Origin of the sequence: Streptomyces sp. NPDC058295 (genome assembly GCF_042880655.1) — a bacterium.
In the GTDB taxonomy this organism is placed as follows: Bacteria; Actinomycetota; Actinomycetes; order Streptomycetales; family Streptomycetaceae; genus Streptomyces; species Streptomyces coriariae.
The window spans coordinates 1-57,499 of record NZ_JBHVYO010000018.1 but is presented as its reverse complement, the minus strand read 5'-3'; the positions used below and the strand labels follow the sequence as shown (position 1 = coordinate 57,499).

Below are 57,499 nucleotides of genomic sequence, written 5' to 3'. Positions count from 1 at the left end.
TTTTGGGGTCGTTATTGTTGTCCTTTTAATTCCCAACCGCCCGCCCATCGCTTTTAAAAAAAAAACCCGGGGGGGGGGGGCGCCCCGGGGCCCCCCCCGCCCCCGTGCACCACTTTCGGAAGGACCGCCATGATCTCCACCCTCCAGTCCCGCATGCTCCGCGGGGCGGACGGTGACCCCGCTCCGCGTCTGGCGTACGGCGCCGACTACAACCCCGAGCAGTGGCCCCGGGACGTGTGGGAGGAGGACGTGCGGCTGATGCGGGAGGCCGGCGTCACCGTCGTCTCCGTGGGGATCTTCTCCTGGGCCCGGATCCAGCCGGGTCCGGACACCTGGGACTTCGGCTGGCTCGACGAGGTCATGGACCTGCTGCACGCGGGCGGGATCGGCGTCGACCTGGCCACCGCCACCGCCTCCCCGCCGCCCTGGCTCACCACCGCCCACCCGGAGATCCTGCCGGTCACGGCGAACGGCGAGACGCTCTGGCCGGGCGCCCGCCAGCACTGGCGGCCCACCTCCCCCGTCTTCCGTGAGTACGCCCTGCGCCTGGTCCGGAAGATCGCCGACCGGTACCAGGACCACCCGGCCCTGGTCGCCTGGCATGTCTCCAACGAGCTGGGCTGCCACAACGTCTACGACTTCTCCGACGACGCGGCCCGCGCCTTCCGGGTCTGGCTGCGCGCCCGCTACGGCACGCTCGACGCGCTCAACCACGCCTGGGGCACCGCTTTCTGGTCGCAGCGCTACAGCGACTGGGAGCAGATCCTGCCGCCCCGGCTGGCCGCCTCGCACCCCAACCCGACGCAGCAGCTGGACTTCAAGCGGTTCTCCTCGGACGCCCTGAAGGACCACCTGATCGCCGAGCGGGAGATCCTGAAGGAGATCACGCCGGAGATCCCGGTCACCACGAACTTCATGGTGATGGGCAACACCAAGGGCATGAACTACCCGGACTGGGCGAGCGAGATCGACTTCGTCTCCAACGACCACTACGTCCACCCCGGCCCGCAGGACCGCGACGAGCTGTCCTTCTCGGCGAACCTCACCAGCGGCATCGCGGCCGGCCGGCCCTGGTTCCTCATGGAGCACTCCACCAGCGCCGTCAACTGGCAGCCGGTCAACGTGGCCAAGCGGCCCGGCGACCTGGCCCGTGACGCGCTGCTGCACGTGGCGCACGGCGCGGACGCGGTGTGCTACTTCCAGTGGCGGCAGTCGGCGGCCGGCGCCGAGAAGTACCACTCGGCGATGGTCCCGCACGCCGGCGAGGACAGCGAGCTGTTCCGCGCGGTGGCCGCCCTCGGCGCCACGCTGAAGGCCCTTGCCCCGGTGGCGGGTTCGGACCGGGAGTCGGCGGCCGTCGGCATCCTCTACGACTGGGAGTCGTGGTGGGCCAGTGAGCAGGACTCGCACCCCACCGCCCTGCTGGACTACCGGCAGGAGGCGCTCGACTGGTACTCGGCGCTGCTCGCCCTCGGTATCCGCGCCGACCTCGTCACCACCCGCTCCGACCTCACCCGGCACCAGGTGCTGATCGCGCCCGTGCTGCACATGGTGCCGGCCGAACTGGCCAAGGACCTCACACGCTACGCCGAGCAGGGCGGCCACCTCGTCACCACGTACTTCTCCGGGGTCGTCGACGAGAACGACCACGTCTGGCTCGGCGGATACCCGGGCGCCCTGCGCGACCTGCTCGGCATCCGCATCGAGGAGTTCGGCCCGCTGCTCGCCGGGGAGTCCGTGGAACTGGACGACGCCACCTCGGGCAGCCTGTGGACCGACCGGATCACCCTCACCGACGGCGACACCGAGGTGCTGGCGCACTACCGCACCGGTGTGCACGCCGGACGCCCCGCCGTCACCCGGCGCCCGACCGGCGACGGTTCGGCCTCGTACGTCTCCACCCGGCTCGGTGTCGACGGGCTCACCTCGCTCCTGCCCCGGCTGCTGGAGCCGGCCGGGGTCGGCAGTGAACTCCCCGCGGACGTCCGGGGGTCGGTCGAGCTGACCGTCCGGCGCGGCGCCGAGGAACGGTTCCTGTTCCTGGTCAACCGGACCGACGACACGGTGCCGGTGACCGGGATGGACGGAGAGGTCCTGGTCGGCACCGGCGGCCAGGAGGGCGCCCTCGTCCTCGGGCCGCGGGAGGTCGCCGTACTGCGCCGGCCCCGCGACTGACGCCACCCACCCGCGCACCCGCACCCTCCACGACTCCTCGGGACGGCACACAGCCGCGCCGAGGGCCATCCCCTCCTGTCCGCGCGGCAGGAGGGGCCCACCACAGCGACCGCACCGCAGTTGGGAGCACAGATGGCACGCCGTACCCGCAGCAGACGGAACCTCGGGGCCGCCGCACTCACCGCGCTGGCCACCGGAGCCGCCCTCCTCAGCGTCCCCGTGCAGGCACACGCCGAGGCCGCCGTCACCGTGACGCCGGATCCGTCGTACCAGCAGCAGAAGTTCGAGGGCTGGGGCACCAGCCTGGTCTGGTTCGCCAACGCCACCGGGGACTACCCCCCGGCGATCCGCGAGAAGCTGGCCAAGTTGCTCTTCGGCGACGACGGCCTCGCGCTGAACATCGCCCGGTACAACATCGGCGGCGGCAATGCCCCGGACGTCACGGACTATCTGCGGGCCGGCGGTGCCGTCGAGGGCTGGTGGAAGGCGCCCGAGGGCACCACCCGCGAGGACACCGACTGGTGGAGCGCGGACGACCCGGCCGACTGGAACAAGGATGCCGACGCCACCCAGCGCTGGTGGGTGGACCGCATCAAGCAGGACATCACCCACTGGGAGACGTTCAGCAACTCCCCTCCGTGGTTCATGACCGAGAGCGGGTACGTGTCCGGCGGCTTCAACGCCAACACCGACCAGCTCAAGGCCGACTCCGTCGACGACTTCGCCGCCTACGTGGCGGGCGCGACCAAGCGGCTGGAGAAGTCCGAGGGCATCAAGGTCGACACCGTCGATCCGTTCAACGAGCCCAACACCGGCTACTGGGGCACCAGGCTCGACGCGAACGGCCAGCCGGTCGGCGGCCGCCAGGAGGGCGCCCACATAGGCCCCGAGCTCCAGCAGAAGGTGCTCGCCGCGCTGGCGCCCGCACTGAAGAAGGCCAAGGTCAAGGCCGGGATATCGGCGATGGACGAGACCAACCCGTCCCTCTTCGCGACGAACTGGAACTCCTACTCGCAGGCCTCCAAGGACCTCGTGGACCAGATGAACGTCCACACCTACGGCACCGGGCAGCGCACCACCGTGCGCGACCTCGCCAAGGCCGCCGACAAGCCGCTGTGGATGAGCGAGGTCGAGGGCGACTGGGGTGACGGTCAGAGCTTCACGGACATGCGTCCGGGTCTCGGGCTCGCCCAGCAGATGGTGAACGACCTGCGTGAACTGGAGCCCACCGCCTGGGTGTTCTGGCAGCCGGTCGAGGACTACGACAACATGAAGCCGGGCGGCGAGTCCGCTAAGGGCGGCAACTGGGGCTCCATCCAGCTCCCGTTCAGCTGCACCAGCACCGACACCCTCCAGTCCTGCCCGATCTACACCAACACCAAGTTCGACACGGCCAGGAACTTCACGCACTTCATCAAGCCCGGCGACAAGCTGATCAAGGTGGACGACACCTCCAGCGCCGCCGCCGTGACCAAGGACGGCAAGGGCGCCTCGGTCGTCCACGTCAACAGCACCACCGAAGCCCGCACGGTCACCATCGACCTGTCCAAGTTCCGCACCGTCAAGGGCAGCGCGACCGTCACCCCCACGGTGACCAGCGCCGACGGCAAGCTCAAGCAGCAGGCCCCGGTCAAGGTCGTCGACGGCAAGGCCACCTACACCGTCCCCGCCCAGTCCGTGACCTCCTTCGCCGTCAAGGGTGTCTCCGGTGTCGCGAAGAACGCGGGTCTGTTCAGCAAGGGCCACTCCTACACGCTGACCGGCGTGCAGAGCGGCAAGGCGGTGACCGTCGGGACCAACGGCACGAACCTGGTCATCGGCTCGGCCAACGGCAGCACCGCGCAGCAGTGGCAGCTGGACGCCCGGTACGGCAGGACGGGCGCCCGCCAGCACTACGTCTTCGCCAACCCGGCCGAGGGCGAGCGCCTCGCCGTCCGCGACAACGTGCCGGTGGTCGAACCCGACACCGGCGAGCGTGACCCGGCCACCGAGTGGATCATGTCGACCACCGGCGACGGGACATGGACGCTGGTCAACGTGGCCACCGGCCGTCTCCTCGAGGTCGGCGGCCAGGCGACCAACGAGGGCGCGGCCGTCACGACCTGGCAGGCCAACTCCGGTTCCAACCAGCGCTGGAGGGTCACGGACGTGACCCCGTAACCCCTGTCAGTCCACGTCCCACGGGTCTGTCGTCCCCGCCCGTGTCTCCGCCCGCCTCACGATCGTCGTGATGCGGGCGGAGTGCTGTGCGGGGGCGGGTGCCGTGATCGGTGCCGGGATCCGTTCCAGGACCCCACCCGCGAAGACGTCGTACAGCGGCAGCGTCTCGAGATGGACATAGCCGATGTGGCAGTCGCAGACGGCGAGCGGACAGGGGCGGGGGCGCAGGGCGGCGCGGTACGAACCGTCGTAGAGGTTGCCGAGTTCGGCGCGGACGAAGTGGCAGCGCCGGACGGTGCCCTCGCCGTCGACCGAGATCACCGAGTCTCCGGTGCGGCAGGGCAGGCCGGCGCTGGTGTGCGGACGGCGGCTGTACGGGAAGAGCGGGTCGAGGGCGGTCCACCGGTCGGCCTCGGCGTCCTCGTAGGTGTGGCCCTCGGCGGCGTTGATCCACAGATAGACGTGCGCGGGCAGGTCGGCGCGCAGCCGGCGGGCCGCGTCGAGGTGCTCGGGCAGTCCGACGACGCCGACGCTGAAGCGGATGCCCCGCTCCGACAGGTCGCGGCACTTGTCGAGGAAGCGGTCGTACGGCGTCTGGCCCGGGTGGTAGGTGCACCACAGGGCCAGGGTGTCGGGGTCGGCCTCGGCGAGCCAGTCGGTGCGGCAGCTGAGGTTGGTCTGGATGGCGACCCGGCGGATGTGCGGGAGGTGGGAGAGGTCGGCGAGGGTGCGCCGGTACCAGGAGCGGACCAGTCCCTCGCCCCACGGGGTGAAGAGGAGCGAGAGCCGGTCGTCGGTGCGGGCCGCGGCCCACCGCGCGAACCGTTCGAGGGCGGCCCGGTCGGCGCGCAGTTGCTCCGTGCTGTCGCGTCGCTTGGCGAACGGGCAGTAGGGGCAGTCGTAGTCGCAGGAGGCGAGCGGGCCGCGATAGAGCAGGGTCAGGTCCATGGCGGCCGGGTCACTTCCGCTCGTAGGCGGTCATGGCGGCCCGCACCGCCGGGGAGAACAGCTCGGGACCGATGGCGTCGGAGTGGGCGAGGCCTTCGGGGGTGAGCCTGAGGGTCGTCGGGTCGGTGTCGGTCAGCCAGCCGCGGTCGGCGAAGCGTTCGAGTTCGGGGCCGAAGTCGTCGGCGGGCGCGCCGCCGAAGCGGGCCCGGTAGTCGTCGAGGCGCAGGCCCTCGGCCTGGAGGAGCGACTGGAGGAGGTGGCGGCGGCGCGCCTCCTGGGGGTTCATGGGGTGGCCGACCTCGGCGTGGGCGAAGTCGGACGCTTCGGTGGCGACGTAGTCGTCGATGATGCCCCGGATCTGGTGCATGCCGACGGCGTAGTCGAAGGAGTAGTGCAGGCCGGCCGTGTAGGAGCGGGCGCCGCAGCCGAGGCCGATCATGCCGTCGGTCTGGCAGGCGTAGTCGTCCGTGCCCTGCGGCGGGGCGTCGGTGCGGCGGAACATGCGCATGGACTGCTGGGTGTAGCCGTGCGCGAGGAGGTGGTCGCGGCCCGCGCGGTACAGCCGCAGCCGCTGCTCGTCCCAGGCCGGATCCGGGGCCGTGGCCTGGCCGGGTCCGCGGCGGTCGAGGCCGGTCAGGGGGCGGACGTAGAGCGGGTAGAGGTAGAGCTCCTCGGGCCGCCAGGCCAGGGCCGCGTCCAGGGAGTGCCGCCAGGCCTGCTCGTTCTGGCCGTCGATGCCGTAGATGAGGTCGATGTTGAGGACCGGGATGCGGGTGTCGCGGACGCGGGCGAGGGCCGCCTCGACCTCGGCGCGCCGCTGCGGGCGTACGGCGGCCCTGGCCTCGGCGTCGACGAAGCTCTGCACGCCCAGGCTCAGTCGGGTGGTGCCCCGGTCGGCGAGCACGGCGAGACGGTCGGCGGTGGCCGTGGCGGGTGAGGCCTCGACCGACAGCGGGACCGCGCGGAGGTCGGCGCCCATGCGGTGCTCGGCGATGTCGCAGAGCCGGTCCAGCTCGGCGGCGGTGAGGAAGGTGGGGGTGCCGCCGCCGAAGGCGGCCGTGGCGAAGCGGACGTCGTCCGTCTCCCCCAGTGCCTCCCGTACGGCTCTCGCCTGCCGTTCCAGGGCGTCCAGGTAGGCGCCGGTCAGTCCGTCGGGGGCGCCGATGCGGGTGAAGAGGTTACAGAAGCCGCAGCGGACCTCGCAGAACGGTATGTGCAGGTAGAGGGAGAGCGTGTCCTTGGGCTCGGCCGCCCAGAGGGCTTTCAGGGACGGGCGGTCGGGGAGCGCGCGGTAGGCCGTCTTGTGCGGGTAGGCGTAGACGTAGTGCTGGTACGGGCTGGTGCGGGTGACCGGTTCGGCGGTGGTCATCGGCCGGCCTCCGTCGGTCGGGGTGCGGGGTCGAGGAAGAAGTGGGCGTACGGCACGGTCCACACGGACTCGTGGCCGAGGCGGTGCCCGGTGTAGCCGTCGTCGCCGTAGGCGGTGCCGTGGTCGGAGCAGACGATCGCGAAGCAGCGGCGCCTGCTGCTCGCGGCGGCGAACAGGCGCCCGATGTGCCGGTCCACGTACTCCAGCGCGGCGGCGTGCGTCTCTCGGCTGTCGCCGGTCTCGCGGGTCGCGCCGGGCAGATGGAACCAGTTCGGCTGGTGCAGGGCGGACACGTTCACGAAGAGGAACAGCCGCTTTTCGTACGGGAGTTCACGTACGACGCGCTCGGCGTGGGCGACCTGGTTCTCGAAGGACTCGGGTGAGGTGACGCCGAACTCCGGTGCCCAGTGGGACTCGTGGAACAGTCCGGGCAGCACCGAGCCCAGCGGACCCTGCTTGTTGAAGAAGCCCACTCCCCCGATGCACACGGTGTGGTAGCCGTCCTCGGCGAGGCCGGAGACGAGGTCGGGGGTGTCGTAGACGTAGGTTCCGCCCGCGGTGGTCTCGCTGCCCGCGAAGCTCGCCGCGAACAGGCGCGGATGCGGTCCGGGGGCGGCCGGGGTCGGCAGGAAGCCCGCGAAGATCGCCTGGTGGGAGGCGTAGGTGAAGCTGCCCGGCGCGTGCCGCTCCTCCCAGCGGCCGCCGGGGAGGTGGCGGGCGAGGTGCGGAATGCGGCCCGCGGCCGCCAGCTCGGCGGCGACGTCGTGGCGGAGGGTGTCGAGGGTGACGAGCAGGAGGTCGTGGCTGCCCACCACCTCGTTCATGTCGGGCACGTCGTCGGTGCCGGGCACGTCGTCGATGTCGGGCTCAGGCATACGGTGTTCCTGTTCTGTACCGGGCGAGGTCACCCAGGACGGCGGCCACTTGGGCGGCATGGGTGTCGAGGCCCTCCGCGCCGCTGCCGGGCAGTCCGGTGAGCCGGGGCAGCAGGTCGCCGAAGGCGTTGACCTCGCCGACCGCGGCCCTGCGCCAGCCCACGGCCGGCAGCAGGTCGACACCGACGCACAGGGTGCGCGGGAAGCAGGCCGCGGCCTGCTCGCACACGCCCAGCAGGTCGGTCCAGCGGGCGCCCGCCGCCTCGACGTTCTCCCGGACTGCGTCCAGGTCGCCTCGACGGCCGCCGAGATGGAGGTTGGTCATCGGTGAACGGCTGGTGCGCACCACCGCGTGGGTGGCGCGACCGGCCACGACAACGACCCTGAGGTCGGTGGCCCGGCCGTCCTGGGAGGCCTTCGGCAGCCAGCGCTCCAGGTGCAGTCCGTCCGGGGCGAGCGCGTCGACGATGGCCGCGATGTCCTGCTCGCGTTCGTAACGGCGCACCCTGAGGGAGTTGTACAGGCCGCCGTCGGCGGCGAGTTCCACGGAGGTGGTGGCCCTGATCCGGCCGCCGCCGCCCGACTCGACGGCGAGGACGCCCGAGGCGGACGACCCGTGCGCGGGTTTCACGAAGAGCCGGGCCATCCGGTGCTCACGCATCGACGCGCGTACGTCGTCCCAGCCGCGCACCGGCGCGCCCTGCGGGCCCGAGGTGGGCGAGGCGGGCACCGGAACGCCCGCCGCGTCCAGGACGGCGTGGCAGAGCCGCTTGTCGAACAGCACCGCCAGCTCGTCCGGGTCGTCGAGGCGGACCCCGCCGCGCAGGCTGCGTACCGCGGCGGTGAAGCGGGCGTACCAGCGGCCCGAGCCCTCCACCCGCGTCGGATCGACGGCACCGCGCAGCAGCCGGTCGACCTCAGGGTTCTCGCCGGGTGAGTCCAGGCGGACGATCTCCTCGGCGGCGAAGTCGGCGCCGCCGTCGTTCAAGACGTCCGCCCACGGCACGACACGCGGGGCCGGCAGACCGGCCGCGCGAACCGCGTCCTCGAAGAGGGCGACCCGACGGTTCTCCGGGTTGCCGACGACCGCCAGGCGCGGCGGCGCGGAGGCGCGCGCCGGGCGGAACCCGTCGAGGGAGGAGGGACCGTGACCCATGGGTGGTGTGCTCACTCCCCGACGGCGACGTAGCGCCACGGCGTGCCGTCGTCGTCCGAGTCCTCCTCGGCGTCGTCGCGGTCGAGGTCCACCTCGACGCCCGCGGTCTCCACGGTCCGCCGCAGGCGCTCCTGGAGGGACTCGCTCAGGTAGTGGTAGTGCAGGTCGAGCTTCTTGAGGTGGGTGAGCGGCTGGCCGCCGAGCAGGGCGGCCGCGCCCTCGTCGGTCAGCACGCCCATGGAGAGGTCCAGCACCTCCAGACGGGCCACCACGGGCGCGGACGCGACGGCCGCGGCCACGGCGTCCTGGATCTCGCTGTTACGCAGGGCGAGGTGACGCAGGCTCGGCAGCCGGGCGCCGGACAGGATCGGCTCCAGGTCGGCGACCTCGCTGTCGCCGCCGTACTCGGGGGTGCCGAGCCACAGGTCGAGGTGGACCAGCGCGGGCAGGTCACTGCCGCCGATCCCGCGCACGACCTCCGCGGGCAGCCCGCCCGTCTCGATCACGAGCCTGCGCAGCGCGCGGTGGCTCACGGCGGGGAAACGCAGCCCGGACCCGCCGCGCACGCCGAACTCCTCCAGCGCGGGATACGCGGCCAGGACCGGGGTGACATCGGTCTGGTTGATCCAGGAGATCTCGCACTCCTCCCCCACCATGTCGCCGAGGAACACCGCCCGCAGCGCGGGGAACCGGTCCCGGGCGGCCACCAGCGCCTCGATGACGTCGGAGGGGTCCGTGTCGTAGGCCTCCTGCCAGGCGCCGACGATCAGGGCTCTCACGCGGGTGGTGTCGACGGCGGAGCAGAACCGCGCGAACGCCTTCGTCCAGTCCTCGTCGGCGTCGTAGACGTCGCTGGTGACACGCCAGGCGAAGGCCTCCGGGTCGGGCAGGTCGTCCGTCCTGCCGCCGGGGCCCGGGAAGGTGTGGGCGGGCAGCCGGTACAGCGCGTTCAGGTGGTCCGTGACGGTCATGCGGCTGCTCCCGGGAGAAAAAAGTTGCGCGGTCCGTGATGTTTCCGCAGTTCTACCAACAGGCACTGACAACCCCCCGCGCCGGGGCCTCGGTTCGGAACGCGGCTCGGGCCTCGGGTCGGGGGCGTTGTCAGTGGTGGTCCGTACCGTCGTCGTCATGAGGCCGGTGCGCGAAGCGTCCGGCGGGGAGGGGAGAGCCATGTACCGGCAGGGAGACGTGCTGATCGTGCCCGTCGCGGAGGAGGCGTTGCCACCGCACGTGGCGGTCGCGCCCAAGGAACGGCGGGACGGGCGGGGCCGGCTCGTGCTGGCCCTGGGCGAGGTCACCAGGCACGCCCACGCGGTGGTGGGTCCGGGCGATCTGCTGCGGGAGCCCGGGCCGTTCGGTCCGCTGCTGCTCCACCTTCCCCAGGGCGGCCGGGTGGTCCACGAGGAGCACGCGGCGATCGCGCTGCCGAAGGGCTGGTACCGGGTGATCCGGCAGCGGGAGTACGTGCCCGGATCCGTGCGGATCGTCGCGGACTGAAGAGCGGGTGACCGAGATGACGGAGGGGCGGATGAGGACGACGGAGAGGGCCGGGGCAGTGCCCGCGGCGGGAGCGGACCCGATGGTGGAGGGTACGTCCTTCGACGATGTCCGTCGCTGGCGCGCCTGTGCCGCGGCGGCCGTGCCCGCCGACCGCGCGGCAGCCGAGGCCGGCGTGCGCCGGGCCTACCGGCAGGCCGGGCTGCCGGAGCCGGAGCGCGTGGTGTGGGCCGCTTCACCGCGGGCGGCGGTCACACTGGTCCGGGAGTCCGCGGACAAGGGCCCCAGCGTGCGTGAGGCGGTCCGCAGCGCCCCGTGGGCAGGTGAACGGCAGCGGCTGCACGGGCGGTTGGGTGCGGCGGACTGGGCGGCGCACTGGGCCGCGACCGGCGGGCTCCTGTGGGACACCACGCAGGCGCTCGTGGACCGGATCCGCGCCGGGGTGCTGGAGGAACTGGCCGGCGGGGACACGGGGAAGGAGGCCGCGGAGGTGCGGCTGGTGCTGCTGGACGCCGTCCTCGGTCAGCACGACGCGCCGTGGCTCGCGGCGTTCCCGACGGACCGGGGCCCGCTCGACGGGCTGGCCGCGGTGAGTCGCCACGCCGGCTGGTGGTGGCCGTTCGCGCGGGTGGCGGTGGTGTGCGAGCGTCCCGTCGCCCTGCACCGCGACGAGGCGGGCCGGCTCGACCACGGGGACGGCCCGGCACTGGCGTACCCCGACGGCTTCGCCCTGTACGCCTGGCGCGGTATGCCGGTCCCGGCCGGGTTCCTCGCCGAACTGCCGGCGCTCACCCCGGACCGGATCAGGTCCGAGGAGAACGCCGAACTGCGCCGGGTCATGCTGGAGTACTACGGCTACGACCGCTATCTGGCGGACTCGGGGGCGCGTCACGTCCACCGTGACGAGACGGGCACCCTGTGGCGGATCGACCTCCCGGACGACGAGCCCGTCGTCATGGTGGAGGTCCTCAACTCCACTCCGGAGCCGGACGGGACGCGACGCACCTACTGGCTGCGGGTACCACCGGCGACCCGCACGGCGCGGGAGGGAGTCGCCTGGACCTTCCAGCTGACGGCGGAGACGTACGCGCCCGAGCGGGAGACGTGACCCGGAGGGGCGCGTGGCCGGGCCTCAGCCTTCGGCGACGCGGGTGAGTACGTCGGTGATCTGGGCGTGCACCGCGTCCCGGGCGACGGCGGGAAGGGCGCCCAGGTCGGTGCCCGCCAGGGCGTGCAGGACCTGTTCGGGGTCCGGGTCGTACGGCGTGCTCTCGCTGAACACCTCGTAGCCGTCGCGTACGGCCACCCGCAGGTCACGGGGGCTGTCCCCGTCGGCGTGCACCGCGGCGGCCACGACGAACGGCGGCGGGCCGCCCGCCTCGCCCTCCAGCTTGCGGTAGCCGCTGACCAGGGGTGCGCGCCAGCGCAGGGCGAGCAGTACGTGACGCTTCGCCAGCAGCTCGGTCAGATCGGTGTCGTAGACGCTGTCGGGTTCCAGGACGGTGGCCCGGGCGTCGAGGACGAGGGCCGCCGGGAGCAGACAGCGCAGGGTGCTGCCGACGATGTTGCCGCCGACCGTGGCGGCCCGGCGCACCGCGCCGGTGCCCACGCCGGAGGCGGCCCGGTGCAGCGCCTCGGGCACGGTCGCGTCGACGCGGTTCAGCAGCACGGCCCCGCCGAGTTCCTCGGGGCCGACCGTGCCGGCCTCCGGCACGTCGCGCAGCGACACGGCTTGCTCGGGAAAGCCGTCCCGCTGCCAGCCGGCCCACACGAGCGTGGCACCTCCCACCGGTACGGCTCCCTCGGCCAGACACCGCTGGGCTTCGGATATGGAGGAGGGAAGACGCAACTGCACGACAACCGACCTGCCTTCCCTGGAAGTTCGTGGCGCGTGACACGGTGCCATCGTGTGTCCCCGTGTTCACCCACCCGCATGATCAATGGCAGAACGGATTCTGCCCAGGCGCACGGGGGCGCATACAGGGCTCATGGCTGCACCTTGCGCAACGTGAAATTGCGTTGCGGCCGGCTCCCCTCCCCCGGACCCTGGCGGCATGCCCTACGTCCTGCGTCCCGCCGCCCTCGCCGACGCGCCCGCCGTCACCGCTCTCCTCAACGAGATCGACCGCATCGAGATCGGCCGGCCCGAGACGGACCTGCACACCGTCGAGGCCGATCTGAAGCATCCCGAGACGGATCTGGAGCAGGACTCCTGGCTCGCCTTCGACGGGGACCGGCTGGTCGGCTACGGGCTGCTGTGGGACGAGTCGGGCGGCGAACGCGTCGACATCGACCACTACGTCCTGCCCGACCGGCAGGAGGCGGGCCGGCTCGTCCTGGCGGCGATGGAGAGCCGGGCGCTGGAGAAGGCGCAGGCGAACGGTGCCGGGCGGGCCGTGGTGCATCTGCATCTCAACGCAGCGCCCACCCTCGACACCGAGCTGCTCCGCGCCCGCGGCTGGTCGGTCGTACGGCGATATCACGTGCTGCGCCGCCCTCTGGAGCAGGCCGGGGACCGGCCGCCGACGCTGCCCGCCGGGGTCAGGCTGCGGTCCTGCTCCTCCGAGGCGGACCGGGTCCGTGTCCACGCGCTCTACCAGACCGCTTTCGCGGAGCACTTCGACTTCCAGCCGCGCGGCTACGAGCAGTGGCTGCACGACGTGGACGCGGCGGGGCTCGACTGGTCGCTCGTGTGGATCGCCGGCACGGACGGGTCCGGGGACGCCGGGTTCCTGATGGCCCGCGACGACCGCGAGGCGATGGGCTGGATCCGCAGCATCGGCGTGCTGCGCGAGGCCCGGGGAGGCGGGCTGGCCGGGCTGCTGCTGCGGCACGCCTTCGCGGCCTTCGCCGCCCGGGGCCGGGACACGGTCGGGCTCGGTGTGGACACCTCCAACGCGACCGGCGCGCCCGGGCTGTACGCGCGCCACGGCATGGTCCTGCACTACGCCGTGGACACCTGGGAGGCCGTTCTGCGGTGACCGTGCGCCCGGCGGGGCCCGCACCCGGCGGACCCCTCCGGGCAGGACCGCCTACGGTGTCGCGGCGGGAAGCCTCGTCGGCACCACCGGAAGCGCTCCATCACTTCTGAGCCGGCCGTGCCGCCCGCCCTCGTGACGTGCCGTCAGCCGTTCAGCGCCAGCCAGGGCTGGGGATCGGCGTAGTAGCCGTCGTAGATCACCTCGAAGTGCAGATGGGGGCCGGTGGACAGGCCGGTGGAGCCGACCCGCCCGAGCGGGGTCCCGGTCTGCACGGTCTGACCCACGGTGACGCCGATGGCGGACAGGTGGCTGTACGTGGTCTGGAGCCGTTTGCCCTCGATCGTGCCGTGGTCGACGACGACCCGGTTGCCGTAGGCCGTGGTCATGGCCGCGAAGACGACCGTGCCCGCGCGGGCGGCGGAGACCTGGGCTCCCTGGGGTGCGCCGAAGTCCACGCCGGTGTGGAGTTTGGTGACGCCGGTGAGGGGGTGCTGGCGGGAGCCGTAGGGAGAGGTGATGGTGAGGGTGGTGACGGGCGGTGCCAGGATCGCGTCGGCCAGGACGCTCCCGCCGCTCGTGTCCTCCCGGTCGAAGGCCTCGTACTTCGCGAACAGGGCCTTGACCTCGCCGAGGTAGGTCTGCGCCGAGGCGGGGACGCCGCCCGCCTTCTTCACGGCGTCCGTGCCGACCGCGTAGGCGGCGAGGGTGAGGTCGACGAGGTCCCCGTTGACGGTGCCGTCGGTCCTGAGACCGGTGACCTGCTGGGCCAGGGAGCAGTCCTGGCGGCCGAGCGCCATGATGGCGTCGGCCGGATCGCTCGGTGAGGAGCGGCCGTTGCCGTCGTCGTCCTTGCCCCAGGTCTTCCAGTCGGCGGCGGTGAAGGCGGCGATGCCCTGCGGGCCGGAGGTGGTGGCGCCGGCGTTGCTCCAGCCGGTGAGCTGGTCGATCTGCGCGGCGAGGGCGGACGGGGTGACGACCGTGCAGGCGTCGGCGGACTTGCGCAGCCAGGGTCCGTAGCTCGCGTCGACACCGCCGGGGGCGGCGTCCTGCGCGGTGCTCTCGCCGGGGCTCCAGTCGTCGGGGAGCCCACCGGTCAGGGCGAGGAACCCGGCGACCGTGGTGAGGGTGACCAGGCCCGGCAGGACCAGGAGGGTGAAGGGGCCCGGGCCGCGCCGCCGGGGGCGGGGAGCGGATGCTTCCGGGGTCGGCGTCACCGGGGCGGGGTTCTCCTGAGCGGGGGCTTCCTGAGCGGGGGCCTCCGGGGCTGCGACGGCCTCGTACCCAGGGGTCTCGACGGCGGGCTCGTGGCTCACGCGGCGGACTCCGGACGACGGGTCAACGGCCGCTGCGGGACAGTGCAGTTGTTCACGGACGGACGTTAGCGGGTGACCCGGCGCGCGTCACCGGACGCGAGGGCAGACCTACTGCCCCCAGGGGCAGCGCTCCTCGCGGAACTGTCGGTGGGAGTTGGTAGAAAGTACGCCGTACGGGCCGGGGCGCGCAGTTCCGGCCGCCGTCCGCTCACGGAGGTACCCGCCCATGACGCTGGCGCACATCTCGGAACTGCACGGCCTGCCGGTGTATGTCTTCCCCCTGCCCGGGGAGACCTCTCGGGACCTCCCCGAGGCGGAGTCCGTGGCCTGGAAGCTCGTCCGGCAGGAGAACGACCCGGAGGACTTCGACGACTGCTGGAACCGGTTCCTGGAGACCGTGGACCCCTCGCGGGTGCGCGCCCTGGTCCTCGGGGCCGGCGCCTACGGCAGCGAGCTGGACGCCGGTGACTCCTGCGAAGAGGTGGTGGAGCGCCTGGCCGGGGCGGCGGACCGGCTGACCGGCCTGCGGGCCCTCTATCTCGCGGACCTCGAATTCGAGGAGTGCGAGCTCTCCTGGATCGTCCAGGGCGACGTCAGTCCGTTCCTCGCCGCCTACCCGGGGCTGGAGGAGCTCGCCGTACGCGGTTCGGGCGGGGGCTTCGGCGGCGGTTCGGGGCTGGAGTTCACGCCGTTGCGCCATGACAGTCTGCGCGTCCTGCGTTTCGAGAACGGCGGACTGCCGGCCGGGGTGGTGCACGGGGTCGCCGCCTCGGAGCTGCCGGCGCTGGAGCACCTGGACCTGTGGCTGGGCGCGGAGTCGTACGGCCGTAGCACCACCGTGGCCGACCTCGAGCCGATCCTGGACGGCTCCCGGCTGCCCGCCCTGCGCCGGCTGGGTCTGCAGAACGGCGACAACCAGGACGAGGTGGCCGCAGCCGTCGCCGCGGCGCCCGTGGTGGCCCGGCTGACGGCCCTGCACCTGGGCCGCGGCACCCTGTCCGACACGGGCGCCGCGGCTCTGCTGAGCGGTCAGCCGCTGGTGCACCTCCAGGAGCTGGACCTTCACCACCACTACCTGTCCGACGCGATGGCCGAGCGGATACGGCAGGCTCTGGAGCCCTACGGCGTGAAGGTGGACCTGTCGGGCCGGGAGGACGCGGACGACCCGGACGACCGGTACGTGGCCGCGGGCGAGTGACCGTCCGCGGCCCGTGACCTCATCCCACCTCGACCAGCAGGTCGCCGCCTTCCACCTGCTGGATCCGGTTGATGGCCAGCCGCGACACCGTGCCGGCCTTCGAGGCCGTGATCGTGGCCTCCATCTTCATCGCCTCGATGGTGGCGACGGTCGCGCCGGCCTCCACCTCGTCGCCCTCGGTGACGGCGAGGGTGACCACGCCCGCGAACGGCGCGGCGACATGCCCGGGGTTGGCGCGGTCGGCCTTCTCGGTCACCGGTACGTCGGAGGCCGCCGCCTTGTCCCGCACCTGGATGGGCCGCAGCTGGCCGTTCAGGGAGGACATGACCGTGCGCAGACCGCGCTCGTCGGCCTCTCCGACGGCCTGGAGCTCGATCAGGAGCCGGACGCCCGGCTCGAGGTCGACGGCGTACTCCTTGCTCGGACGCAGACCGTAGAAGAAGTCCTTGCTGTCGAGCACGCTGGTGTCGCCGTAGGCCTGACGGTGGGCCTCGAAGTCCCGGGTCGGGCCGGGGAAGAGCAGCCGGTTGAGGGTGGCGCGGCGGGTCTTCTCCAGGCCCTCGCGGTCCTCGGTGGTCAGTTCCTGGACGGGCTTGGCCTCGGTACGCCCCTGCAACGCCTTGGTGCGGAACGGCTCGGGCCAGCCGCCGGGCGGGGTGCCGAGCTCGCCGCGCAGGAAGCCGATGACGGAGTCGGGGATGTCGTAGCGGTCGGGCGACGCCTCGAAGTCCTCCGGGGACACTCCGGCACCGACCAGGTGCAGGGCGAGGTCGCCGACCACCTTGGAGGACGGGGTGACCTTCACCAGGTGGCCGAGGATGCGGTCGGCGGCGGCGTACATCGCCTCGATGTCCTCGAAGCGGTCGCCGAGGCCGAGCGCGACGGCCTGGGTGCGCAGGTTGGAGAGCTGCCCGCCGGGGATCTCGTGGTGGTAGACGCGTCCGGTCGGGGAGGCCAGGCCGGCCTCGAAGGGGGCGTAGATCTTGCGGACGCCCTCCCAGTACGGCTCCAGGTCGCCGACGGCCTGGAGGTCGAGGCCGGTGGGCCGCTCGGAGTGGTCGGTCGCGGCGACGATCGCGGACAGCGAGGGCTGCGAGGTCGTGCCCGCCATGGAGGCAACGGCGCCGTCGACGGCGTCCGCGCCGGCCTGGATCGCGGCCAGGTAGGTGGCGAGCTGGCCGCCGGCGGTGTCGTGGGTGTGCAGGTGCACCGGCAGGTCGAACTCACGGCGCAGCGCGGAGACGAGCTTCGCGGCGGCCGGGGCGCGCAGCAGGCCCGCCATGTCCTTGACGGCCAGCACATGGGCGCCCGCGTCGACGATCTGCTCGGCCAGGCGGAGGTAGTAGTCGAGGGTGTAGAGCCGCTCGTTCGGGTCGGAGAGGTCGGAGGTGTAGCAGAGGGCGACCTCGGCGACGGCCGTGCCCGTCTCCCGTACGGCGTCGATGGCGGGCCGCATCTGGCCGACGTCGTTGAGCGCGTCGAAGATGCGGAAGATGTCGATGCCGGTGGCGGCGGCCTCCTGCACGAAGGCGTCGGTCACCTCGGTCGGGTAGGGCGTGTAGCCGACGGTGTTGCGGCCGCGCAGCAGCATCTGGAGACAGATGTTGGGGACGGCCTCGCGCAGGGCCGCCAGCCGCTCCCACGGGTCCTCGGCGAGGAAGCGCAGGGCGACGTCGTAGGTGGCGCCGCCCCAGCACTCCAGCGACAGCAGCTGGGGCAGGGTCCGGGCGACCAGCGGGGCGGAGGCGAGGAGGTCCTTGGTGCGGACGCGGGTGGCCAGCAGGGACTGGTGGGCGTCGCGGAAGGTGGTGTCGGTGACGCCGATGGTGGGTGACTCGCGCAACTGGCGGGCGAAGCCCTCGGGCCCGAGGTGGACCAGGCGCTGGCGGGAACCCGCGGGCGGCTCGGTGTCGGGCAGCGACGGCAGCTTGGTGACCGGGTCGATCAGCTCGGGCCGCTCACCGTGCGGCTTGTTCACCGTGACGTCGGCGAGGTAGGTCAGCAGCTTGGTGCCGCGGTCGGCCGAGGAGCGTGCGGTGAGCAGGTGCGGGCGCTGTTCGATGAACGACGTCGTGACGCGTCCGCCCTGGAAGTCCGGGTCGTCCAGGACGGCCTGGAGGAACGGGATGTTGGTGGACACACCCCGGATCCGGAACTCGGCCACGGCACGCCGGGCCCGCTTGATCGCGGTCTCGAAGTCCCGGCCCCGGCAGGTCAGTTTGACCAGCATCGAGTCGAAGTGCGCGCTGATCTCCGTACCCGCGTGGGTGGTGCCGCCGTCGAGGCGGATGCCGGAGCCGCCGGGCGAGCGGTAGGCGCTGATGCGGCCGGTGTCGGGACGGAAGCCGTTGGCGGGGTCCTCGGTGGTGATCCGGCACTGGAGGGCGGCGCCGTGCAGGGTGACGGTCTCCTGGGACAGGCCGAGGTCGGCCAGGCTCTCGCCGGCGGCGATGCGCAGCTGGGCCTGGACGAGGTCGACGTCGGTGACCTCCTCGGTCACCGTGTGCTCGACCTGGATGCGCGGGTTCATCTCGATGAAGACGTGGTTGCCCGCGGGGTCGAGGAGGAACTCGACGGTACCGGCGTTGCGGTAGCCGATCTGCCGGGCGAAGCGCACCGCGTCGGCGCAGATGCGGTCGCGCAGCTCCGGGGCGAGGTTGGGCGCGGGGGCCAGCTCGATCACCTTCTGGTGACGGCGCTGGACCGAGCAGTCGCGCTCGAAGAGGTGGATGACGTTGCCCTCGCCGTCGGCGAGGATCTGCACCTCGATGTGGCGCGGGTCGACGACGGCCTTCTCCAGGAAGACGGTCGGGTCACCGAAGGCGGACGCGGCCTCACGGGAGGCCGCCTCGATGGACTCGCGCAGCACGGCGGGGTCCTCGACGCGGCGCATGCCTCGTCCACCGCCTCCGGCAACCGCCTTGACGAACAGGGGGAAGCCGACCTCCTCGGCCGCCCTGACCAGTTCGTCGACGTCGTTGGAGGGCTCGGACGAGCCGAGCACGGGCACGCCCGCGGCGCGGGCCGCCGCGACGGCGCTCGCCTTGTTCCCGGTCAGTTCGAGGGTGCGCGCGTCGGGACCGACGAACGTGATGCCCGCCTCCTCGCAGGCACGCGCGAGTTCGGGGTTCTCGGAGAGGAACCCGTAGCCCGGGTAGACGGCGTCGGCGCCCGCCCGGCGCGCGGCGCCGACGATCTCCTCGACGGAGAGATAGGCGCGCACCGGGTGCCCTTGTTCGCCGATCTCGTAGGCCTCGTCGGCCTTCTGCCGGTGGAGTGAGTTGCGGTCCTCGTGCGGGAAGACCGCGACCGTGCGCGCGCCCAGCTCATAGCCGGCGCGAAACGCACGGATCGCGATCTCACCACGGTTGGCGACCAGCACCTTGCGGAACATCCGGGACCCCTTCAGCCTGGCGGTGACGAGGACCATCGTGTCGGTGCGTGACCGGGTTGGCCATGTGAGTCGGGCCACTCGGCGCATGTCTCGCTCGATCGGACCGTGCCCGACTACATTTGACGGCGTTCGACGGCGTTCGACGCCCGGTCAGGCCGCCGTCGCCGCCGCGGCGGCCCGTCCCGCCTGGCGTCCGGAGAACAGGCAGCCGCCGAGGAACGTGCCCTCGAGGGAGCGGTAGCCGTGGATTCCGCCGCCGCCGAAGCCGGCGACCTCTCCGGCCGCGTACAGACCGGGCACGGGGTTCCCGGTCGCGTTCAGGACCCGGCCGAAGAGGTCGGTCTGGAGGCCGCCGAGGGTCTTGCGGGTGAGGACGTTGAGGCGTACGGCGATCAGCGGGCCCGCGCTCGAGTCGAGGATCCGGTGGATGGCGGCCGTCCGGCTGAGTGAGTCGCCGGTGTAGTTCAGGGCGTTGCGGATGCCCATGACCTGGACGTCCTTGGTGTACGCGTTGTCGATCTCCCGGTCCCGGGCCTCGATCTGCCGCTTGAGGTCGGCGAGGTCGATGAGGGAGGTGCCGGTCAGCTTGTTCATGCCGGCGACGAGGTCGGTGAGCGTCGAGGCGACGACGAAGTCCTCGCCCTTGTTCTTGAACTTCTCGATCGGCTCGGGGGTCTGCCAGATCCGGGACAGCAGCTGCCAGACGTTCTTGTCGGTGAGGTCGGGGTTCTGCTCGGAGCCGGAGAGCGCGAACTCCTTGGCGATGATCTTCTGGGTGGTGACGAACCAGGAGTAGTCGTATCCCGAGTCGGTGATGGTCTTGAGGGTGTGCAGGGTGTCGTAGCCGGGGATGTCGGGCGTGTCGAACCGCTTGCCCGTCGCGTCGAACCACATCGAGGACGGGCCGGGGAGGATACGGATGCCGTGGCCGGGCCAGATCGGGTCGTAGTTGCGCAGGCCCTCGGTGTAGTGCCACATGCGGTCGGGGTTGACGATGCGCCCGCCGGCCTTCTCGGTGATGCCCAGCATGCGGCCGTCGACGTGCGCGGGAACGCCCGTGACCATGAACTTCGGCGGGGTGCCCATCCGGGCGGGCCAGTTCTGCCGGACCAGGTCGTGGTTGGCGCCGATGCCGCCGGAGGTGACGACGACGACCGGGGCGCGCAGTTCGAAGTCGCCGACGACCGTGCGGGAGCTGGGCTTGCCGCGGGCCACGCCGCTGGGCTCCAGGACGGCTCCGCGGACGCCGGTGACGACTCCCCCGGTGGTGACGATCTCGTCCACCCGGTGCCGGAACCTGAAGGTCACCTTGTTGTCGGCGACCGCGGCCCTGACCTTCTTCTCGAACGGCTCGACGACCGCCGGTCCGGTGCCCCAGGTGACGTGGAAGCGGGGTACGGAGTTGCCGTGTCCGGTGGCGAGACCGCCGCCGCGCTCCGCCCAGCCGACGATCGGGAACCACTGGACGCCGAGCCCGGAGAGCCAGGACCGCTTCTCGCCGGACGCGAACTCGACGTACGCCTTGGCCCACTGGTAGGCCCAGTGGTCCTGGCCCTTCGGGTCGTCGACGCCCCGGTCGAAGCCGGCCGTGCCCTGCCAGTCCTGCCAGGCCAGGTCGTAGGTGTCCTTGACGCCCATCAGGCGCTGTTCGTCGGAGTTGACGAAGAACAGGCCGCCGAAGGACCAGAACGCCTGGCCGCCGATGCTCGCCTCGGGCTCCTGGTCGAGGAGGAGCACCTTGCGTCCGGCCGCGGCGAGTTCGGCGGTGGCGACGAGCCCGGCGAGTCCGTGGCCGACGACGATCGCGTCGGCGTCCTGCGTGGCGCCGGACGCGGGGAGGGCCTGCGCGGCGAGGGTCGCGCCCGCGAGGACTCCGCCCGCCACGGTCAGGGCGTGGCGGCGGGTGATTCCATCGGCTTCGGGGGTGTCCATGAGCGGCCCTCCTGGAGGCTTCGCGGGGGCGGTGCCTGGACCGTGCGGGGAAAGCCGTGGCCGGTCCATGGGTGGCGTGACGTGGGGGTGTTCCTGCGACAGCTGCGCTGTTACCGTCGGTAGCCCAACAGGAAACCAGGTCGTCACACGGCTCCGGTAGTGCGCGGGCGTCAACGTGAGCGCCGTTCGCTTGTGCCTCGGCGACAGCGTCCGGGCGGAGGGGGGACCATGACCGTCGTCCACGGACCGGAGCCGGTCGCCAGGGTCCTGCGGGACATGGCCGCCGACGTCGAGGTGTGCGTCGAGCTCGTGCACGCCGCCCGCAGCCGCTCCCCCGAACTGTCCCGGCTGACCGAGGAGGCGACGCGGTCGCATGTGACGGCGATGCTCCGCGCGGCCGACCCCTGGTTCACCGCGCCGGAACGGACCGGGTCGGTCGACGATCAGGACTTCACGGCCGCCCTCCTGCTGGGCGCCGACCGTGCCGTGCAGGGCGTGCCGATGACGGTCGTCCTGCGGGGCGTGCACGCGGCGCTGGCCCGGGCGGCGGAGATCGTCGTGGACCGCTGCCGTTCGGCGGGGGTCTCGGACCGGGCACTGCTGTCGGTCGTCCTGCGGCTCCAGGAGTACGGCGCGGCGATGGAACGGCAGGTGATCCACGGCTACCGCGCCGCCGAGCACGAGTCGCCAGGCACGCCGGGCGCCGTCCGCACCCGGCTGCTGCGCCAGGCGCTGCTCGGCGAAGTCCCTCCGCGCAAGGAGGAGTTGGCGCGTGCCGGGGTCCGGGCGGACGCCGCCGGGCGCTACCACTGTCTGGTCGCCGCTCCGACGCCCGCACCCGCGCGGGCGGTGCGCTCGCCGCACGCGGTGACCGTGCCGCTCGACGGCCGCACGGCCGGGCTGTGCCCGCGTCCACCGCAGGCCGACGAGGTCGATCCCGAGGCGCTCGTCGTGGTCGCGCCCGCCGCTCCCCTGCCGGAGCTGCCCGCGCTGTACCGGCTGTGCGTGCGCGCCGTGGATCTCGGCCGGCAGCACGGCCTGCACGGGCTGTACGACGTCACGGACTTCGCCGCCCGGATCGCGCTGGCCGAACAGCCCTCGCTGGGCGCCCTGCTGAGCCGCCGGCTGCTCGGCTCGCTTGACCCGGCGGATCCCTTCCACCATCAACTCGCCGTTACCGCGCTGGCGTTCCTGGACAACGGGCGTCGGCTCGACCAGACCGCGGCGGCGCTGTTCACCCATCCCAACACCGTCCGCTACCGGCTCGGCCGACTCCGGCAGATCACCTCCACGTCCCTCGCGGACGGCGACGGCCCGCCGGCCGCCCTGCACTGGTGGTGGGCTCTCACCGCCTGGCTGGAGTCGTCAACACGGCGCTGAGCCAAGGCCCTTGCGGGCCGCCCTCTTGCGTTCGACCTGTCGGACATTGTTCGAGAACTCTTGACGCGGCCATGTACACCGTTTGACACTCTCGCAACATCACGTCACACGGTTGAAACGGCGGTCCCCCATGACGCACAGACATCGACCCGGCGACCGTGCGAGACGGGGGGCCGGACGACTGGCCGCACTGACCGCCGTGTCCCTGCTCGTCGGCCTCGTCGGGGCGGCGGCCCCCGTCCAGGCCGACGAGGCCGCCGACATCACCGACGGTCTGGCCCTCTGGTACAAGCTCGACGCCACGTCCGGCACCACGGTCACCGACGCCTCCGGTCACGGCCGCGACGGCACGGTGGCGGGCACCGCCGGCTGGTCGTCCACCGGCCAGGGCCTCGCCTTCAACGGCTCGGACACCTACGTCAAGGTGCCGAACGACGTGCTGAAGGGCATGGACGCGATCAGCGTCGCCATGGACGTGCGGATCGACGCCGCCCAGTCCACGCCGTACTTCCTGTACGGCTTCGGCAACTCCAGCGGCAGCAACGGCAACGGTTACCTGTTCACCACGGGCAACTCCCTGCGCACCTCGATCGCCACCGGCAACTGGTCGACGGAGCAGACCACCAAGCCCGCCGACTCCCACAACCTGACTCGCTCGGTGTGGAAGCACCTCACCTACACGCAGTCCGGCACCACCGGTGTGCTGTACGAGGACGGCGTCGAGGTCGCCCGCAACACGTCGGTCACCATCACGCCCGGCGCCATCGGCTCCGGCGTCACCACCGCCAACTACCTCGGCAAGTCGGTGTACTCGGGCGACAAGCTCTTCAAGGGCGACATCCGCGACTTCCGGGTGTACGACCACGCGCTGCCCGCCTCCGACGTGGAACAGCTCGCCCTTCCCGTGGCCACGCAGGGCGTCGCCGACGACAAGGCCGCCCTGAGCCTCGGGGACACCGGTGCCGTCATCGCCGACCTGGACCTGCCGAAGACCGGCACCGCCGGCGGCGCCACCATCAGCTGGGCCAGCGACGACACCGCCCTGGTGTCGGACACCGGCAAGGTGACCCGTCCCGCCGCGGGCGAGCCGGACGGCCACGCCACGCTCACCGCCACCCTCAGGAAGGGGACGGTCACCGCGACCAAGTCGTTCGACGTCACGGTCCTCGCCGCGTTCGACGACACGACCGCCGCCCGGCAGGCCGCCGACGCCCTCGCGGTCCACAACCTCGACGACGTACGCGGCAACCTCAGCCTCCCGGCGACCGGTTCCTACGGCACCGACGTCACCTGGGCCTCCGCGCGAGCGGACGTCGTCTCGGCCGACGGCGTGGTCCACCGTCCCGCGCACGGCACCGGCGCCACCACCGTCGACCTGACCGCGACCGTCACCAAGGGCGAGGCGAAGGCGACCCGCGTGTTCACCGCGAAGGTCCCCGAACTCCCCGTGAAGGAAGCCCTCAAGGGCTACATGTTCAGCTACTTCACCGGCGAGGGCACGTCCGACGGCGAGCAGCTCTACGCCGCGCTCAGCAAGGGCAACGACCCGCTGAAGTGGCGGGAGCTGAACAACGAGCAGCCGGTGCTGACCTCCACCCTCGGCGAGCAGGGCCTGCGCGACCCGTTCATCATCCGCTCCCCCGAGGGCGACAAGTTCTACCAGATCGCCACCGACCTCAGGATCTACGGCAACGGCGACTGGGACGCCGCCCAGCGCACCGGCAGCAAGTCCGTCATGGTCTGGGAGTCCACCGACCTGGTCCACTGGACGGACCAGCGCCTGGTGAAGGTCTCCCCCGACAGCGCCGGCAACACCTGGGCGCCCGAGGCGTACTACGACGCCGGCCTCGGCGAGTACGTGGTCTTCTGGGCGTCGAAGCTGTACGACAACGCGGCGCACTCCGGCGACACGTACAACCGGATGATGTACGCCACGACCCGCGACTTCTACACGTTCAGCGAGCCCAAGGTGTGGATCGACCGCGGCTACTCGGTCATCGACTCCACGGTGATCCAGCACGACGGCACGTACTTCCGGCTGTCGAAGGACGAGCGCAACAACTCCTCCTCCACCCCCAACAGCAAGTTCATCTTCGAGGAGAAGAGCGACTCGCTGCTGAACCTCTCCTGGGACGCGGTCGCCGAGGGCATCGGCAAGGGCGCGATGAACGCGGCCGAGGGACCGCTGGTGTTCAAGTCCAACACCGAGGAGAAGTGGTACGCCTTCCTCGACGAGTTCGGCGGCCGCGGCTACCTTCCGTTCGAGACCACGGACCTCGCCTCCGGCGTCTGGACCCCGTCCACCGGCTACGATCTGCCGGCCAAGCCCCGCCACGGCACCGTCCTGCCGGTCACCCAGGCCGAGTACGACCGGCTGCTGCGCGCCTACCAGCCGGACCAGCTGGTCGAGAGCGTCGAGGACGTGTCGGTGAAGACACGGATCGGCCAGGCCCCGGTACTGCCTGCGACCGTGATCGCCGACTACGCCGACGGGGTCGCGCGCCCGGTGGCCGTGGCCTGGGACGACGTCCCGGCCTCGGCCTACGCACAGGCCGGCACGTTCACCGTGACCGGTAGCCTGCCCGACGGCGCCGCGCTGCCCGTCCGGGCCCGCGTGACCGTCTCCGAGGAGGGCGCCGACGTGCCCGCCGACCTGCTGCTGCACTACGGCTTCGACGAGACCTCCGGCAACATCGCCGTCGACTCCAGTGGCCACGGCAACCACGGCACCTACGTCCGCACGCCCGAGTTCGGGACCGGTGTGGACGGCGGCTCGTTCAAGATGTCCGGCGACTCCGCGACCTCCCCGTACGTCAAGATCCCGAACGGCGTGCTGAAGGGCGCCGACAGCGTCACCGTGTCCACGTACGCCAAGTGGAAGGGCGGCTCGTCCTTCCAGTGGCTGTTCGGGCTCGGCCCCGACAGCGACAAGTACCTCTTCGCCACCCCCTCCAACGGCGGCTCCAGCCTGTACTCGGCCATCACGAAGGCCAGTTGGTCGGCGGAGTCGAAGCTGACGGCCGGCTCGCAGCTCACCCCCGGCGAGTGGCGGCACGTCACGGTCACCCTCGACGGGTCGACCGGCACGATGGTGCTCTACGTCGACGGCGTCGAGGCGGCCCGCACGACGACCACGGTGAAGCCCTCCGACCTGTATGACGCGAACAAGGACCACAGCGGCTACATCGGGCGTTCCCTGTACGCGGCCGACCCGTACTTCGGCGGCGAGGTCGACGACTTCCGCGTCTACGACCGGGCCCTGTCGGCCGCGGAGGTCATGGAGCTCAGCGGCAACACCGCGGGCATCGCCAAGGCGACACACCCCGCGCTGAAGGTCGACGCCCTCCTGGACAACGCGAACAGCAAGGTCACGCTGCCGCTGAAGGAAGGCACCGATCTCACCGCGCTGGCACCGGAGTTCACCCTCGCCCACGGCGCGGCGATCAGCCCCGCCTCGGGCAGCGTGCACGACTTCAGCAAGCCGGTGACGTACGAGGTGACCGGCTCGGACGGCACCAAGCGCACCTGGACGGTGTCGGCACTGGTCATGAAGAGCCCGGTGCTGCCGGGTCTCAACGCCGACCCGAACATCGTGCGCTTCGGCGACACCTTCTACATGTACCCGACGACCGACGGCTTCGAGGGCTGGAGCGGTACGCAGTTCAAGGCGTACTCGTCGACCGACCTGGTGCACTGGACGGACCACGGGGTCATCCTCGACCTGGGGCCGGACGTGAACTGGGCGGACAGCAGGGCCTGGGCGCCGGCGATCGCCGAGAAGAACGGGAAGTACTACTTCTACTTCTGCGCCGACGCCAACATCGGTGTCGCCGTCTCCGACTCGCCCACCGGCCCGTTCACCGATGCCCTGGGCAAGCCGCTGCTGAAGGCCGGCCAGTACAGCGGCCAGATGATCGACCCGGCGGTCTTCACCGACGACGACGGCCGGTCGTACCTCTACTGGGGCAACGGCCACGCCTATGTCGTCCCGCTCGGCGACGACATGGTCTCCTTCGACGCCTCGAAGATCACCGACATCACCCCGAGCGGCTACAACGAGGGCAGCTTCGTCGTCAAGCGCAAGGGCACCTACTACTTCATGTGGTCGGAGAACGACACCCGGGACGAGAACTACCGCGTCGCCTACGCCACCGGCCCCTCGCCCACCGGCCCGTGGACCAAGCGCGGCGTGATCCTCGAGAAGGACCTCTCCCTCGGCATCAAGGGAACCGGCCACCACTCGGTCGTCCAGGTGCCGGGAACGGACGACTGGTACATCGCCTATCACCGCTTCGCCATCCCCGGCGGTGACGGCACCCACCGCGAAACCACCGTCGACAAGCTGGAGTTCGACGCGGACGGCCTGATCGAGAAGGTCGTGCCCACCCTCACGAGCATCGACCCGGTCACCATCGTCCACGCCGGTCCGGACGCCCAGGGCGTCGAGGGCGCCGCGATCGCCCTGACCGGCACGGTCTCCGGAGCGGGCGGCGCACGATGGACCGTCGAGAAGGGCGCGCCCTGCACGGTGAAGGACCCCGCGACCGCCCGCACCACGGTCACCTGCACCGACAACGGCACCTACACCATCACCCTCACCGGCGGCCGCAGCACCGACTCGGCCGTGGTGACCGTGACGAACGCGGCCCCCGCCATCACGTCCGGCACCGGCCCGACGGGCCCGGTGCCGGCCGGCCGCGGTACGGCCGTCACCGCCCGGTTCGGCGACCCGGGCACCGGTGACACCCACACCTGCGCGGTCGACTGGAAGGACGGCGGCAAGCCGACCACCGGCACGGTCACCTCGTCCGGCTGCCGTGCCGAGCACACCTACACCTCGGCGGGCATCCGCCGTCCGGTGATCACCGTCACCGACGACGACGGCGCCTCGGCGGCCACGACACTCCCCGAGCTGATCGTGTACGACCGGGCCGCCGGACCGGTGGTGGGCGCGGGCACCGTCGACCTCAAGGTCGGGCCGAAGCTGACCGGCCGGGCGTTCTTCTCGCTCACGGCCGGGTATCTGCCGGGGGCCACCGCCCCGGCCGGAGGGGTCACCTTCGACTTCAGGCCGGCCCGCCTGAAGTTCCGCTCCACCGCTTTCGACTGGCTTGCCGTCTCCGGCTCCACGGCCGTCCTCCAGGGTTCCGGCACGGTCAACGGCAAGAGCGGCTACGGCTTCCGCCTCACGACGACGGACAGCCCGGACACCTTCCTCATCAAGATCTGGAAGAAGTCCGGCGGGGAGGTGGTCTACAACAGTGGCACCCCGGCAAAGGTCAACGGCGTCCTCACGGTCGGCTACGGGCGCCGGTAGCACGGACGCCTGGCCCTGGATCCGGCCGGGCGGTTAAGGTCATGGGCCCCCTGTCCTCGACAGGGGGCCCACTCGTGACCTGGGGGAATTCGACGCATGCCGACACCCGAGCAGATCTGGGAGGACGCCGATCTCGCCACCCGGCGCCTGGCCGGAGTCGCCCTCAACCCCTCGGCTCCGCAGGACGTCCTGCTGCACCTGCTGGCCGAGGCGCCGCTCGCCGTACGGATGGTGCTGTGCCGGGACCGCGTCCTGCCCGAGGCGGTCGTGGACGCCGTCATCGAACATCCCGACCACCGCACCCGCAGCTTCTTCGCCCGCAATCCTCACGTCGACCCGGCCCAGCGAGTGCGGCTGGTGGACGATCCGCACTGGTTCGTGCACGCCCATCTCGCCGACGCCCCCCGGGTGACCGCCCCCGCCGAGCCCCGGCCGCTGCCCGACGACGCCGTCGTCCGCATGATGAACACCTTCGATCCGGAGCACCTGGGCGGCACCTTCTACCGGCAGTTCTCCCTCACGCTGCGCCGCTCCATGGCCACGCATCCGGACGCGAAGGTCCGCGCCTGGGGGGTCGGCATGTGGGGATGGCAGGACCCGAAGACGCGGGCCGCACTGCTGACGGACCCCGACGACGAGGTGCGACGGCGGGCGCAGGACCGGCTGCGCCACGAGGATCCGGTGTGGGTGGAGAGCATGCTGCCCGACCGGTCCTGCCACGCCCGCACCGGCGCACTGCTCCACGACGCTCTCAGCAGGGCCGTCGTGGACAGCGTCCTCACCGCTCCGGCCGGTCCCGAGGACCGGCGGATGATCGCGGGCAACCCGAGTCTCCCGCCCGACGTCGTGGCCTTGCTGGCCGCCGATCCCGACCCGGAGGTCCGGTGGTGCATCGCGCGCCGCACGGACCTCGGCCCGGTCGAACGCCGCGCGCTGGTCTCCGATCCCGAACCCGACGTACGCCGGACGGTCGCCCGCCACCGCGACCTCGACCACGTCGAGCTCCGCGCCCTCGCGGCCGATCCCGACCCGGGGGTCCGGCTGTCCGTCTCCCTCCACCCGGCGTGGACCGAGGAGGAACGGGCCGCGATCGACTACGAGGTCCCCCTGGACGAGCCGTTCTGCTACTACCCCGAGCGATTGTTCCCCCGGGACCCCGAGGCCGTCAGCCGGGACGCGCTCTCCGGTCACCCGATGCTGCGCAGGAAGGCGGCGCGAGAGCGCACCCTTCCGCCCGACCTTGTGGCCCGGCTGGCCGCCGACGACGACCTCGGCGTCCGCGTCCTGCTGGCCCAGAACCAACCGGACGTCCCGGCGGCCCTCCTGCTGCGCAGTTTCCTGGAGTACACCGGGCCCGAGCGCGCGCATCTGGTCACCCGGCCCCACTTCCCGACACACGGGCTCGCCGTCCACGCGGGCGACGAGGACCCCGCCGTCCGGACCCTCGCCGCCCGCGACCCCGGGACCGCGCCGGCCACCGTGGCACGGCTCACCCGGGACCCCGAACCCGCCGTCCGGGCGGCGTTCGCCCGCCACCCGAATCTGCCGCCCTCCCTGCTGGAGCAGCTCCTCGACGACGAGGAACTCGCCCATCACGCCGCCGCCAACCCGGCCCTGGCCGAGAGCACCCTCCGCGCCCTGGTGAGAGCTCTGCCGGTCAGCTGACGGCCTGCAGCGCCTCCAACGCCCGCGCGGTCTGCGGATACCGGGCGAGCAGGGCCGCTGCGGACGACCCGACAGCGGGGCCCTCCCACATCCCGTCGCAGCCCAGCAGGGCCGCCAGCGCGTCGCAGGTCGCGGGGTGCGCGGCGAGGAGCGGCAGACCGCCCGCGGTGCTGGCCGCCGACTCCACCGGTAGGCGTGACGGTCCCTGCGGGAGGCGCCATGGCGGTACCCAGGTGTCCAGCTCCGTGAGCCGGGCGGGGAAGAGCCGGCCCGCCTCGCGGATCAGCAGCGGGGCCTGTTCGGCGCCACCGGCCCGCAGGGTGCCGATGAGGGTCGGCAGCCAGGGCAGCAGCACCGAGTCCGGGAGCCGGGCGAACGCGTTCGACACGGCCTCGACGACGAAGTCGGCCAGGCCCGGCACCGGTTCCAGGGCGTGCACGAACCCGCTGAGATAGCGCGGATAGGCGGGCACCACCAGCGGGTTGCCGAGCAGCTCCGCACAACGCTCCCGCAGGGCCGTCCTCGGCAGGGTGCCCAGGTGGGTCTGCGCCGCCCACAGCAGGGCCGTGCGGGACGGCTCGGTCGGGTGGGACTGGGCGAGGGCGAGTTCGAGTTGGGTGCGGTCGCAGCCCAGGGACAGCGCCAGGCCCTCCATGCCGAACAGGAAGCCCAGCATCGCCGCGACCTGGCGGACGGTCGCGTCGTCGTCGGTGAACGCCGTCGGCAGCAGGGTGCAGTAGTGCGCGTAGCCGGTCTTGACGAAGGACTCGATCCAGGGCGGGAGCACCGGTTCGGCGGTCCGGTAGTAGGCCAGCAGCCGGCGCACACGGCGCAGCACCTCCGGCGCCCCGTCGACGCTGCGCTCCCTCGCCAGGACCTCCAGGGCCCGGGTGCCGAGCTCGTCGGCGAGACGGCGGCTGCGCAGGTAGAGCGTGGCGTCCTCGACGGCCTCCAGGACCTGCGCCGCCGTCGCCTGCGAGGCGTACGCGGCGCGCCGCAGCCGCTGTTCGAGAACCTGCTCGATGCTGACACCCTCGTAGCCCAGCTCGATGAGGGCGCGCTGGTGGGTGCCCAGGGCCAGGTCCCAGGACTCCTGGATGGGGTGTTCGCCGAGGCGGCGTTCGCCCATGATGGGCCGGGCCGCGCCCTGCGGCAGCAGGCGGCGCAGCATCCACAACAGGTCGGAGCAGCGCGCCAGTTCCGGCCGCGAGGCGATGTCCAGCAACGCGCGCTGCACTCCGCGCTGCTGGAGCCTCAGGTCCAGCGGTGCGAGCCGGTCGTGCACGTCACGGGCCAGCGGCGGCAGCGCGTCGTAGCCGACCTGGCCGACGCGGTCGCCGCCCATCATGATCTCGACCAGCCGGGCCACGTCCCGCCGGCCCGGTACGGCGTCCTTCTCGATGCAGGTGACGGCCGCGTCCTGGAAGTCGTACGGCGTCGGCTTGGCGCGGTCGCGCATCCCGGCCAGCAGGATCGACGTCTCGAAGACGGCGATGGCGTCGGCGGTGGAGGCGAGGTACCCGTTACGACGGGCGGCCCGCACGATCTCCACGGACCAGCCGAGCAGTTCGGCCTCGTCGAGGGCGTCGAGGGCGGGCGGCCGCTGGAGGAAACCCGTGAGCCGGTCGGCGGCCGGGCCGGCCGGCACGGGGGCCGCCGGGGCGAGGGCCTTCCTCGGCTTCGTGCTCCTCCTCGTGCCCGCCTGGCCCTCCAGGCGGAACGGGCGGACGCCGGTGCGCCTGACGTTCTTCGCCCATTCCGTCGCGGCGATGGACACCGAGCCCGCGGCCAGTCCGAACTGCGCCTCGATCGCGCCGTGGCTCGACGGGATCAGGCCGTGCCGCCACTTGGTGCCGCTCGGCGGGCTGATGGTGAAGGTGTCGCTGCCGTGCACCCCGAACTCCGCGACACGGCTGGCCGCGTGGAAGGCACCGCAGACGTAGAGGCAGTCGGCGGGGTCGGTGCCGGTGGCGGCGAGGTGCTCGCGCATCCGCGTCCACATGTACCGCTCGCGGTCCTCGTCCACCCGTACCTTGCGGGGGTCGCCGGGGGCGAGACGCCGGAAGAGGCTGCCGATGAGCAGCATCACCTGGCGGTAGGTGTCGTGGTCGCTGTCGCCGAGAGGCAGTTCGACGTACTGGTGCCACCACTCCGACCAGTGCCGGACCCGGCCGTGGCGGAGCAGGTGCTCCTCCAGCTCGGCGAAGCGCGGGCGCAGGTCGCCGATCTCCACGCCGACGGCGTCGCCGTGCAGGGCGGTCTGCTCCGCCGCCTCGGGCGCGTCGGGATCGCCGTCGCTGTCACCTTCGCCGTCGGGTCCGGTCTCCCACTGGAAGACGTGGTCCGAGGAGCGGTCGACGAGGACGAGTTCGACGCCCGGGGTGTCGAGCGCGTAGGCGATGGCCTGGTACTCGGCGGAGGCCTCGGTGACCGGGGCGACCACCGAGAGCGGCGCCCAGTCGGCCGGGAAGCCCTCGATCTCGCTCGCGAAGGACTGGACGGCCACCGGCAGACGGCAGTTGCGCAGCTCGCTGAGGAGGGGTGCCATGTCCTCGCACAGCTCGAGGTAGACGGTCCTCGGCTGCTTCTCGCGGAGCCGGCGGGCCATGGCGATGGCCGAGGCCGGCGAGTGGTGGCAGACGGGAAAGATCTCCAGGGGTTCGCTCACCGCGCGCTCGACGTCGTCGACGATGCCCCGCAGGATGCCCTCCAGCGCCGCGGGCCCGTCGGCGAACGTGGTGGCGGCGTCCTGGAGCTGGGTGCGCAGGGCGGTGAACGTGCCCTCGGGGGTCGCGGTCACGACAGGGTCGCGATCGCGTCGCGGCCGCCCTCGAGGAACTCCGGCCAGGAGCCCCCTTCTTCCTTGCTGCGCGGTTCGACGACGCCGTGCAGGTACTTGTTGAGGATGGCGAGGTCCTCCGGCGCGCGCCGGGCCAGGGAACCGACGAGGGAGGAGGCGAGGGTGTGGGCGGTGAGGGCGCGTTCGCCGAAGAAGTTGCTGTGCAGGATGGCGTCCTCGAGGACACCGATCTGCTCGGCCGTGGACAGGGCGGACTCCAGCTTCTCGTCGTCGCTGCCGGCGGCGGCCGACGAGGCCCGCAGGTCGGCGAAGCTGCGCAGCAGCACGTCCAGCAGGGTCGGCGGGACGTCGAGTTCGATCCGGTGGCGGCGCAGCAGTTCCTCGGTGCGGAAGCGGACGATCTCCGCCTCGCTCTTCTTGTTCGTCACCACGGGGATCCGCACGAAGTTGAAGCGGCGCTTGAGTGCGGAGGAGAGGTCGTTGACGCCCCGGTCCCGGCTGTTGGCGGTGGCGATGACGGAGAAGCCGGGCCTGGCGAACACGATGTTGTCGCTGTCCTGGTCGCTGCCCAGTTCAGGGACCGAGATGTACTTCTCGGAGAGGATCGAGATCAGCGCGTCCTGGACATCGCTGGTGGAGCGGGTGAGCTCCTCGAAGCGGCCGATCGCGCCGGTCTCCATCGCGGTCATGATCGGCGAGGGGATCATCGACTCGCGTGACTGGCCCTTGGCGATGACCATCGAGACGTTCCACGAGTACTTGATGTGGTCCTCGGTGGTGCCCGCGGTGCCCTGCACGACCAGCGTGGAGTTGCGGGAGATCGCGGCGGACAGCAGCTCGGCCAGCCAGCTCTTTCCGGTGCCGGGGTCTCCGATGAGGAGCAGGCCCCGGTCGGAGGCGAGGGTGACGATGGAGCGCTCGACGAAGCTGCGGTCGCCGAACCACTTCGGGGCGATCTCCCGGTCGAGGCCGTCGGCGCGCTCGGAACCCAGGACGAACAGGCGGACCATCTTCGGGGACAGCCGCCAGGAGAACGGTTTGGGGTTGTCGTCGATCGACTCCAGCCAGTCGAGTTCCTCCGCGTACTTGAGCTCGGCGGGGGCGCGCAGCAGGTCGGTCATCGAGGGCCTTTCCAGGAGATGCGTGGGTCGAGAGGCGGGTGGATCAGGTGAGGAACGTCTTGAGTTCGTGGACGAGCTTGTCGATGTGACCGGAGATGACCGGCGTGCCGAGGGTCTTGAACCGCTCCCGGAACCAGGGGTTGACCTCCTGCCGGCCGGAGCTGGTCACCGAGCCGACGGGGATGAACTTCACGCCGGAGCGGTGGACTTCCTCGATGCCCTCGAACAGCGGCTGGGAGCGGTCGAACTCGTAGAAGTCGGAGATCCACACCAGCACGGTGTTCTTGGGCTCGGCGATCTTCGGGCGGGCCATGGCCATGGCCACGGGGCCGTCGTTGCCGCCGCCCAGCTTGGTCCGCAGCAGCACCTCGAACGGCTCGTTCACCCAGGGGGTGAGGTCGATGGCGCGGGTGTCGTACGCGATGAGGTGTACGTCGACCTTGGGCAGTCCGGCGAAGATCGACGCCAGGATGGTGCAGTTGACCATGGAGTCGACCATCGAGCCCGACTGGTCCACGACCACGATGAGCCGCTGCGGGGTCGTCCTGCGGGCGGTGTGGCGGTAGTAGAGGCGGTCGACGTAGAGGCGTTCCTCCTCGGGGCTGTAGTTGGTGAGGTTCTTCCAGATCGTGCGGTCGAGGTCGAGGTTGCGGTACACCCGTTTGGGCGGGACCGAGCGGTCGAGCGCGCCGACCGTGGTCTTCTCCACCTGGGTGCGCAGCACTTCGGCGACCTCGTCGACGAAGCGGCGGATCAGCGACTTGGCGTTGGCGAGGGCGACCCCGGAGAGGTTGCTCTTGTCGCGCAGCAACTGCTCGATCAGCGACATGCTCGGGGTGAGCCTCGCGGCGAGCTCGGGGTCGGCGAGCACTTCGCGCAGATGCATGCGCCGGACGAGGTCCGCTTCGATGGCGCCGAGTTCCGGGCCCAGACCGGGGACGAGCCCGCCGGTGTCGGGTGTCGTGCCGCGACCGGCGCGCAACTCGCCCGGCCGGCTGCCGAGGGCGCGCTCCAGCCAGCCGGCGTCGCTCTGCCAGCGGGACAGCTGTCCGGCGCTGACGGCACCCGAGCCGGTGGAGAAGACGTTCAGCAGCACCTTGGACACGAGTGCCGCGCGCCGCACTTCCGCCGCACGATCACGCACGCTCTCGTCGACCGTAGCCTCGGTGTCGGTGTCGGTGTCGGTGTCAGTGCCGGGGGCCTGGTCGGCGTCGGCGTCGGGAACCATCAACCCGTCGAATTCCGCCGCCAGTTCGGGGTGGCGCTGGACGATCGAGTCGACGGAGGTCTGCGGGTCCAGCAGCGCGGGCGGCAGGCCGATGTCCTCGACGACGGCGAGGCTCGCCGATTCCAGGCCGGCCTGCTCCTCGGGGTCGAAGAGGCGGGCCAGCAGCCGCCAGTAGAGGACCTGACGGCGGTTGTCGTCGGGAACGGATTCCGGCATGGGGTCGCTCATGTACGCAGCAGCCTTCCCGCTCGCTCGCGCAAGACGGTCACGGCGTCGGTGGCCGCCTTCTCTGCCCGGACGCCGGCCTTGTCGGTGGTGCCGCCGGCCCACGCTCCCGCGTGCAGGGCGACGGCCTTCCTGCGCACCGTGGTCTCCACCGCGAGCGGCTGGAGACGGAAGCCGCCGCCGTCCCAGCGCAGCAGGCCCACGCAGGCACGGGAGGCCGCGACGGCCTCGGGCGTGAGCGGGCTCGCGGTCGGGATGCGGTCGGTGTCGACGGGGAGCGGGCGTCCGGCGACGGTGAAGGTGAGCGTGTCGCCCTCCTGTCCGCTGTCGTAGCCCTCCAGGAAGACCGGCTCGGCGATGCGCGCGGGGTGGCGGTCCAGGGGTGCGGTGGGCAGGGCGGTGGCGGTCGGCAGGACGACCCGTGCGGTGGCGAGGGCATCGGCGGGCTCGCCCGCACTGGCCCGGGTGTCGTCCCAGATGAGGTCGCCCTCGTCGGTGAGGGGCATGGCGTCGAGGTCCATCGCCCGGCCCTCGCCGAGGGCGGTGAGCAGCGACAGGTGGGGCCGCAGCAGCTGCCAGACGCCCGCCGCGACGACGGTGTCCGGCTTGGGCACAGACACGCTCGCACGGACCAGCCGGGGTGCGGTGCCGTCGGCGGGTTCGAACACCGCGTGGACCTGGGCCTGCGCGGCGGTGGCGTGTTCGTGCAGGTCGAGGCCGAGCGGCAGCAGACGGCCGGTGGCGGCCGTGGCGGCGGGCCGGTCGGCGGCGCCGGGCATGGTCAGCAGCAGGGCGCGGGACCACAGGTCGCCCCAGCGGCGCGTGGGGATCCTGTCCAGGGCCGATCCGGGGCAGGAGGCGGCGAGTTCGGCGGCGAATCCGTCGAGCAGGGTGGCCAGCCGGCGCAGCTCGGGGTCGGGCAGCATCGCGGAGACGATGGGCGCGGCTCCGCCGGCCAGCTCGTGGTCGATGCCCTGCCAGCCGGTGCGCGCCAGGTCCGACAGCCAGGTGCGGGCGGCCGCCAGCAGGTTGACCGTCGGCCGTGCGGCGGGGGTTGCCTCGGCCGTCCGTTCCTCGCGCGTGCGGCCGGTCACCTCGTCGACGCCGACCGTGAGGGCGTCGTGCACAGCGCCGAACAGGGCCGTGCGGGCGGCGGCGAGGGTGACGTAGTGGTCCTCGCTCGCGGCTCCGGTCGCGGCCTTCGCGGCGGCCTCGGCGACCCGGGCGGCCGGCGGACTGCCGGCGACGGCGCGGGCGAGCACGGTGAGATCGTCCACCTGCTCGGGCCGGGGCCGCAGTAGGCCGGCGACCAGGGTCCGGTCGAAGGCGTCGACCGCCGCCAGGGCGTCGTCGAGTCCCTCGACGGGTGCGGTGAGCAGGTCGGCTTCCTCCCCCACGGCCGTGCCGCGCTCGCCGCGGGGTGCCTGCGGGGCGTTGGTCGCCCGGGTCGGCGGGAACCACTGGAGTTCCGGGAGCGGGGCGGTGACCGGGGGGAGCTCCAGGTAGGCCAGGTGGCGCAGGAACCGGCTGAAGACGGGTGCGGCGGCCGACTTGCCGTCCGCCTGGGGTGGGTGGGTGCCGGTCATCGCGGTGGTCAGGGCGGCGGCGTCGGGCTCACCGCCCGAGGGCTCGACGCGCAGGTAGCGGGCGACGCGGTCGGCGCCGTACTGGAGCACGGCCTCGGTGACCAGCGCTCGGATGTGGTTGCAGAACGAGCCCCGCGCGCCGCCGCAGGGCCGGTTGTTGTTGGTGCTGCACGCGAAGGCGTAGGTGCCGGCGGCCACCGACGAGACGTACACCCGCTCGATGTCCGAGCCGCTGGAGACGACGCCCTGGAGGCGTCCGTCGGCCAGTTCGACGAAGGGGACCTTGGCGAGCTTGCGGGGTCGTGCGGGCGGCACCACCCGGGCCGTACTCGAATTCTCCCAGTCGGACAACGCACCAGCTCCTTTGCGGCACAGGGCTCCGCACGCCGAATCGGCGCAGCACAGGGGGGTTGTCGCGCCGGATCGGTGCGACAACGACGAACTTACCGGCGACCACTGACAACGCCGTCCGCGTCGGCGGGAGGCGCCGTGGGCGGCCCCGGGAGGGCCCGTCCGTATGGCGGTCGGCCCGGGACCGGGCGTCCCGGCTCTTCTAGAATTTCCGATGATCATGCCCGGGGGCGACGCGGGGGCATGTCGGTACGAAGGGGCGGGGTTGAGCGGGGAGCAGGCGGCGTTCGGAGCGCTGCTGCGGGAGTTTCGGCTGGCCGCGTCGCAGACCATCGAGGGCCTGGCGGAGGCGTCGGGCGTGAGCGTGCGGGGCATCGGGGACCTGGAGCGCGGGCGGCGGGCGGCTCCGCAGCGGCGGACGGTCGCCGCGCTCGCGGACGGTCTGGGCCTGGCCGAGGCGCCGCGGGAGCGGCTGCTCACGGCCGCGCGGGCCGGGCGCGACGGAGGCTACCGCCCGGTGGGGGTGCGGGCTTTCCCGCGCGGTGTCGACGACTTCGTCGGCCGGGAGGGGGAGTTGGCGCGGCTGGCGGAGCTCGCGGAGCGCGAAGCGGTCGGCCAGCCGGTGGTGGTGGCGGTGTCCGGGCCGCCGGGCACGGGCAAGACGACGCTGGCGCTGCACGCGGCCCGCGGTCTCGCCGACCGGTTTCCGCACGGGCAGTTGGTCCTGGACCTGCGCGGCACGGACGACGATCCGCCCGGTCCCGCCGAACTGGTGCTGCGGGTGCTGAAGGCCCTCCAGGTGTCCGACCGGGACCTCTCCCAGGCCGGGCCGCAGGGCCACCCGGAGCTGTACCGGCAGCTGTTGGCGGAGCGGCGCTGTCTGCTGGTCCTGGACAACGCGCGGGACGAGGGGCAGGTGCGTCCGCTGCTGCCGGCCGCGGGGGCGGGCATGGTGGTGGTGACGAGCCGTCGCATGCTGACCGGGCTGGACAGTGTGCACCGGCTGCCGCTCGGTGAACTGGACCCCGGGGCGGCCGCCGAGCTGCTGACCTCCCTCGTCGGAGCCGATCGGGCGAACGCCGATCCGGCCGCCCTCCGTGCGGTCGCCGAGCGCTGCGGACACCTGCCGCTCGCCCTGCGGGTGGCGGGCAACTGGCTTGCCACCCGCACCGGTTGGAGCGTGCGTCGGCTGGCGGACCGTCTCGCCGTCGAGGAGCGGCGGCTGGACGCGCTGGCCGCCGGGGACGTACGGGTGGCCGCCGCCTTCGACCTGTCCTACCGCCAGCTGACGCCCGCGGCCGCCCGGCTGTTCCGGCGGCTCGCCCTGGTCCCCGGCCAGGACACGGCGGCACCCGGCGCCGCCCGGCTCATGGGTCAGCCGGTGTTCGACGCCGAGGACACCCTGGAGGAACTGGTCGAGGCCGGACTGCTGGGAACGGACGGGGACCGCTACCGCCTGCACGACCTGCTGCGGCTGTACGCCCGCACCCGTCTGGAGGCCGAGGAGAGCGCGCGGGACGTGGACCGGGCGCGCACGGAGCTCTTCCGCTGGCTGCTGGAGACCGCGGTCGTCGCGGGCCGCTGGTTCGAGCCGGGCCACGGCGCACCGCCGCCCACCTGGCGCGGAACGGTCGACCTGTCGACCGCGGGCCGGGCCCGCGCCTGGCTTCAGGCGGAGGGGGACAACTGGCCCGCCGCTCTGCGCGCGGCCGAGGCCGCCGGTGAGCACGCGACCGTGGTGGAGGTGGCCGAGGCCCTGCACTGGTTCTCCGACCAGTGGATCTTCTGGGGACACTGGCCCGAGGTCTTCGGCACGGCCGCCCGCTCCGCGCGGGCCCTGGGCGATCCGGCGCTGGAGGCCACCCAGCTCAACTACCACGCCTGGGCGCTCCTCGTGTGCGAGCGCCGCCACCAGGACAGTCTGCTGCGCTCCGCCGAGGCCCTCGCCGCCGCGGAGCGGGCGGGCGACGCGGGCCAGCAGGCCTGGGCCCACATGTACCAAGGCTGGGCGCTGCAGCAGATCGACGACCTCGGTCCCGCCGCCGACCACATGCGGCGCGCCGCCCACCTGTTCGAAACCGTCGGTGACCTGCACGGTGGCCTCCAGGCCCGGCACGGGCGTGCCATCGTCCTGGCGAAACAGGGGCTGACCGAGGAGGCGCACGCGTTCTACCGGGACACGCTCGCCCTGCTGGAGCAGGTCAGCGACCGGCTGGAACCACACATCGCCGACATCACCCGGATCGGCCTGCACGCGGGCCTGGGCGGCTGCTTCGGCGTGCTGGAGCGCTGGCCGGAGGCGGTGGACCAGCTGACCACCGCCGTCGCGATCTGCCGGGCAGGCGGCAACACCGCCCTGGAGAGCCGTCAGCTGGTGAACCTCGGCAACGCGCTGCTGTCCGCCGGACGCCCGGCGGAGGCACGTGCGGCCTTCGCGCGCTGTGTCTCCCTGGGGGCCCACGCCGACCCGCGACCCGTCGCCGAGGCCCGCGGCCTCCTCGCCCGTCTCGACGCGCCCTGACCCCGCGCCCCGTCCCCGGTCCGCCGCGACACGGGGACAGGGGCCGGGGCGGCGCGCGCCGTCGACGGGCGAGGCCCCTCGCCGTGCCGCCCATCCTGCTCCAGCGGGCTCGCCCGCTCTCGTCCTGGAGCGCACCGCGCTGTTCTCTCCGCGCACGGCGGACGACCGTACCGGCGCGGTCCGCGTTTCTGCCTGCTTCCTGCCTGGAGCCCGCCGAGAACCGCTGGTTGGCTGATGAGGGCGAGGAGAACGGGCCGCCGTCCGCCCGCTCCCCCGCCCGTTTCGCACAGGTGGAGAGGAGAGCCGGGTGGCCCTGGTGCTGACGACCGCTGCGGTTCCCGACGGGGAGCGGCTCGCGTACTGGCGGGACGCGCTGGGCAGAGCGCTGGTGCCGATGGCGGTCACCGCGCGGCACGACGGTCCCTTCGAGGGCCGGGTCTCCTCCGAGCGGCTGGGATACCTGCGCATTGCCACGGTCGAGGCCGACGCGCAGCGCCTGAGCCGCACTCCGGCGCACCTCACCGGCGCGGACCCGGCCGTCGCGTGCGTGGCGGTCGGGGTGCAGACGGCGGGTACGGCGACCCTGATCCAGGACGGCCGGCGGGCCTTCGTGGGCGAGGGCGACCTCATGGTCCACGACACGGGCCGGCCGTACTCCCTGGACTTCCCGGGGCGCTTCACCACCCATGTCGTCCACCTGCCGCGGCGGGCTCTCGGCCTGCCGGAGGAGGACCTGCGCCGGGTGACCGGGACCTCGATCGCCGGGACGACGGGCTTCGGCGCCCTGCTGGTGAACTTCCTGACCTCGCTGACCGCCGCGGTCCCGCCCTGCGCCCCGGCGGTCGCCACCAGGCTGGCCACAGGAGTCGTGGACCTCTTCGCCACCCTGGTCGAGGAGCGGACCCCGGACGACGCGACACCGGACGGAAACCCGGGAGACCACCTGGTCCTGCGGGTCCGCGACCACATCGACCGCCACCTCGGCGATCCGGGCCTCTCCCCGCAGACCGTCGCCGCGGCGCACCACATCTCCGTGCGCTATCTGCACCGGCTGTTCGAGGGCGAGGACATCACGGTGGCCCGGCTGATCCAGCGGCGCCGTCTGGAGCGGTGCGCCCGGGAACTGCACCGGCCCGACGGGACGGCTCCCACGGTGTCGGCGGTCGCCCAGCGCTGGGGCTTCGCCAACCCGGCCCACTTCAGCCGGGTGTTCCGCGCCGCCTACGGGCGTTCCCCCCGTGAGTGGCGCGGCGCGTGGGACGAACTGCTCCCGACCGGCTGAGCGGCCCGTCCTCGCGTGCGATCAGCAACGGCTCACGTCACCTCGGGGCACGGCTTCGGCCGGTCGTCCACGTGTACAGCAGCGCCGTCCCGGCGACCGTGGCCGCCGCCGTACCGATGGCGCACAGGCCGCCGCGGGAGCGCCAGGACAGTACCGAGCCGGTCGAGTGGGCGGACAGCACCGAACCCGCGCTCAGCCAGGAGCCCGCGGAGACGAAGGACACGGCGGAGCCCACCGACCCCACGGACAGGAAACTGCCGACCGAGGCGATGGACAGGGAGCTGCCCACGGAGCCGATGGAGAGGAACGAGTCGACGGAGCCGATCGACAGCGCGGAGTTCTTCGACCACAGCGAACGCCAGGACTCTTCGGCGCCGGCCCCCACGGTCACGGCCCGTGTCGCGGCCCGCGTCCCGCATCTCGTGCCTGATCTCGTGCTGGAACTGGTCATGCTTCGATCATAGGAGCGGACGGGTCAGGAGGGCGGCCGGTCGCGGTAGGCGGTACGGGCCCGGTCGTGGATCTCGCCGACGGTTCCCCACTCGTTGCGGCCCAGCCGGGCCAGCGGCCGCAGGAGCCGGATCTCGGGGTGTCCGTCGACCACGACGTCCTCGTGCACGGCGGCGTGCACGACCTCGCCGAGGACCAGGGTGGAGTTGCCGATGCCGAGCGTGGAGTGCAGCCGGCACTCCAGCGCCACCGGGGAGGCGGCCACGCGGGGCGGCTTCACCCGCAGCGAGGGCTCCCGCTCGATGCCCACCGCGTCGAACTCGCCCTCGTGCGGGGGAAAGTCGGTGCCGGTGGCGTTGATCTGATCGAGGAACGGCTCGGATGCGAGGTTGACCACGAACTCGCCGGTGGCCTCGACGTTGCGCAGCGAGTCCTTGCGTCCGACGGAGGTGAACTGCACGATCGGCGGGTCGGTGCAGGCGACGGTGAAGAAGGAGTGCGGGGCGAGGTTGGCGGTCGTGCCGTCCGCCGCCAGGGTCGAGACCCAGGCGATCGGCCGGGGTACGACGACGGCGGTGAGCAGCCGGTAGAAGGCTCCCGCCCCCAGGGATCCGGGATCGTAGTCAACGCGCATGTCGGCCAGTTCTACCCGACCCACCCCCCGCAGGCGGAATCGGGCTCGGTCTGCCCGCCTCCTGGAGGCACCGGCGCACCCGGGAGGCACGGTGCCCGCGCGGTTCCGTCGGCCCGGGAGGCACGGTTCGGCCCGCGCGGTCGCGTCGTCCGGTCAGGCCGAGGCGGCCTCCGACCTGACCGCGGCCACCGCCGCGGCCACCTGGTCCTGTACCGCGTCCGTGGGCGGTTCGCCCCGTACGGCGGCGACCAGGTCGCGGGCGAGGTGGTACAGCTTGGTGTTGGTGTTCTGGGAGGCCAGGACCAGGACCCGCCAGGCCTCCTCGACGCTCAGTCCGAAGGACGCCATGAGGATGCCGCGGGCCAGGTCGATCACCGGACGGGTCTGCATGGCGCGCCGCAGCTGGACGACCTCGACGCGCAGGTCCTCCAGGACGCCGGCGTCCGGGGACCTGTCCTCCAGAGCGCTGCCGTCCGGGGCTGCGGCCGGCGCGTCACCACGGCCCGCCGCCCCGTCGCCGACTCCGCCGGGGCCGGGGGCGTCGAACAGCATCCGGGTGCCGGTGAGGGTCAGCAGCCGTTCGACCGCGGGGCCGACCGTACGCAGGACGACCGTCTTCCCCTGCTTCAGGCTCTGCTCGTGCAGGCCGATCAGCACGTTCAGTGCGGAGCAGTCACAGAACTCGACGCCGCCGAGTTCCAGATCCACCCCGCCCACCGCGGCACCGAGCGCCGCACGCAGGGTGTGTGCCAGCTGCTCGGTCGAGTCGAGGTCGAGTTCCCCCCGGACCGCCACGACGACACGGTCGCCGTCGGGACGGACACCGATCCGGGGCGCGGGGCCCCGGCGCACGGGACGCGCATGTTTCAGCTCCGCGCCGGTGCAGGCGTCGCCGCCCTCGGTGTTCGCACCACGAGCTGGTTCCGACATGACCGCCTCCCCGGTCAGTCCAATGGTCACTTCCAGGTTCACCCGCCACCGGTCACACGTCAACAGATACACGAAATAAAGTTCCGGCCTTTGTGTACGTGAATTCCAAGCCGTACAATCGCCCCATGGATGGAGTGCCCGAGTCACACAACGGATGGACGTTTCTCACCAACCACGCCCGCGTGTTGGCGGCCATCGCCGACAACCACAGCGCCCGTATCCGGGACCTGGCCGCGCACTGCCGGCTCACCGAACGGGCGGTCCAGAAGATCATCGTGGACCTGGAGCAGGACGGCTATCTGTCCCACAGGAGGGAAGGGCGGGGCAACACCTACCGGGTCGAGCCCGGCAAGGTGCTGCGCCACCCCGCAGAGGCGGGCCTGAGCGTGGCGGCCCTGCTCTCCCTGCTGGCCCAGGACGACGCGGGCCGCGTCCGGCACCCGGAGACCGAGACGGCCGACCCCCGTTCGTGACCGGTCCGCGACGGTCCGTACAGCGAGCAAACCTCCTGGCGGGCACAAGAGACGAAGGTCACGAATACGTATCGGACATTTGGCGCTTCAATCTTCACGCCAGCCACACAAGTTGGTTAAGTTGACGCCCAGGCCGTACGACTGCCCGTCAGGGCAGGGGGCTTGGGGGGCACCTGGCAACAAGGGTCGCCCGGATTCCGCCGCCGAAGGGCAGGCGGAGGACGGAAGGAGTACGTCTTCCATGGCGACGGATCGCAGCCCGCGCTCCCCAGGCAGCAACAGCGATGAGCCGAGTCGGGCGGAGATCCAGGAGCGGGTCAGCTCGCTCTACGACCGGGCCGAGAGCGACACGGGCAGCTACAACATCACGCGCGCCCAGTCGAGCAGGACCCGCGGCCGGGTCACGTCCGTCGCCAACAGCGGTCGCGGATCGGCCGATCCGTCGCTCGAAGCGGTGGCCAGGCAATGGTTCGACGTGGCTCGCGGCAAGGTCGGGCCGATCACGCCCGCCGTACTGCCGGCCGACCGCCGGCCCGCCCCTCCGGCCCGGGCCGTGCGTCCGGCGAGCGCCCCGGAGCGGCCCGCCGACAGCTCCGCCGTACGGGAGTTGGAAGCGGCCACCCGGCGCGTCCCGGAGCTGACCGCGCGCGCCGTCGCCGCCCTCCCCGCGGCACCCGAGCCGCGCCAGGAGCCCAGGGCGCTGCTGCCCGCCGTCCCCGCCCAGGCCGCGGCCGCCGCCCCCACCCAGGCCGGCTCCCCCGCCTCCGCTCCCACGGACCGGCAGGCCTCGCTCAAGAACACCAAGGAACAGATCGGGCGGAAGCTCGCCACGGCCCGGGACGTGCTGGCGCGCGCTCTCGCCCAGCCCATGCCGGCCCTGCCCGCGCCGGCCGCCCCCGCACCCGCCCTGCCCGCACCCGCCCTGCCCTTGTCCGCGCCGGACACGTCTTCCCTGGCCACGTCCGTCCTGCCGACGATCGGGACGCAGCCGCCCGAGGCGCAGCCGGTCCAGCAGCCCTGGGACACCGCGGAACAGCAGGCGTTCCGCGCGGAGATCACCGCCGCGTGGGCGGGACGGCCGCCCGCGGCCGCTCCCGGCACGACGTCACCGAGCGGAGCGGAGGGGTTCCTCCCGACCGATGAACTCGGCTTCACCGCAACGGCGTCGGGCTTCATGACACCCGAAACCGCCTTCCCCGCGGCCGCACCCACGCCCGCGCCGGACTACCTGACCTCGGAAATCGGCATCCACACACCGCCGTTCGGCTATCCGGTGTCCGAACTCGGCCTGCCCGCACCGGAGTCCGGCTTCATAGCGACCGGCGTTGCCGCCCCGGTCGCGCCCGCGCCCGGCTACCCGACGTCCGAACCCGGCTTCGGCACACCGCCGTCGGGCTACGCGACGTCCGGACTTCCGCTCTCCGTAACGGCGTCCGGCTTCGCGGCGGCGGGTCTCGCGCCCTCCGCGCCCATGCCGGGTTACCGGGCCCCCGCGGCGGACGTACTGACCGCCGGTGCCGGTTACCCGGGCTCGGCCGCCCTCGCGGCCCCCGCCGTCCCGCTCCCCGAGGCCCTCCCCCCGGCCGTCGCCCCCACCGATGTCACGGCGAGCACGAGCGGGACGGCATACCTGGGGAAGGCGGACAAGGCCCTCGCCTTCGCCCGCGCGCAGATCGGCCGACCGTGCCTGTGGGGGGCGACGGGACCTGAGTCCTACGACTGCTCCAGCCTCACGCAGGCCGCGTGGCGGGCCGCCGGGGTGACGCTGCCGCGCTCCGCCATCGACCAGGCGAAGGCCTTCACCCGGATCAGCCTGGCCGAACTCCGCCCCGGCGACCTCGTCTTCTTCTTCGACGACCTCAGCCACACCGGCCTGTGCACGGGCAACGGCATGATGATCCACGCCCCGGGTCCGGGCACGTTCATCCGCGAGGAGGCGATCCTGCCGTTCGGGGAGGGTGCCCTGCGCGGCGCCGTCCGACCCGCCTGAGGCCCGGCCGGCCCTGCCGGGCAAGAGGGCGCACTCCCACCGGCGCACTCCCACCGGCGCATGCCCGCCGCTGCGTTCCCGTCGGTGCCTGTCGGTGCCTGTCGGTCGGTGCGTGCGTGGCCGGTAATGGGGCATCGCGGGGACGGCCGGCGCGGCGACACTGGCGTCCGGTGCGGCGAATGGGGGCCCGATGGGGGACGCGCGGGAGAGTGTGCGCAAGGTCGAGCGGGAGCGCGAGCCCGGACGGCCGGGCTGTCCGGTGCGTCGCGGCGCGGACGGCACATGGGAGGTCCGTGGGTACGCGGCCGCCCGTGAGGTGCTGCGCGCCACGGACACCGTGCAGGCCGGACTCGGCATCGAGACCGTGGAGAAGCTGCCGGCCCGGGTCCGCCGTCCCGTGCTCTACCAGGACGGTCCCGGACACCGCGAACAACGGCGGCAGACCGCCCGGTTCTTCACCCCACGGCGCGTGGACGAGCACTACCGCGAGCTGATGACACGGGTCGCCGAGGAGCAGACGGCGGCGCTCCGGGCCGCCGGTACGGCCCAGCTGTCCGATCTGAGCTTCACCATGGCGATCGAGGTGGTGCGCGACATCATCGGGCTCACCCACAGCCGCCCGGGACTGAAGTCGAGGCTGGAGCGCTTCTTCCCCGAGGAGTTCGGGCAGCCGGGGCTGACCAGCCTCCGGGGCCTCTACTGGCTGGTCCGCCAGAACACGAACTGGCTGCGCATCCATCTCGCCGACGTCCGCCCGGCGATCCGTGCGCACCGGAAGCGGGAGCGGGACGACCTGATCTCCCATCTGCTGGCCGAGGGATGCTCGGGCGCGGAGATCCTCGGCGAGTGCCTGACGTACGCGGCGGCGGGGATGGTCACCACCCGCGAGTTCATCTGTGTCGCCGCCTGGCACCTGTTCGACGATCCGGAGCTGCTCGGCCGGTACCGCGCGGCCGAGGAGCCGGAGCGGCTGGATCTGCTCCGGGAGATCCTTCGGCTCGAGCCGGCCGTGGGGCGCCTGGCCCGGCGGGCCACCGCGCCGATGCGGGTCGGCGAGGCGTCGATCGGAGCCGGTGAGCTGCTCACCGTCTTCGTCGACGAGGCCAACGCGGACCCGGACGTCGTGGGCCGCGAACCGGACCTGCTGCGGCCGGGCCGGCTGCGGGACCTGGGGCCGGGCCCGGCGGGGCTCGCCTTCGGCGACGGCGCCCATCGCTGTCCGGGCGCCGCTGTCGCCGTCCTGGAGGCGGACGTCCTGCTCAGCCGGCTCTTCGCGCTGGACGGTCTGCGGATGACCGGCCGGCCGCGGGTGTCGTTCAAGGACGAGATCGGCGGCTACGAGATCCGGGAACTGACGGTGACCGTGCCGAGGTCGGCGAAGTGAGCCGTTCCGCCCTCAGCGCATGGCGGAGTTCGGGCGCGCCTGAGCCCGCCTGGCGTTGTTGTAGGCCCGCAGGAGGTGCTTCGAGACGGCGCAGGGCGACATGTCGAAATGGCACTGACGGCAGGTGCGTACGTGCTCCTCATAGGCGGTACGGGACTCTTGCAGAGCGTCCTCAAGCGAGGGCATGGGGGTCCTCCGAACGAAGCGACGGTTACCCGGGGGCTTGGCTACTCACCAGTAGGGCCCGCGTCGAGAGGATTGCATCATGTTACTTACGGTAGTGGAAAATACGATTCCGGCCGTTTCCCGGAACGCGAGGCCCTGACCGGTGCACCATGGCGGCGCGGGACTCACACACCACCACGAAGGGAACCGGCTTGGTCGGCGAGGACGGCGGGCAGCGTGCGGCGCGGGTGTTCGACGCGCTGGGGCCCGTGTACGAGAAGGCGTTCGCGCACTCGGAGGCGCACCGCAGATCCGTGGAGTGGCTGCTGGGGCGGCTCGCCCCGGGTGGCCGGGTACTGGACGTCGGCAGCGGGACGGGGCGGCCGACGGCCGAGACCCTCGCCCGGGCGGGCCACCACGTGCTCGGCGTCGATGTCTCCCCCGTCATGGTGGAGCTGGCCGCCCGGCAGGTGCCCGAGGCGGAGTTCCGCTGCCTCGACGCACGTGAACTTCCCCTGGAAGAAAGCTCGTTGGACGCGGTCTGCGTCTACTTCTCGCTGCTCCAGCTGGACCGGGCGCAGCAGTCCGAGCTGATCGGGCGGCTGGCTCGGGCGCTCCGGCCCGGAGGCAGTCTCGCGCTCGCCACGGTGCCGCTGGACGTGGCGGGTGTCGACGCCGTGTTCATGGGGCAGCCCGTGCGGGTGACCAGCTTCGCCGGCGAGGATCTCGTCGACGTGGTCACCGGGGCCGGCCTGACCGTGCTGGCCGAGGAGAACGTGCTGTTCACCCCCGACCATCCCGAGGCCGTGCCGGAGCCCCACCTCTTCCTCCACTGCGGCAGAAACTAGGCCCGCTCGGGCCTCCCGGCTCTCTCAGGCGTCCTTACGGGCGGTGAGCGCCAGAACCAGCGCCGCCGAACCCGTGCCCAGCAGCGCGCCGGCCACGACGTCGCCCGGGTAGTGCACACCGGTGTGCACCCGCGAGTAGCCCACCGCGCAGGCGAGCAGGCCCAGCGGCACCGCGGAGACCGGCAGGGTCGGACCGACCGCGGCCGCGAAGGCGACGGCCGAGGCGGTGTGCCCGGACGGGAAGGACGCCGACTCCGGCATCGGCACGTGCCGCCCCGGGAACGGCGAGTCCTCGGCGCGGTGCGGCCGCGGCCGGCGTACGAGCTTCTTGCCGAGCAGGTTGGCGGTGGCCGAGGCGACCCCGATCGCCGCGACCCCGAGCACCGCGGCACGGCGCGGGCGGCGGCCGCACAGGGCGAGGCCGGCGGCGACCGCGAAGGACAGCTTGGAGTGGTCGGCGGCCGCGGACAGCCGGCGCAGCGCGCTGTCCAGGGTGGGTGTTCTGGTCACCGTGACCGTCTCGTACAGGGCCTGGTCCATGGTCGCGAGGTCACGGACCAGATGCGAGGCGGGAAGCTTCGGCAGGCTGTCAGACATCGTAGGCCTCCTTGATCGTACGAGAGTCGGTATGGCCGAGCGCGAGGCGGACGATGCGCCGCCAGTCGACCGTGGGGGGCGCGTAGGCCGCGCCGGGGCGGTGCCGGGGCACCCGGACCCGCAGCACGGCGGGCCGGACCGTGCACACGACGGGGGTGGCCAGTTCGAGCGCCTCGCCGTCGACGGCCACCGCGATGCGCTCGCGGTCCGCCTCGACGACGACCCGCCGGGACGTCACTGAGGTGATGCTGCCCGCGCGCTCGCCGAGCAGCGCGAGTTCGGCGGCCTGGGCGGCGCCCTCCACCCGGACGCCGATCACTCCGAGCAGTCCGGCGTCCAGCCGGGGCCGGCGTCCGCCGCCGAGCGGGTCGGCGCGGGCGTAGGCGTTGTTGCTGACCAGCAGGGCCTGCGGCGCGTGCACATGGGTGTCGTCCGTCTGGACGTCCAGGGTCGGGCCGGCCTCGCCCTGGAGCAGATCGGGCAGATGGTCGAGTGCGGTGGCGGCCTTGGCGTCGCGGTAGTCGGGACTCTGCACTATCTCCGCGTACGCCCCGAAGGAGACGGTGTTGACGAAGGCCCGCCCGCCGACGTCGCCGAGGTCCACGCGGAGTTCGACGCCGTTGGTGAGGGCGTCGAGGCTGCGTGTGGGGTCGGTGCGGTCGAGGCCGAGGTCCATGGCGAAGTGGTTGCGGGTGCCGGCGGCGATCACCAGGAAGGGCACGTCGTGCTCGGCGGCGACGGCCGCGACCAGCGCCTGGGTGCCGTCACCGCCCGCGACACCGAGCAGGTCCGCGCCCTCGGCGACGGCCTGCCGGGCCTCCGCCTCCGGATCGGTGTAGATCTCGTCGGCGCCGAGCACGACCACGCGGGCACCGAGCGCCTCGGCACGCTCGACGAGGCCGTGCTTGACGACCTTGCCGCCGCCCGAGCGAACGTTCATGATCAGGACCGGCCGGCGCGGCGGCGGGGTCCTCCGGCCGTGCATGCCCTTGGGACGGCGCACGCTGCGCAGCGAGGCCCGCGCCGAGCCCAGGGCCCCCGCCCACAGCGCGAGCGCGCCCACCGCCACCGGCCACAGGCCGGACAAGGCGTACAGCACCACGACGCCCACCGGCGCGGTGACGGCCACCAGCCCGCCGAGCAGCCGGGCGCCGCCCCGGTGCGCCAGCATCCACCACACACCCGCCCCCGCCAGCGCGAGCAGGACGAACCCGATGAACAGGACCAGCCAGCCGCCGGATCCCGCGCCCGCCATCACCACCGCGACACAGGCGGCGACCAGCACCAGGGCGAGCCGCGCCCAGCCCCGCGCGCGGGCGACGGCGTCCCGCTGCGCCGGGCCGATGTGCGGCAGCGACCATTTCTTCCCACGTGTCTCGTTCATCGTGCGCCCGCCATGCTCCGAGGCCCCCTCTTGTGCGCCGACCGCGCCGACGATCTCGATCAATTGTCCATGGCGCAGCACCCGGATGTGACCGAGGTCCCGGAGCCGGTGTCCGTGTCGGTGCCGGTGCCCGTGTCGGTCTCGGTGCCCGTGTCGGTGTCGAGACGGCAGAAGCAGGACGCCCGGACGGGTACGTCGGCCAGGGCGGTGGCGAACTTCAGCTGCTGGGCCACGATCCGCGCCTCGGCCTCCCTGCCCAGCCGGACCAGGCACTCGTGGTAGCCGTGCAGGGACCACACGTTGCCGGGGTGCTGGGACGGGCGGGGCAGTGTGTCGTCCAGTCCGAGGTCGGCGCGGTAGACCGCCTCGGCCTCCTCGATCCGCCCTTGCTCGAGCAGGAGGGCGCCGTACGCGTGCCGGGTGGGCTGCATCCAGCCCCAGGGCTCGTCGTAGGGGAGACGGTCGTCCAGTGCGACGGACCGCTCCAGGGCGGCGAAGGCGAGGTCGTGGTTGCCCTTGCGGTACTCCAGTTCGCCGTCGAGCATGGCGGACGCGATCGCGAGGATGTCCCGGCAGGTGTTGTTGAACAGCATCCGGGTCTCGGGCACCCGGTCGGCCGCCGAGCGGAACAGGACGCGCTCGGCCTCGGCCTCGGGGACCCGGCCGGTAGCGGAGAGCGCGACACCTCGGGCGTAGTGCCGCATCGCGGTGGTCACGCTGTGCAGGACCGGGTCGGCGGGCGGCGGCACGTCGAGGACGTCCTGCCAGCGGCCGAAGCGGATCAGCACATGGAACCGCATCCCGCGGAACGCCTCCAGCCAGTCGGCCATGGGCGGGCTCCGCACGCGCAGCAGCTCCTCCGGGATGGAGGCCTCCAGACGTTCCGCGGTCTCCAGCGCGGTCCGGTACCGGCCCAGGAACATCGCGCCGTAGATCTTGAAGTGGTAGTTGTGCGAGCGGTACAGCGTGTAGAAGTTCATCGCGCCGGAACGCGTCCGGTACTTCTCGTCGGCGGTGATCGCGGCGGTGTTGTCCGTGACGACGCGCCGGTAGTCGCCGCACAGCACGTCGAGGTGCGAGGGCATGTGCTGGAGGTGACCGGCGTCGGGGACCAGATCGCGCAGCCGGTCGGCGACCCGGAGGGCGGCCTCGGGAGTGGGTGACATCTCCATGAGGTGGATGTAGAAGTGCAGGACTCCCGGATGTCCGGCCGCGCCCCCGTCGGCCAGCGCGCGGTCCAGCACCGCCTTCGCCTCCGGTGTGCGGGCACCCTCGGCGGGCCGGCCCGTGCGCAGGTCCCACAGTTGCCAGGGGGTGAGGTTCATCAGGGCGTCGGCGTAGAGGGCGGCGACGTCGAGGTCGTCGGGGGCCAGTTCGTGGACGGCCCGCATGGCGTCGGCGTAGGGCTCGTTCCACATCGAGCAGTCCTCGGCGGGGCGGGTCTGCGGGTAGCGGGCGCGCAGCGCGCCGATCAGGGCCCGTTCGACGGGGGTGGCCGCCTCGGCCTTGCGGTGGGCGAGTTCGACGGCCTCGTGCGTACGGGCGACGGTCCGTGCGAGGTCCTGGTCGTCGAAGAACTCCCACGGTTTGTTGTAGTGGGGGCCGAGCGCGTAGGCGATGCCCCAGTGGGCCATGGCGCAGTCGGGGTCGGCACGGACCGCGGCCTCGAAACAGGCGACGGCTTCCTCGTGGTGAAAGGCGTACGACCAGACCAGTCCGCGGTCGAACCACAGTTGGGCCTCGGCGGACGAGGTCGTCACGGCCCGGCCGTGAGTGCCGAGGTCGTAGTACTCCCCGGACGTCGTGTGCTGCGTGGACGCCGTGTGCTCCATGGGTCTCCCATCGTCGCGCGCGCTTCGAACGACGTATACCGTGCGGTCCGGCGCGGCGGTGACGGCTCGTGTACGGGAGCACCCGTACGGGGCGCGGGGCCGGCGAGTCGCACGGAGGGCCCGACGGGGCGCACCGAGGGCCCGTCGGCGGTCCGACGGGCCCTCGGTGGAGCGGCTGAATCCCAGTACCGGGTCTCCGTACCTACGGCCTGGTCTCAGTACATACGACGGGTGTCTCAGTACTTACGGCGTGCGTTCCGGAACAGAACGCCGAAGCCGGCGATCACCAGCAGCCCTCCGGCGGCCGCGGGCCACAGGTTGGCGCCGGTCTCGGCGAGTCCGCCCTGGACCGCCTGGGGCTCGGTGCCGTCCGGGGTGATCGTGTCGGCGCCCGTCCCGGCCGGGGACTGCGACTGCTCGGGCGTGGCCGCGGGGGCGGCGGTCGCCGGGGAGCCGATCTCGCCACCGGAACCGGCGGCGGGCGCCGAGGTGGCCGCCTTGGCCGACGGCTTCGTGTAGACGCGGGGGGCGGTGGTGGCGGCACCGCCACCGTTGCCGCCCTTGTCGGGCTCGGTGGTCGCGGGCGCCTCGGGGGCCTGCGACGGCTCCTGCGTGCCCTCGCCGCCACCGCCGTTGTCGGCACCGCCGTTGTCGCCGCCGCCGTTGCCGGCACCACCGTTGTCGGCACCGCCGTTGTCGCCGCCGCCGTTGTCGGCACCACCGTTGTCGGCACCACCGTTGTCGCCGCCGCCGTTGTCGGCACCACCGTTGTCGGCACCACCGTTGTCGGCACCACCGTTGTCGGCACCACCGTTGTCGGCACCACCATTGTCGCCGCCACCGTTGCCAGCGCCGCAGGTGCGGCCGTCGTTGATGCAGTCGACCATCTCGCCCATCAGGTCCTCGTCGAAGACGTTGATGAAGTCACCGTGGTCGGTCACCGGCTTGTGCAGCTGCTCCGGGAAGGAGTCCACCGCGAACAACGGGGTCGTCTTGCCGCCGTCCTGGAGGCTCGGCGCGTCGACGTCGTACACGATGCGCTGCACCAGCTGAGGAACGGCCTTGAAGCCGTTCGGGCAGGTGCCGTCCGCGGCGGCGAAGGCCACGTGGGTGCGGTGGTTGGCACTGTCGATGTTGCTGCCGTCCCAGCAGCTCTGGAAACGGAAGCTGCGCACCACGTCGCTGCCGGACGGGCAGAGCGGGTACTTGTCCTTGAGCTGCCGGTCCTCGAAGCCGGTGCAGCTCCAGGACGCGTTGGCGTTGGCCGTGCCGTTGACGAAGGCCTTGGCGTCGCCGGTGATGACCCGGAGCAGCCGGGGCATGGCGGTGACCTTCTCTCGCGGGTTGCCGACGAAGGTGAGCGTGACCTCCTTGGGGGTCACGATCTCGCCGGCGTTGCCCTCGATTCCACCGCCGGGCTTCTGCGCGTCCTGCTCCTGGTTGCCGTTCTGCAGGCGCAGCACGGGCCAGTAGTAGGTGGACTTGTCGCCCTGGTCCGCGCAGCTCGTGCCCGCGTTCGCCAGGTCGTCGTCGGAGGCGAAGGCGTCGTTGGACTGGTTGCCGACGTAGTCGTGGAAGTGGTGGGCGCCGTTGGTGACGCCCGGGGCGACGATCACGTTGTCGGAGTTGAACACGCCGTTCGCGTTCACTCCGCAGCTGGTGGCGAAGGTGCCGCGGGAGGGGCCGGAGCCGGGGTCCGGGGTCGCTTGCGCCGGCTGGACGGAGTTGATGTCGGCGTAGTCCGCGGCGACGGGTCCGTTCCCGGCCTGACCGCCGTTGCCCTGCTGACCGTCGCCCTGCTGATCTCCGCCGCCGTTCTGATCGCCGTCGCCGTTCTGGTCGTCGCCCTGCTGGTCGCCGTTCTGGTTCTCGTCGCCGCTGCCGTCGGCGCCTTCGTCGGCCTGGTCGTCGTTGGCGCGCAGGGTGCAGGCGGCGAGGTCATCTAGGCCCTCGGGACGGTCGCCGGCCCGGTCGATGGAGTCCGCGATGCGCTGGATCGTCGCGCCGCGCTTCTCCTTCAACGGGGCCATGACCGCGTTGTCGGCGAAGTCCGCGTCCTGCCGCACCGATTCCGCCGACTCCTGGAGCTGACGGTAGGCGGCGGCGATCTGCTCGTCCAGCAGGGCGAGTTCGCGGGCGACCTCGGGCGAGGCCTGCTCCGGAACGTCCGTCAGCTTGCTGCCGACGTCCGGGCAGTCGATGGTCACGGCGCTGTTGCCGCCCTGTCCGGAGTTGCCGTCGGACCCGTCTTCGGTGGCCGATGCGTAGACGTTCACCCCCATCAGCCCACCGCCGCCGATGATGAGCGCCAGCGCCGCGAAAGTCGCGCGTCGCCCGCCCGTCTGGCGTCTGCGCCTGTTCTGTACCAAGGAGTGCTCCTACGCGTCGTCGTCGGCGGCTATGGGCATGAGATCCCCCGGCCCTATACGCAAGCGGACGCAGGAGTGTTCAACCGCACCACGAATTCATAGCAAGATCTCAGGCGGACGCCGTGTCCTGTGCGTTCGTGGCGGTCCGCCGTCGGTGGCGGCCCCGCTCGTGCACCAGGCCGAGGACGAGGGCGGCGGCCACCGCGATGAGGTGTTCGCGGCCGGCGAGGTTGGGCTTGGCGATCGACTCGAGCACCATCGAGCCGCCCGTGAGGAGGAACACGACGGGCGCGTGGCGGACGACCGAGAGATAGGTGAACAGGCCGACGACCGCCGCGGACGGGCCGGTGTCGAGCACCTGTCCGACCTCGGGCGGCAGTCCGAGGCCCCACCATCCCGGCCCCATCGCCATCATGACCCGCACGGTGAGGGTGCCGGCCAGGGTGGCCGCGTAGGCGACCAGCAGGGTCCTGCGGCGGCCGAGGGCGAGTTCGGCCAGGGCGAAGGCGAGGAACAGCTGGGTGATGCCGGCCCACACCGGCAGATCGAGGGCCGGGACGTACAGGGAGACCGGCGTGCGCAGCAGGGCGAGCCACAACGGCAGGTCGCCCTGGACCCCACCCAGGATCCGCACCGCCGTCGCGCCCGTGGGGTGCTGGGCGATGGCGTGGAAGAAGATCACGCCCGCGCAGGCCACGAACGCCAGCAGCAGGGCGGCGGGGCCGCGCCGGCGCAACTGCCGCAGGGGGTCGACGACGATGCCGTACCACTCGCCCCGCAGCGTCCGGCCGACGAAGCCGGCGATGCGGGCGAGCGCACCACCGCGCGGCCCGCCTCCCGACCGGCCGGCGCGCGGCCCACCCCCGGAACGGCCGGCGCGGGGCTCGTCGCCGGAACGGCCGGCGTGCGGCTGGTCCCCGGAACGGCCGGCGCGCGGCTCGTCGCCGGCGCGGCTTTCGCGAGGCCGCTCCACGTCCGGACGCAGGATGCTCAAGGTCTCCCCCAAACACTCGTCGCATGATGTCTCATACGATTCACGCCCTGAAGGACGCAGGGGAGGCCCGCGAGGATCACTCCCGCAGAAGCCGTCTACCTCACAATTCAACCGGCATTCGGTCGGGGGTGCGGCCAGGGAGGTCCGGGAGCGATTCGAGAGAGGCGCACGGGGCGGCAGGCGCCGGTGCGCTCGATGACACCCGGTCACCTCTCCGTGACTCAAGTGGGTTAATGTCGCTGCTGTGGAACGCACCGACCAGCGGAACATGACCGAGGCCAGGTTACGTCGCACAGCGGGCCCGACCGGCCCCCGCGACCCCGGCCCCCGCCCGCCCCGGACAACCGCCACGTGAACCGATCGTCGCCCGTCGAGGCCCGTCCCACCGCCGGACCCACCGCGGAACCCGCACCGACCCTGCTCGCCGACGGTCTGCTCACCGAACGGCTCGCCCTGGCCGCACCGGAGAACACCAGGGTCGTGGTCGCCGACTACGAGATCCCGCCGGGCCGCTCACTGCCCTGGCACTACCACGAGGGCCGGGTCGTCGCCGTGGTGACGGCGGGCGTCCTGACCCGGACCCTGGCGGACGGATCCGAGTGCGTGACGCCCACCGGCGGATGCATCGTCGAACCGGTGGGCCCGCAGGGCGTGCACATGGCGGAGAACCGGGAGCCGGAACCGCTGCGCATCTGCGCCCTCTTCTTCCTTCCGCAGGACAGCCCGCTGTCTACGCGCGCAGACCCGCCCGGCCGGGTCGTCTACCGCTGACGGCCCACGCGGGGCGTGCTCGTCCGGGTCAGAGCTGCGGCCGGGGTCCCGTCTCCTGGACCGGGAACGACTGCTCGGCGCCCGGCAGGGTGGGCCTGGGCAGGGTGGCGACCTCCTCCTTCGCCTTCAGCAGCTGCTCCGCCGTGTCGTCGGGCAGCGCCGGCGCGAGCGGGCTCGTGGACGCGAAGCGGAAGGCGGAGGTGAGGTCCCCGAAGGCGCTGCGCCGCCAATCGCTGATGTTGGGCTCCATGACCCCCGTGAGTCTCTCCAGGAACCGCAGGGTCGAGGTGTGGTCGAAGGGCTCGGAGGCCACCCAGCCGCCCACGGTCCAGGGCGAGACGACGATGGCGGGGACCCGGAAGCCACCCCCGATCGCCAGCCCGCCGACGAACTCGCCGGACGTGCCCACGGGCGGGGTCGGCGGGGGCACATGGTCGAACAGGCCGTCGTTCTCGTCGTAGTTGAGGATGAACGCGGTCTTGCGCCAGACCTCCGGGTTGTCCGCGATGGCCTCGAGCTTCGAGGCGACGAAGGCGGCTCCGGCCGCGGGCAGGTAGTCGGGGTGCTCCGACTGGTGGCCCGGCGGCACCAGCCAGGACACGGTCGGCAGCCGGTCGGCCCGGGCGTCGTCCTCGAAGGTGCCCTCCGGCTGCGGCCGGACGCCCCGCTCGGAGCCCGGTCGCGCGTTTTTGAACGTGTCGAACTGCTCCAGCAGGTTGCAGCCGTAGTCGTCCTCCTGCTGGTACACCTTCCAGTCGACCCCGGCCGCCTGGAGTCGTTCGGCGTAGGTCGTCCAGCTGAACGGCGTCGGAGCGGAGTTGCGGACGACCGGCCCGCCCCGGGCGCCGTCGGGGTCGATGGTGCCGGTCATCCACATCAGGCGGTTCGGCCAGGTCGGACCGAGGACCGAGCAGAAGTAGTGGTCGCAGACGGTGAAGGTCTCGGCGAGGGCGAACTGGAACGGGATGTCCTCGCGGGTGTGGTAGCCCATGACATACGGGGCGTTGGCGCCGTCGGCCGTGCGGTGGGCCGACATCCAGCGGTCCATCCGGCCGCCGTTCCACGCCTCGTGCTGCACCGGCCAGGCGTGGCTCGTGGACGGGATGGCCTGGGCGCTGGACGCGCGGGTGTCGAGGTGGAAGGGCAGCAGGTAGCCCGCGGGGTTCTCGGCGTCGGGCTGGTAGAAGACGGAGCGTCCGGTGTCGAGGGTGAGCGCGTCGGGGTCGGCGAAGCCGCGCACGCCGGACAGGGTGCCGAAGTAGTGGTCGAAGGAGCGGTTCTCCTGCATCAGCAGGACGACGTGTTCGACGTCGGCGAGTGAGCCACGGCGGGACGGTCCGGCCGCTACGGCCTTCTGCACGCTCGGCGGGAGGAGGGAGAGCGCCGCGGCGGCGCCCAGTACGCCCGCGGTCGAGCCCAGGAGCCTGCGACGGGTCAACTCGGCCATGTGTGGTGTGCCCCTTGCTGAGCGGAGGAAGCGGACGAAACCTTCGTCCGGGCCGGAACCGGGACATCGCGGCTGCGGGACGCGGGACAGGCTGCTCGTCAGAACGCTTGCGGTGCCGAGGCGTTCAGGTCGTCCACAGCTCACCGCTGTCGCATACGTGCGCCCCCATGTTGCGCTCCATCATCACCAGCGCCGCGTCCGCGAGATCGGCGTGGATGTGGGCGACGGCGTCCCGGGGGACGGTCACGTCGAAGTGGCGGATGTGGGCGTCGAGGGCCGAGTACAGGACGCACTGCTCGGTGACCTGTCCGCACAGGACGAGGCGGTCGATGCCCTCCTGCCGGAGCAGGTAGGACAGCGGGGTCTCGAAGAAGATCGAGTGCCGTGCCTTGACGACGAAGAGCGAGTCCGCGTCGGGCACCAGCGGTTCGACGAGTCCGGCGTGCGGGCCGGAGAGGGCCTCGGCGAGGAGTTCGCCGTGGTGGGAGCGCCACTGGCCGAAGTTGTCGTTGACGTAGACGACGGGTTCACCGGCGCGGCGGGCCCGGTCGAGGAGACCGGCGGCCACCGGGACCACCTTGCGGGCCGATGGCAGGAGCAGGTCGGCGTCCGGGTGGTCGTAAGTGTTGATCATGTCGATGACGATCAGCGCGGTCTTGCTCATGCCTCTATGGATTCCCCGCGGAGCGTGAATATGACGGCAGGTCACTCGTCCGCGCGACGCCCGCGCGCGAGAGCGGCCGGGGCCCCTTTCCGG

Annotated in this window: 40 protein-coding genes; 16 read left to right on the top strand and 24 right to left on the bottom strand. The window is 72.4% G+C overall.

All coding sequences use genetic code 11. The features are described 5' to 3' along the window. Positions 1–129 precede the first annotated feature (129 nt). Positions 130–2,175, top strand: a complete 2,046-nt coding sequence (locus ACFVYS_RS20640) for a beta-galactosidase (protein WP_389503928.1) — start codon at positions 130–132, stop codon at positions 2,173–2,175. Between the two features lie 132 nt (positions 2,176–2,307). Next, on the top strand, positions 2,308–4,335 hold the full coding sequence (locus tag ACFVYS_RS20635; RefSeq protein WP_389503926.1) for a glycoside hydrolase: 2,028 nt from the start codon (positions 2,308–2,310) through the stop codon (positions 4,333–4,335). Positions 4,336–4,341: 6 nt separating this feature from the next. Here the strand turns inward: ACFVYS_RS20635 and ACFVYS_RS20630 are convergent, their stop codons facing one another. From ACFVYS_RS20630 to ACFVYS_RS20610, 5 genes are read right to left on the bottom strand one after another with little or no spacing between them, the layout of a single operon-like run. Next, complete coding sequence (locus ACFVYS_RS20630; RefSeq protein WP_389503925.1) at positions 4,342–5,283, bottom strand: STM4011 family radical SAM protein; 942 nt, start codon at positions 5,281–5,283, stop codon at positions 4,342–4,344. 10 nt (positions 5,284–5,293) lie between these two features. Continuing rightward, positions 5,294–6,652, bottom strand: a complete 1,359-nt coding sequence (locus ACFVYS_RS20625) for an STM4012 family radical SAM protein (RefSeq protein WP_389503923.1) — start codon at positions 6,650–6,652, stop codon at positions 5,294–5,296. Then, the gene (locus tag ACFVYS_RS20620; protein WP_389504098.1) at positions 6,649–7,476 is read right to left on the bottom strand and encodes an STM4013/SEN3800 family hydrolase; all 828 of its coding nucleotides are present in this window, start codon (positions 7,474–7,476) and stop codon (positions 6,649–6,651) included. Before ACFVYS_RS20620 ends, ACFVYS_RS20625 begins: the two co-directional genes overlap by 4 nt. Before the next feature lie 43 nt (positions 7,477–7,519). Further along, positions 7,520–8,683 carry an STM4014 family protein gene (locus tag ACFVYS_RS20615; protein ID WP_389504097.1) on the bottom strand — a complete coding sequence of 388 codons (1,164 nt, stop codon included), beginning with the start codon at positions 8,681–8,683 and terminating at the stop codon, positions 7,520–7,522. An 11-nt stretch (positions 8,684–8,694) separates the two neighbouring features. Then, on the bottom strand, positions 8,695–9,654 hold the full coding sequence (locus tag ACFVYS_RS20610; protein WP_389503921.1) for an STM4015 family protein: 960 nt from the start codon (positions 9,652–9,654) through the stop codon (positions 8,695–8,697). A 199-nt stretch (positions 9,655–9,853) separates the two neighbouring features. Between ACFVYS_RS20610 and ACFVYS_RS20605 the strand changes: the two genes are divergently transcribed. Together ACFVYS_RS20605 and ACFVYS_RS20600 are read left to right on the top strand one after the other, a co-directional pair. After that, the gene (locus tag ACFVYS_RS20605) at positions 9,854–10,180 is read left to right on the top strand and encodes a hypothetical protein (RefSeq protein ID WP_389503919.1); all 327 of its coding nucleotides are present in this window, start codon (positions 9,854–9,856) and stop codon (positions 10,178–10,180) included. Between the two features lie 82 nt (positions 10,181–10,262). Next, entirely contained in the window at positions 10,263–11,288 is a 1,026-nt protein-coding gene (locus ACFVYS_RS20600) for a DUF6745 domain-containing protein (RefSeq protein ID WP_389503918.1), read from the top strand. A 24-nt stretch (positions 11,289–11,312) separates the two neighbouring features. On the opposite strand, the gene ACFVYS_RS20595 is transcribed toward ACFVYS_RS20600, so the two are convergent. Next, entirely contained in the window at positions 11,313–12,035 is a 723-nt protein-coding gene (locus tag ACFVYS_RS20595; protein ID WP_389503916.1) for an FAD binding domain-containing protein, read from the bottom strand. Positions 12,036–12,234: 199 nt separating this feature from the next. Between ACFVYS_RS20595 and ACFVYS_RS20590 the strand changes: the two genes are divergently transcribed. Beyond that, a complete protein-coding gene (locus tag ACFVYS_RS20590) occupies positions 12,235–13,161 on the top strand; it encodes a GNAT family N-acetyltransferase (RefSeq protein ID WP_389503915.1) in 927 nt (308 codons plus the stop codon). Between the two features lie 143 nt (positions 13,162–13,304). Here the strand turns inward: ACFVYS_RS20590 and ACFVYS_RS20585 are convergent, their stop codons facing one another. Further along, a complete protein-coding gene (locus ACFVYS_RS20585; protein WP_389503913.1) occupies positions 13,305–14,474 on the bottom strand; it encodes a M23 family metallopeptidase in 1,170 nt (389 codons plus the stop codon). Between the two features lie 226 nt (positions 14,475–14,700). Between ACFVYS_RS20585 and ACFVYS_RS20580 the strand changes: the two genes are divergently transcribed. Further along, on the top strand, positions 14,701–15,672 hold the full coding sequence (locus ACFVYS_RS20580) for an STM4015 family protein (protein ID WP_389503911.1): 972 nt from the start codon (positions 14,701–14,703) through the stop codon (positions 15,670–15,672). Between the two features lie 19 nt (positions 15,673–15,691). On the opposite strand, the gene ACFVYS_RS20575 is transcribed toward ACFVYS_RS20580, so the two are convergent. Further along, a complete protein-coding gene (locus ACFVYS_RS20575; RefSeq protein WP_389503909.1) occupies positions 15,692–19,066 on the bottom strand; it encodes a pyruvate carboxylase in 3,375 nt (1,124 codons plus the stop codon). A gap of 150 nt (positions 19,067–19,216) precedes the next feature. After that, a complete protein-coding gene (locus ACFVYS_RS20570; protein WP_389503907.1) occupies positions 19,217–20,998 on the bottom strand; it encodes an FAD-binding dehydrogenase in 1,782 nt (593 codons plus the stop codon). Positions 20,999–21,226: 228 nt separating this feature from the next. Between ACFVYS_RS20570 and ACFVYS_RS20565 the strand changes: the two genes are divergently transcribed. From ACFVYS_RS20565 to ACFVYS_RS20555, 3 genes are all read left to right on the top strand, one after another. After that, positions 21,227–22,378: a helix-turn-helix domain-containing protein gene (locus ACFVYS_RS20565; protein ID WP_389503905.1), complete on the top strand. Its 1,152-nt coding sequence runs from the start codon at positions 21,227–21,229 to the stop codon at positions 22,376–22,378. A 130-nt stretch (positions 22,379–22,508) separates the two neighbouring features. Further along, a complete protein-coding gene (locus tag ACFVYS_RS20560) occupies positions 22,509–27,695 on the top strand; it encodes a family 43 glycosylhydrolase (RefSeq protein WP_389503903.1) in 5,187 nt (1,728 codons plus the stop codon). Positions 27,696–27,791: 96 nt separating this feature from the next. Then, entirely contained in the window at positions 27,792–29,360 is a 1,569-nt protein-coding gene (locus ACFVYS_RS20555; protein WP_389503901.1) for a hypothetical protein, read from the top strand. On the opposite strand, the gene ACFVYS_RS20550 is transcribed toward ACFVYS_RS20555, so the two are convergent. From ACFVYS_RS20550 to ACFVYS_RS20535, 4 genes are read right to left on the bottom strand one after another with little or no spacing between them, the layout of a single operon-like run. Further along, on the bottom strand, positions 29,353–32,160 hold the full coding sequence (locus ACFVYS_RS20550) for a hypothetical protein (RefSeq protein ID WP_389503899.1): 2,808 nt from the start codon (positions 32,158–32,160) through the stop codon (positions 29,353–29,355). The two genes, ACFVYS_RS20555 and ACFVYS_RS20550, sit on opposite strands and share 8 nt — an antisense overlap. Next, complete coding sequence (locus tag ACFVYS_RS20545; protein WP_389503897.1) at positions 32,157–33,281, bottom strand: AAA family ATPase; 1,125 nt, start codon at positions 33,279–33,281, stop codon at positions 32,157–32,159. Before ACFVYS_RS20545 ends, ACFVYS_RS20550 begins: the two co-directional genes overlap by 4 nt. A 43-nt stretch (positions 33,282–33,324) precedes the next feature. Then, positions 33,325–34,725 (bottom strand): VWA domain-containing protein, encoded by a 1,401-nt coding sequence (locus ACFVYS_RS20540; RefSeq protein ID WP_389503895.1) that lies wholly within the window; start codon positions 34,723–34,725, stop codon positions 33,325–33,327. 8 nt (positions 34,726–34,733) lie between these two features. Beyond that, entirely contained in the window at positions 34,734–36,131 is a 1,398-nt protein-coding gene (locus tag ACFVYS_RS20535) for a hypothetical protein (protein ID WP_389504095.1), read from the bottom strand. A gap of 805 nt (positions 36,132–36,936) precedes the next feature. On the opposite strand from ACFVYS_RS20535, the gene ACFVYS_RS20530 reads away from it, so the two are divergent. Continuing rightward, positions 36,937–39,192 (top strand): ATP-binding protein, encoded by a 2,256-nt coding sequence (locus ACFVYS_RS20530; protein ID WP_389503893.1) that lies wholly within the window; start codon positions 36,937–36,939, stop codon positions 39,190–39,192. Between the two features lie 307 nt (positions 39,193–39,499). After that, complete coding sequence (locus tag ACFVYS_RS20525) at positions 39,500–40,474, top strand: helix-turn-helix domain-containing protein (protein WP_389503891.1); 975 nt, start codon at positions 39,500–39,502, stop codon at positions 40,472–40,474. Between the two features lie 37 nt (positions 40,475–40,511). On the opposite strand, the gene ACFVYS_RS20520 is transcribed toward ACFVYS_RS20525, so the two are convergent. The 3 genes from ACFVYS_RS20520 to ACFVYS_RS20510 all read right to left on the bottom strand — a co-directional run bounded on the left by ACFVYS_RS20520 (position 40,512) and on the right by ACFVYS_RS20510 (position 42,488). After that, positions 40,512–40,925: a hypothetical protein gene (locus ACFVYS_RS20520; protein ID WP_389503889.1), complete on the bottom strand. Its 414-nt coding sequence runs from the start codon at positions 40,923–40,925 to the stop codon at positions 40,512–40,514. Between the two features lie 24 nt (positions 40,926–40,949). Beyond that, positions 40,950–41,558 carry a flavin reductase family protein gene (locus ACFVYS_RS20515; protein WP_389503887.1) on the bottom strand — a complete coding sequence of 203 codons (609 nt, stop codon included), beginning with the start codon at positions 41,556–41,558 and terminating at the stop codon, positions 40,950–40,952. 153 nt (positions 41,559–41,711) lie between these two features. Further along, on the bottom strand, positions 41,712–42,488 hold the full coding sequence (locus tag ACFVYS_RS20510) for an anti-sigma factor antagonist (protein WP_389503885.1): 777 nt from the start codon (positions 42,486–42,488) through the stop codon (positions 41,712–41,714). Positions 42,489–42,613: 125 nt separating this feature from the next. Here ACFVYS_RS20510 and ACFVYS_RS20505 point away from each other — a divergent pair, with 125 nt between their 5' ends. The 3 genes from ACFVYS_RS20505 (at position 42,614) to ACFVYS_RS20495 (ending at position 46,335) form a co-directional block, all read left to right on the top strand. After that, the gene (locus ACFVYS_RS20505) at positions 42,614–42,961 is read left to right on the top strand and encodes a helix-turn-helix transcriptional regulator (RefSeq protein WP_389503883.1); all 348 of its coding nucleotides are present in this window, start codon (positions 42,614–42,616) and stop codon (positions 42,959–42,961) included. Between the two features lie 241 nt (positions 42,962–43,202). Then, positions 43,203–44,951, top strand: a complete 1,749-nt coding sequence (locus ACFVYS_RS20500; protein ID WP_389503881.1) for a C40 family peptidase — start codon at positions 43,203–43,205, stop codon at positions 44,949–44,951. Between the two features lie 190 nt (positions 44,952–45,141). After that, a complete protein-coding gene (locus ACFVYS_RS20495; RefSeq protein WP_389503879.1) occupies positions 45,142–46,335 on the top strand; it encodes a cytochrome P450 in 1,194 nt (397 codons plus the stop codon). 12 nt (positions 46,336–46,347) lie between these two features. Here ACFVYS_RS20495 and ACFVYS_RS20490 read toward each other — a convergent pair whose 3' ends face one another. Further along, positions 46,348–46,521 carry a hypothetical protein gene (locus tag ACFVYS_RS20490; RefSeq protein WP_171401266.1) on the bottom strand — a complete coding sequence of 58 codons (174 nt, stop codon included), beginning with the start codon at positions 46,519–46,521 and terminating at the stop codon, positions 46,348–46,350. Positions 46,522–46,670: 149 nt separating this feature from the next. On the opposite strand from ACFVYS_RS20490, the gene ACFVYS_RS20485 reads away from it, so the two are divergent. Further along, complete coding sequence (locus ACFVYS_RS20485; protein WP_389503877.1) at positions 46,671–47,348, top strand: class I SAM-dependent methyltransferase; 678 nt, start codon at positions 46,671–46,673, stop codon at positions 47,346–47,348. A 24-nt stretch (positions 47,349–47,372) separates the two neighbouring features. Here the strand turns inward: ACFVYS_RS20485 and ACFVYS_RS20480 are convergent, their stop codons facing one another. The 5 genes from ACFVYS_RS20480 to ACFVYS_RS20460 all read right to left on the bottom strand — a co-directional run bounded on the left by ACFVYS_RS20480 (position 47,373) and on the right by ACFVYS_RS20460 (position 54,524). Continuing rightward, entirely contained in the window at positions 47,373–47,945 is a 573-nt protein-coding gene (locus ACFVYS_RS20480; protein WP_389503875.1) for a phosphatase PAP2 family protein, read from the bottom strand. Then, on the bottom strand, positions 47,938–49,329 hold the full coding sequence (locus tag ACFVYS_RS20475) for a diacylglycerol/lipid kinase family protein (RefSeq protein ID WP_389503873.1): 1,392 nt from the start codon (positions 49,327–49,329) through the stop codon (positions 47,938–47,940). Before ACFVYS_RS20475 ends, ACFVYS_RS20480 begins: the two co-directional genes overlap by 8 nt. 59 nt (positions 49,330–49,388) lie before the next feature. Then, positions 49,389–51,161 carry a hypothetical protein gene (locus ACFVYS_RS20470; protein ID WP_389503871.1) on the bottom strand — a complete coding sequence of 591 codons (1,773 nt, stop codon included), beginning with the start codon at positions 51,159–51,161 and terminating at the stop codon, positions 49,389–49,391. 236 nt (positions 51,162–51,397) lie between these two features. After that, positions 51,398–53,443, bottom strand: coding sequence for a DUF1996 domain-containing protein (locus ACFVYS_RS20465; RefSeq protein ID WP_389504094.1), 2,046 nt, complete (start codon positions 53,441–53,443; stop codon positions 51,398–51,400). A 196-nt stretch (positions 53,444–53,639) separates the two neighbouring features. Then, entirely contained in the window at positions 53,640–54,524 is an 885-nt protein-coding gene (locus ACFVYS_RS20460; protein ID WP_389503869.1) for a hypothetical protein, read from the bottom strand. Between the two features lie 351 nt (positions 54,525–54,875). On the opposite strand from ACFVYS_RS20460, the gene ACFVYS_RS20455 reads away from it, so the two are divergent. Continuing rightward, positions 54,876–55,295: a cupin domain-containing protein gene (locus ACFVYS_RS20455; protein WP_389503867.1), complete on the top strand. Its 420-nt coding sequence runs from the start codon at positions 54,876–54,878 to the stop codon at positions 55,293–55,295. Positions 55,296–55,323: 28 nt separating this feature from the next. On the opposite strand, the gene ACFVYS_RS20450 is transcribed toward ACFVYS_RS20455, so the two are convergent. Both ACFVYS_RS20450 and ACFVYS_RS20445 read right to left on the bottom strand, forming a co-directional pair. Then, on the bottom strand, positions 55,324–56,742 hold the full coding sequence (locus tag ACFVYS_RS20450; protein WP_389503865.1) for an alkaline phosphatase family protein: 1,419 nt from the start codon (positions 56,740–56,742) through the stop codon (positions 55,324–55,326). Between the two features lie 124 nt (positions 56,743–56,866). Further along, entirely contained in the window at positions 56,867–57,406 is a 540-nt protein-coding gene (locus ACFVYS_RS20445; RefSeq protein ID WP_389503863.1) for an isochorismatase family cysteine hydrolase, read from the bottom strand. Positions 57,407–57,499: the final 93 nt, after the last annotated feature.

Excerpts from the sequence above, each read along its gene's own strand:
- ACFVYS_RS20625 (WP_389503923.1), bottom strand. The coding sequence starts at position 6,652 with ATGACCACCGCCGAACCGGTCACCCGCACCAGCCCGTACCAGCACTAC.
- ACFVYS_RS20600 (WP_389503918.1), top strand. The coding sequence starts at position 10,263 with ATGGTGGAGGGTACGTCCTTCGACGATGTCCGTCGCTGGCGCGCCTGT.
- ACFVYS_RS20590 (WP_389503915.1), top strand. The coding sequence starts at position 12,235 with ATGCCCTACGTCCTGCGTCCCGCCGCCCTCGCCGACGCGCCCGCCGTC.
- ACFVYS_RS20620 (WP_389504098.1), bottom strand. The coding sequence starts at position 7,476 with ATGAACGAGGTGGTGGGCAGCCACGACCTCCTGCTCGTCACCCTCGAC.
- ACFVYS_RS20540 (WP_389503895.1), bottom strand. The coding sequence starts at position 34,725 with ATGCCGGAATCCGTTCCCGACGACAACCGCCGTCAGGTCCTCTACTGG.
- ACFVYS_RS20610 (WP_389503921.1), bottom strand. The coding sequence starts at position 9,654 with ATGACCGTCACGGACCACCTGAACGCGCTGTACCGGCTGCCCGCCCAC.
- ACFVYS_RS20465 (WP_389504094.1), bottom strand. The coding sequence starts at position 53,443 with ATGGGGGTGAACGTCTACGCATCGGCCACCGAAGACGGGTCCGACGGC.
- ACFVYS_RS20545 (WP_389503897.1), bottom strand. The coding sequence starts at position 33,281 with ATGACCGACCTGCTGCGCGCCCCCGCCGAGCTCAAGTACGCGGAGGAA.
- ACFVYS_RS20555 (WP_389503901.1), top strand. The coding sequence starts at position 27,792 with ATGCCGACACCCGAGCAGATCTGGGAGGACGCCGATCTCGCCACCCGG.
- ACFVYS_RS20495 (WP_389503879.1), top strand. The coding sequence starts at position 45,142 with ATGGGGGACGCGCGGGAGAGTGTGCGCAAGGTCGAGCGGGAGCGCGAG.
- ACFVYS_RS20630 (WP_389503925.1), bottom strand. The coding sequence starts at position 5,283 with ATGGACCTGACCCTGCTCTATCGCGGCCCGCTCGCCTCCTGCGACTAC.
- ACFVYS_RS20615 (WP_389504097.1), bottom strand. The coding sequence starts at position 8,683 with ATGGGTCACGGTCCCTCCTCCCTCGACGGGTTCCGCCCGGCGCGCGCC.
- ACFVYS_RS20480 (WP_389503875.1), bottom strand. The coding sequence starts at position 47,945 with ATGTCTGACAGCCTGCCGAAGCTTCCCGCCTCGCATCTGGTCCGTGAC.
- ACFVYS_RS20575 (WP_389503909.1), bottom strand. The coding sequence starts at position 19,066 with ATGTTCCGCAAGGTGCTGGTCGCCAACCGTGGTGAGATCGCGATCCGT.
- ACFVYS_RS20450 (WP_389503865.1), bottom strand. The coding sequence starts at position 56,742 with ATGGCCGAGTTGACCCGTCGCAGGCTCCTGGGCTCGACCGCGGGCGTA.
- ACFVYS_RS20475 (WP_389503873.1), bottom strand. The coding sequence starts at position 49,329 with ATGAACGAGACACGTGGGAAGAAATGGTCGCTGCCGCACATCGGCCCG.
- ACFVYS_RS20560 (WP_389503903.1), top strand. The coding sequence starts at position 22,509 with ATGACGCACAGACATCGACCCGGCGACCGTGCGAGACGGGGGGCCGGA.
- ACFVYS_RS20470 (WP_389503871.1), bottom strand. The coding sequence starts at position 51,161 with ATGGAGCACACGGCGTCCACGCAGCACACGACGTCCGGGGAGTACTAC.
- ACFVYS_RS20565 (WP_389503905.1), top strand. The coding sequence starts at position 21,227 with ATGACCGTCGTCCACGGACCGGAGCCGGTCGCCAGGGTCCTGCGGGAC.
- ACFVYS_RS20510 (WP_389503885.1), bottom strand. The coding sequence starts at position 42,488 with ATGTCGGAACCAGCTCGTGGTGCGAACACCGAGGGCGGCGACGCCTGC.
- ACFVYS_RS20515 (WP_389503887.1), bottom strand. The coding sequence starts at position 41,558 with ATGCGCGTTGACTACGATCCCGGATCCCTGGGGGCGGGAGCCTTCTAC.
- ACFVYS_RS20580 (WP_389503911.1), top strand. The coding sequence starts at position 14,701 with ATGACGCTGGCGCACATCTCGGAACTGCACGGCCTGCCGGTGTATGTC.
- ACFVYS_RS20445 (WP_389503863.1), bottom strand. The coding sequence starts at position 57,406 with ATGAGCAAGACCGCGCTGATCGTCATCGACATGATCAACACTTACGAC.
- ACFVYS_RS20640 (WP_389503928.1), top strand. The coding sequence starts at position 130 with ATGATCTCCACCCTCCAGTCCCGCATGCTCCGCGGGGCGGACGGTGAC.
- ACFVYS_RS20505 (WP_389503883.1), top strand. The coding sequence starts at position 42,614 with ATGGATGGAGTGCCCGAGTCACACAACGGATGGACGTTTCTCACCAAC.
- ACFVYS_RS20635 (WP_389503926.1), top strand. The coding sequence starts at position 2,308 with ATGGCACGCCGTACCCGCAGCAGACGGAACCTCGGGGCCGCCGCACTC.
- ACFVYS_RS20570 (WP_389503907.1), bottom strand. The coding sequence starts at position 20,998 with ATGGACACCCCCGAAGCCGATGGAATCACCCGCCGCCACGCCCTGACC.
- ACFVYS_RS20490 (WP_171401266.1), bottom strand. The coding sequence starts at position 46,521 with ATGCCCTCGCTTGAGGACGCTCTGCAAGAGTCCCGTACCGCCTATGAG.
- ACFVYS_RS20605 (WP_389503919.1), top strand. The coding sequence starts at position 9,854 with ATGTACCGGCAGGGAGACGTGCTGATCGTGCCCGTCGCGGAGGAGGCG.
- ACFVYS_RS20520 (WP_389503889.1), bottom strand. The coding sequence starts at position 40,925 with ATGACCAGTTCCAGCACGAGATCAGGCACGAGATGCGGGACGCGGGCC.
- ACFVYS_RS20485 (WP_389503877.1), top strand. The coding sequence starts at position 46,671 with ATGGCGGCGCGGGACTCACACACCACCACGAAGGGAACCGGCTTGGTC.
- ACFVYS_RS20500 (WP_389503881.1), top strand. The coding sequence starts at position 43,203 with ATGGCGACGGATCGCAGCCCGCGCTCCCCAGGCAGCAACAGCGATGAG.